The 54691-nt window shown below is 70.8% G+C and carries 54 protein-coding genes and 1 pseudogene (1 of these 55 cut by a window edge); 29 read left to right on the top strand and 26 right to left on the bottom strand.

Annotated features, from left to right (window positions below):
- Positions 1 to 1453, top strand: the 3' portion of a protein-coding gene (locus BMZ47_RS24830; protein ID WP_425285079.1) for a pyrroloquinoline quinone-dependent dehydrogenase. Its footprint begins 296 nt before the window's first position; the window shows 1453 of its 1749 coding nt (coding positions 297-1749); the start codon falls outside the window, past its left edge; it ends in the stop codon at positions 1451 to 1453.
- 59 nt (positions 1454 to 1512) lie between these two features.
- Complete coding sequence (locus BMZ47_RS24825; RefSeq protein WP_007564665.1) at positions 1513 to 1944, top strand: acyl-CoA thioesterase; 432 nt, start codon at positions 1513 to 1515, stop codon at positions 1942 to 1944.
- A 73-nt stretch (positions 1945 to 2017) separates the two neighbouring features.
- On the opposite strand, the pseudogene BMZ47_RS24820 reads toward BMZ47_RS24825, so the two are convergent.
- Positions 2018 to 2359: pseudogene (locus tag BMZ47_RS24820) on the bottom strand (aldo/keto reductase); the annotation flags it as partial.
- Between the two features lie 249 nt (positions 2360 to 2608).
- Between BMZ47_RS24820 and BMZ47_RS24815 the strand changes: the two are divergent.
- Entirely contained in the window at positions 2609 to 3643 is a 1035-nt protein-coding gene (locus tag BMZ47_RS24815) for a hypothetical protein (RefSeq protein WP_244536931.1), read from the top strand.
- 227 nt (positions 3644 to 3870) lie between these two features.
- Here the strand turns inward: BMZ47_RS24815 and BMZ47_RS24810 are convergent, their stop codons facing one another.
- A complete protein-coding gene (locus BMZ47_RS24810) occupies positions 3871 to 5190 on the bottom strand; it encodes an O-antigen ligase family protein (protein WP_091864739.1) in 1320 nt (439 codons plus the stop codon).
- 210 nt (positions 5191 to 5400) lie between these two features.
- Here BMZ47_RS24810 and BMZ47_RS24805 point away from each other — a divergent pair, with 210 nt between their 5' ends.
- From BMZ47_RS24805 to BMZ47_RS24790, 4 genes are all read left to right on the top strand, one after another.
- Positions 5401 to 5643: an AbrB/MazE/SpoVT family DNA-binding domain-containing protein gene (locus BMZ47_RS24805; protein WP_091864736.1), complete on the top strand. Its 243-nt coding sequence runs from the start codon at positions 5401 to 5403 to the stop codon at positions 5641 to 5643.
- Complete coding sequence (locus BMZ47_RS24800) at positions 5640 to 6029, top strand: PIN domain-containing protein (protein WP_091864733.1); 390 nt, start codon at positions 5640 to 5642, stop codon at positions 6027 to 6029. The genes BMZ47_RS24805 and BMZ47_RS24800 overlap by 4 nt, the downstream gene beginning before the upstream one ends.
- 163 nt (positions 6030 to 6192) lie before the next feature.
- Positions 6193 to 7212 (top strand): zinc-dependent alcohol dehydrogenase family protein, encoded by a 1020-nt coding sequence (locus tag BMZ47_RS24795; RefSeq protein ID WP_091864731.1) that lies wholly within the window; start codon positions 6193 to 6195, stop codon positions 7210 to 7212.
- 54 nt (positions 7213 to 7266) lie between these two features.
- The gene (locus BMZ47_RS24790) at positions 7267 to 7887 is read left to right on the top strand and encodes a GNAT family N-acetyltransferase (RefSeq protein ID WP_091864729.1); all 621 of its coding nucleotides are present in this window, start codon (positions 7267 to 7269) and stop codon (positions 7885 to 7887) included.
- Between the two features lie 19 nt (positions 7888 to 7906).
- Here the strand turns inward: BMZ47_RS24790 and BMZ47_RS24785 are convergent, their stop codons facing one another.
- Both BMZ47_RS24785 and BMZ47_RS24780 read right to left on the bottom strand, forming a co-directional pair.
- Complete coding sequence (locus BMZ47_RS24785; protein ID WP_091864726.1) at positions 7907 to 8809, bottom strand: alpha/beta hydrolase; 903 nt, start codon at positions 8807 to 8809, stop codon at positions 7907 to 7909.
- A 134-nt stretch (positions 8810 to 8943) separates the two neighbouring features.
- A complete protein-coding gene (locus tag BMZ47_RS24780; RefSeq protein ID WP_244536930.1) occupies positions 8944 to 9915 on the bottom strand; it encodes a lytic transglycosylase domain-containing protein in 972 nt (323 codons plus the stop codon).
- 435 nt (positions 9916 to 10350) lie between these two features.
- Here BMZ47_RS24780 and BMZ47_RS24770 point away from each other — a divergent pair, with 435 nt between their 5' ends.
- Genes BMZ47_RS24770 through BMZ47_RS24760 form a run of 3 tightly spaced genes read left to right on the top strand, consistent with a single transcriptional unit; the run spans position 10351 to position 12874 of the window.
- Complete coding sequence (locus BMZ47_RS24770; RefSeq protein ID WP_091864780.1) at positions 10351 to 11946, top strand: flavin monoamine oxidase family protein; 1596 nt, start codon at positions 10351 to 10353, stop codon at positions 11944 to 11946.
- Positions 11943 to 12368, top strand: coding sequence for a c-type cytochrome (locus tag BMZ47_RS24765; RefSeq protein WP_007564682.1), 426 nt, complete (start codon positions 11943 to 11945; stop codon positions 12366 to 12368). The genes BMZ47_RS24770 and BMZ47_RS24765 overlap by 4 nt, the downstream gene beginning before the upstream one ends.
- Positions 12365 to 12874 (top strand): RidA family protein, encoded by a 510-nt coding sequence (locus BMZ47_RS24760; RefSeq protein ID WP_091864723.1) that lies wholly within the window; start codon positions 12365 to 12367, stop codon positions 12872 to 12874. Before BMZ47_RS24765 ends, BMZ47_RS24760 begins: the two co-directional genes overlap by 4 nt.
- A 134-nt stretch (positions 12875 to 13008) precedes the next feature.
- On the opposite strand, the gene BMZ47_RS24755 is transcribed toward BMZ47_RS24760, so the two are convergent.
- The 3 genes from BMZ47_RS24755 to BMZ47_RS24745 all read right to left on the bottom strand — a co-directional run bounded on the left by BMZ47_RS24755 (position 13009) and on the right by BMZ47_RS24745 (position 19091).
- Positions 13009 to 14793: a putative bifunctional diguanylate cyclase/phosphodiesterase gene (locus BMZ47_RS24755; protein ID WP_091864721.1), complete on the bottom strand. Its 1785-nt coding sequence runs from the start codon at positions 14791 to 14793 to the stop codon at positions 13009 to 13011.
- Between the two features lie 399 nt (positions 14794 to 15192).
- On the bottom strand, positions 15193 to 17577 hold the full coding sequence (locus BMZ47_RS24750; protein WP_091864719.1) for a hybrid sensor histidine kinase/response regulator: 2385 nt from the start codon (positions 17575 to 17577) through the stop codon (positions 15193 to 15195).
- A gap of 260 nt (positions 17578 to 17837) precedes the next feature.
- Entirely contained in the window at positions 17838 to 19091 is a 1254-nt protein-coding gene (locus BMZ47_RS24745) for a CoA transferase (protein WP_244536929.1), read from the bottom strand.
- A gap of 219 nt (positions 19092 to 19310) precedes the next feature.
- Between BMZ47_RS24745 and BMZ47_RS24740 the strand changes: the two genes are divergently transcribed.
- The 5 genes from BMZ47_RS24740 to BMZ47_RS24720 all read left to right on the top strand — a co-directional run bounded on the left by BMZ47_RS24740 (position 19311) and on the right by BMZ47_RS24720 (position 24609).
- Positions 19311 to 20948, top strand: coding sequence for an ABC transporter ATP-binding protein (locus tag BMZ47_RS24740; protein WP_091864716.1), 1638 nt, complete (start codon positions 19311 to 19313; stop codon positions 20946 to 20948).
- A 1-nt stretch (position 20949) separates the two neighbouring features.
- Positions 20950 to 22170, top strand: a complete 1221-nt coding sequence (locus BMZ47_RS24735) for a phosphopentomutase (RefSeq protein WP_091864713.1) — start codon at positions 20950 to 20952, stop codon at positions 22168 to 22170.
- Between the two features lie 11 nt (positions 22171 to 22181).
- Positions 22182 to 22373, top strand: a complete 192-nt coding sequence (locus BMZ47_RS24730; protein ID WP_007564690.1) for a DUF1192 domain-containing protein — start codon at positions 22182 to 22184, stop codon at positions 22371 to 22373.
- Between the two features lie 56 nt (positions 22374 to 22429).
- Complete coding sequence (locus tag BMZ47_RS24725) at positions 22430 to 23677, top strand: leucine-rich repeat-containing protein kinase family protein (protein ID WP_167369097.1); 1248 nt, start codon at positions 22430 to 22432, stop codon at positions 23675 to 23677.
- 98 nt (positions 23678 to 23775) lie between these two features.
- Positions 23776 to 24609, top strand: coding sequence for a class I SAM-dependent methyltransferase (locus tag BMZ47_RS24720; protein ID WP_091864709.1), 834 nt, complete (start codon positions 23776 to 23778; stop codon positions 24607 to 24609).
- A gap of 116 nt (positions 24610 to 24725) precedes the next feature.
- Here the strand turns inward: BMZ47_RS24720 and BMZ47_RS24715 are convergent, their stop codons facing one another.
- The 5 genes from BMZ47_RS24715 to fliL form a co-directional block, all read right to left on the bottom strand.
- The gene (locus BMZ47_RS24715; protein WP_091864706.1) at positions 24726 to 25556 is read right to left on the bottom strand and encodes an FkbM family methyltransferase; all 831 of its coding nucleotides are present in this window, start codon (positions 25554 to 25556) and stop codon (positions 24726 to 24728) included.
- Between the two features lie 306 nt (positions 25557 to 25862).
- Entirely contained in the window at positions 25863 to 26744 is an 882-nt protein-coding gene (locus BMZ47_RS24710; RefSeq protein ID WP_208601108.1) for a MotE family protein, read from the bottom strand.
- Positions 26741 to 27250, bottom strand: coding sequence for a DUF6468 domain-containing protein (locus tag BMZ47_RS24705; protein WP_091864704.1), 510 nt, complete (start codon positions 27248 to 27250; stop codon positions 26741 to 26743). Before BMZ47_RS24705 ends, BMZ47_RS24710 begins: the two co-directional genes overlap by 4 nt.
- A 19-nt stretch (positions 27251 to 27269) precedes the next feature.
- Positions 27270 to 28484 (bottom strand): flagellar motor switch protein FliM, encoded by a 1215-nt coding sequence (fliM, locus tag BMZ47_RS24700; protein WP_007564697.1) that lies wholly within the window; start codon positions 28482 to 28484, stop codon positions 27270 to 27272.
- Positions 28485 to 28539: 55 nt separating this feature from the next.
- Entirely contained in the window at positions 28540 to 29106 is a 567-nt protein-coding gene (gene fliL, locus BMZ47_RS24695; RefSeq protein WP_007564698.1) for a flagellar basal body-associated protein FliL, read from the bottom strand.
- A 257-nt stretch (positions 29107 to 29363) separates the two neighbouring features.
- On the opposite strand from fliL, the gene flgF reads away from it, so the two are divergent.
- From flgF to flgH, 4 genes are read left to right on the top strand one after another with little or no spacing between them, the layout of a single operon-like run.
- Entirely contained in the window at positions 29364 to 30104 is a 741-nt protein-coding gene (gene flgF / locus BMZ47_RS24690; RefSeq protein WP_007564700.1) for a flagellar basal-body rod protein FlgF, read from the top strand.
- Between the two features lie 13 nt (positions 30105 to 30117).
- The gene (flgG, locus tag BMZ47_RS24685; RefSeq protein ID WP_007564701.1) at positions 30118 to 30909 is read left to right on the top strand and encodes a flagellar basal-body rod protein FlgG; all 792 of its coding nucleotides are present in this window, start codon (positions 30118 to 30120) and stop codon (positions 30907 to 30909) included.
- Between the two features lie 34 nt (positions 30910 to 30943).
- A complete protein-coding gene (gene flgA, locus BMZ47_RS24680) occupies positions 30944 to 32101 on the top strand; it encodes a flagellar basal body P-ring formation chaperone FlgA (RefSeq protein WP_091864701.1) in 1158 nt (385 codons plus the stop codon).
- A 32-nt stretch (positions 32102 to 32133) separates the two neighbouring features.
- Entirely contained in the window at positions 32134 to 32883 is a 750-nt protein-coding gene (gene flgH / locus BMZ47_RS24675) for a flagellar basal body L-ring protein FlgH (protein WP_007564703.1), read from the top strand.
- Positions 32884 to 32889: 6 nt separating this feature from the next.
- On the opposite strand, the gene BMZ47_RS24670 is transcribed toward flgH, so the two are convergent.
- The 5 genes from BMZ47_RS24670 to BMZ47_RS24650 form a co-directional block, all read right to left on the bottom strand.
- Complete coding sequence (locus BMZ47_RS24670; RefSeq protein ID WP_007564704.1) at positions 32890 to 34188, bottom strand: Gfo/Idh/MocA family protein; 1299 nt, start codon at positions 34186 to 34188, stop codon at positions 32890 to 32892.
- Between the two features lie 83 nt (positions 34189 to 34271).
- Positions 34272 to 34640 carry a PilZ domain-containing protein gene (locus BMZ47_RS24665; protein WP_167369096.1) on the bottom strand — a complete coding sequence of 123 codons (369 nt, stop codon included), beginning with the start codon at positions 34638 to 34640 and terminating at the stop codon, positions 34272 to 34274.
- A gap of 99 nt (positions 34641 to 34739) precedes the next feature.
- A complete protein-coding gene (locus BMZ47_RS24660; protein ID WP_091864696.1) occupies positions 34740 to 35498 on the bottom strand; it encodes a phosphatase PAP2 family protein in 759 nt (252 codons plus the stop codon).
- Between the two features lie 31 nt (positions 35499 to 35529).
- Positions 35530 to 36048 carry a 2'-5' RNA ligase family protein gene (locus tag BMZ47_RS24655; RefSeq protein WP_039903188.1) on the bottom strand — a complete coding sequence of 173 codons (519 nt, stop codon included), beginning with the start codon at positions 36046 to 36048 and terminating at the stop codon, positions 35530 to 35532.
- Positions 36049 to 36075: 27 nt separating this feature from the next.
- A complete protein-coding gene (locus tag BMZ47_RS24650; RefSeq protein WP_091864694.1) occupies positions 36076 to 37182 on the bottom strand; it encodes an SPL family radical SAM protein in 1107 nt (368 codons plus the stop codon).
- Positions 37183 to 37373: 191 nt separating this feature from the next.
- On the opposite strand from BMZ47_RS24650, the gene BMZ47_RS24645 reads away from it, so the two are divergent.
- Positions 37374 to 38324, top strand: a complete 951-nt coding sequence (locus BMZ47_RS24645; protein WP_091864692.1) for an alginate O-acetyltransferase AlgX-related protein — start codon at positions 37374 to 37376, stop codon at positions 38322 to 38324.
- Here BMZ47_RS24645 and BMZ47_RS24640 read toward each other — a convergent pair.
- Positions 38318 to 38542 (bottom strand): hypothetical protein, encoded by a 225-nt coding sequence (locus tag BMZ47_RS24640; RefSeq protein WP_091864689.1) that lies wholly within the window; start codon positions 38540 to 38542, stop codon positions 38318 to 38320. The two genes, BMZ47_RS24645 and BMZ47_RS24640, sit on opposite strands and share 7 nt — an antisense overlap.
- A 235-nt stretch (positions 38543 to 38777) precedes the next feature.
- Here BMZ47_RS24640 and BMZ47_RS24635 point away from each other — a divergent pair, with 235 nt between their 5' ends.
- From BMZ47_RS24635 to BMZ47_RS24610, 6 genes are all read left to right on the top strand, one after another.
- The gene (locus tag BMZ47_RS24635; protein ID WP_091864687.1) at positions 38778 to 39752 is read left to right on the top strand and encodes a glutathione S-transferase family protein; all 975 of its coding nucleotides are present in this window, start codon (positions 38778 to 38780) and stop codon (positions 39750 to 39752) included.
- A gap of 93 nt (positions 39753 to 39845) precedes the next feature.
- Positions 39846 to 40313, top strand: a complete 468-nt coding sequence (locus BMZ47_RS24630) for a hypothetical protein (RefSeq protein WP_007564715.1) — start codon at positions 39846 to 39848, stop codon at positions 40311 to 40313.
- Positions 40314 to 40385: 72 nt separating this feature from the next.
- On the top strand, positions 40386 to 41300 hold the full coding sequence (gene trxA / locus BMZ47_RS24625; protein WP_091864685.1) for a thioredoxin: 915 nt from the start codon (positions 40386 to 40388) through the stop codon (positions 41298 to 41300).
- A gap of 61 nt (positions 41301 to 41361) precedes the next feature.
- A complete protein-coding gene (locus tag BMZ47_RS24620) occupies positions 41362 to 42027 on the top strand; it encodes an LON peptidase substrate-binding domain-containing protein (protein ID WP_007564717.1) in 666 nt (221 codons plus the stop codon).
- Positions 42028 to 42040: 13 nt separating this feature from the next.
- Positions 42041 to 42247: a Trm112 family protein gene (locus BMZ47_RS24615; protein ID WP_007564718.1), complete on the top strand. Its 207-nt coding sequence runs from the start codon at positions 42041 to 42043 to the stop codon at positions 42245 to 42247.
- A gap of 434 nt (positions 42248 to 42681) precedes the next feature.
- Positions 42682 to 43071 (top strand): hypothetical protein, encoded by a 390-nt coding sequence (locus BMZ47_RS24610; protein WP_091864682.1) that lies wholly within the window; start codon positions 42682 to 42684, stop codon positions 43069 to 43071.
- Positions 43072 to 43079: 8 nt separating this feature from the next.
- Here BMZ47_RS24610 and BMZ47_RS24605 read toward each other — a convergent pair whose 3' ends face one another.
- From BMZ47_RS24605 to BMZ47_RS24595, 3 genes are all read right to left on the bottom strand, one after another.
- A complete protein-coding gene (locus BMZ47_RS24605; RefSeq protein WP_007564720.1) occupies positions 43080 to 43442 on the bottom strand; it encodes a SpoIIAA family protein in 363 nt (120 codons plus the stop codon).
- A gap of 76 nt (positions 43443 to 43518) precedes the next feature.
- Positions 43519 to 45705 carry a primosomal protein N' gene (locus BMZ47_RS24600; protein WP_091864680.1) on the bottom strand — a complete coding sequence of 729 codons (2187 nt, stop codon included), beginning with the start codon at positions 45703 to 45705 and terminating at the stop codon, positions 43519 to 43521.
- 65 nt (positions 45706 to 45770) lie between these two features.
- Positions 45771 to 46937 (bottom strand): MFS transporter, encoded by a 1167-nt coding sequence (locus BMZ47_RS24595; protein WP_091864677.1) that lies wholly within the window; start codon positions 46935 to 46937, stop codon positions 45771 to 45773.
- Positions 46938 to 47170: 233 nt separating this feature from the next.
- On the opposite strand from BMZ47_RS24595, the gene BMZ47_RS24590 reads away from it, so the two are divergent.
- On the top strand, positions 47171 to 47446 hold the full coding sequence (locus tag BMZ47_RS24590; RefSeq protein ID WP_139221057.1) for a hypothetical protein: 276 nt from the start codon (positions 47171 to 47173) through the stop codon (positions 47444 to 47446).
- A gap of 176 nt (positions 47447 to 47622) precedes the next feature.
- Here BMZ47_RS24590 and BMZ47_RS24585 read toward each other — a convergent pair whose 3' ends face one another.
- From BMZ47_RS24585 to BMZ47_RS24570, 4 genes are all read right to left on the bottom strand, one after another.
- Positions 47623 to 47880, bottom strand: coding sequence for a hypothetical protein (locus BMZ47_RS24585; RefSeq protein WP_091864673.1), 258 nt, complete (start codon positions 47878 to 47880; stop codon positions 47623 to 47625).
- A 151-nt stretch (positions 47881 to 48031) separates the two neighbouring features.
- On the bottom strand, positions 48032 to 49132 hold the full coding sequence (locus BMZ47_RS24580) for an alpha/beta hydrolase (protein ID WP_091864671.1): 1101 nt from the start codon (positions 49130 to 49132) through the stop codon (positions 48032 to 48034).
- Between the two features lie 263 nt (positions 49133 to 49395).
- Positions 49396 to 50685 carry an App1 family protein phosphatidate phosphatase gene (locus tag BMZ47_RS24575; protein WP_091864669.1) on the bottom strand — a complete coding sequence of 430 codons (1290 nt, stop codon included), beginning with the start codon at positions 50683 to 50685 and terminating at the stop codon, positions 49396 to 49398.
- Positions 50686 to 50707: 22 nt separating this feature from the next.
- The gene (locus tag BMZ47_RS24570) at positions 50708 to 51106 is read right to left on the bottom strand and encodes a DUF3775 domain-containing protein (protein ID WP_007564729.1); all 399 of its coding nucleotides are present in this window, start codon (positions 51104 to 51106) and stop codon (positions 50708 to 50710) included.
- A 207-nt stretch (positions 51107 to 51313) separates the two neighbouring features.
- On the opposite strand from BMZ47_RS24570, the gene BMZ47_RS24565 reads away from it, so the two are divergent.
- Entirely contained in the window at positions 51314 to 52876 is a 1563-nt protein-coding gene (locus BMZ47_RS24565; protein WP_091864667.1) for a hypothetical protein, read from the top strand.
- 60 nt (positions 52877 to 52936) lie between these two features.
- Positions 52937 to 54259, top strand: a complete 1323-nt coding sequence (locus BMZ47_RS24560) for an HlyC/CorC family transporter (RefSeq protein WP_007564732.1) — start codon at positions 52937 to 52939, stop codon at positions 54257 to 54259.
- A 122-nt stretch (positions 54260 to 54381) separates the two neighbouring features.
- Here the strand turns inward: BMZ47_RS24560 and BMZ47_RS24555 are convergent.
- On the bottom strand, positions 54382 to 54691 hold a 310-nt coding region (locus BMZ47_RS24555), incomplete at its 5' end, for a transposase (RefSeq protein ID WP_139220945.1).

The raw sequence follows: 54691 nt of genomic DNA, 5'->3' as shown, positions 1-54691 counted from the left end.
CTACACGCACAGGCCGCGCACGGAAAAGATCTTCGGCCCGCCCTCCAACCGTGGGGTCGCGGTGTCGGACGGCCTCGTGTTCGAGGCGACTATGGACGGCCGCCTGATCGCGCTCGACGCCAAGACCGGCCGGGTGGTCTGGGACAAAGAGGCGGTGCGCCCGGAGGAGGGCGAGAGCGAGACCGCCTCGGATCTCGCGGGCAAGCTCGGCGGCAAGGCGGTGCAGGGCTCGAGCCGACTCGGCTTCAAGATGCCGCCGCTGGTGGCCGAGGGGCTGGTGATCGTCGGGGTTACCGGGGCGGGCTACGGCCTGCATGTCGAGGACGAGGCCGGCGGCCTCGATGGCGGCGCCGTGGTCGGGATCGAGGGCGGCTACGGCCGGCGCGGCTGGCTCGCCGCCTACGATGCCAAGACCGGCGCGGAGCGCTGGCGCTGGTACGTCACCCGGTCGGAGGGCTGGGAGGGCGGCTTCGTCGCGCAGACCGTGGACGGCGTGCCGCTCCAGCGGGACATCGCCGCCGAGAAGGCCGCGGCGCCGGCCAACCGCGAGGCCTGGCGGGTCGGCGGCGGATCTCTCTGGATGACCCCGGCCTACGACCCGGATCTCGGCCTGATCTTCCTCGGCACCGGCAACCCGGCGCCGCAGAATTTCGGCCTCTCGCGCCCGGGGGACAACCTCTACACGATGTGCCTCGTGGCCCTCGACGTCCGCACTGGGCAGCTGCGCTGGTATTCCCAGCAGGTGCCGCATGACGAGTGGGGCTACGATGTCGCCGCGCCGCCCTTCCTGCTCGATGGGCCGAACGGCGCCAAGGCCGTGGCCTCGGCCAGCAAGACCGGCTGGATCTACGTCCACGACCGCGCGACCGGGAAGCTGCTCACCCGCTCGGCCCCGCTGATCGAGCAGAAGAACCTGTTCGCGCCGCCGACCCCGCAGGGCACCGTGGTGGCGCCGGGCCCGCTCGGCGCCGTCTCGTGGCCGCCCACCGCCTATGACGGGCGCCTCGCCTACGTGCAGGTCCGCCACGGCGCGACCACCTACACGGTCAAGACCGTGCCGGCAGCCGGGGACCGGCCGGAGATCCGCTACACCGAGACCGGCGAGGCCAAGGGCGAGCCGTCCTTCAGCACCCTGACGGCGGTCGACCTGGCGGATGGCGGCAAGATCGCCTGGACGATGCGCTCGGGCAGCCGGCTCTCCGGCGGCACGCTGGCGACGGCGGGCGGGCTGGTCTTCTCCGGCGAGGAGGACGGGCATCTCGACGCTCACGATTCCCGCGACGGGACGCTGCTGTGGCGCTTCCAATGCGGTGCCGGCATCAGCGGCCCGGCCATGACCTACGCGCTCGACGGCAAGCAGTACCTGGCGGTGGCGGCGGGCGGCGCGTCCTTCACCAAGGCTTCCGGGTTCGGCACCGGCGACGCACTGCTGGTCTTCGCGCTGCCCGATTGACGCCCACCGAGCTTGACTGGAGGAGTTCCAGCCTTTGGCGGCGGGGATTCGTCCGGACGATGACGCACGAGCAGGGCAGGGACGGCGGGATTGCGGATGGCCAGCCGACCCACCGCGGGGCGCCGGTGATCCGGACCATCGCGATGCCGGCCGACACCAACCCGGCGGGCGACATCTTCGGCGGCTGGCTGATGGCCCAGATGGATCTGGCCGCCGGCAACGTCGCGGCGCGGCGCTCGCGCGGGCGCTGCGCCACCATCGCGGTCGACGCGATCACCTTCCACCACCCGGTCTTCGTCGGCGACGAGGTCAGCCTCTACGCCTGGCTGATCAAGGTCGGGCGCTCGTCCCTGCGCATCCAGGTCGAGGTCTGGCGGCGGGAGCGGGCGAGCGAGACCACCATGAAGGTCACCGAGGCGACCTTCACCTTCGTGGCGATCGGCGACGACCGCCGCCCGCGACCGGTGCCGCCGGAGGCGGGCGGGATGTGACGCGCCTGCGCGGCGCGTCAGGGCTTTACGATGCCGGGGACGTGCTGCCGGGGCGGGGCGCCGGCATGACGGTCTACGCTACGAGCGGCGGGTTCAGGCGGGCGAACCCCTCCTGCCGGTAATACGGACAGTGCGGATAGGGCGCGGTGACGGCGCTGGCAGCGTCGAGCGCGGCGCTCTGCTCGGCGGTGAGCGTCCACCCGATTGCGCCGAGATTGTCGCGAAGCTGCGCCTCGTCGCGGGCACCGATGATGACCGAGGACACCGTCGGCCGCTGGATCAGCCAGTTGAGCGCCACCTGCGGCACGGTCCTGCCGGTCTCGGCGGCGACCCGGTCCAGCGCCGCGACCACGCGGTAGAGATGCTCGTCATCGACCGGGGGCCCGAAACGCGCCGTCTCGTGTAGCCGGCTGCCTCTGCGTCTCCGGAACCAGCCTCGGACCGGGACCGCAGAGATATGGCATCGACCTCGACGGTTGACGGCCGAGTCAACTACGTTTGTAGGCCATCCGATAATCCCCTGTCGAGGAGACGCTTGCATATGCCAGCGTGGGCAATACTTCGCACCCGATGGTTGTCTCTTCGGCACGTGATCGTTTTGTTCTCAGCGCTGTCGATGATGACGTCGTCCGCATTGTCTGCGAGTGCGGCGCATACACTCGAGATGGCTCTGCGGAAGGTACCTGAATCCGCGCTCGCGTCATCCGATCCCATCCCGGTGGTCTTCCTGGACGTCCGGGCGGTGTCGAACGTGGAAGGCGGTGCGTCGAGCGACGCGGCCGTGCACCGCATGGTCTTCTCGCAAAGCATCCGCCCGCTCGGGGCCCTCCAGTCCGGCGGTGCACGAACATGGACCGAGAAGGCGGGGATCGCCCTCAAGGACATCGCCTACTTCGCGGCCTTCGGCCAATTGCCGACACGCGTCACGTGCTGGGGCTTTGACGATCCCGCGGCATCGGAAAAACTCCTCGACAAACTGCAGACCCTGACGTTTCGGCAGGTTTCGGCCTCTCCGCGCATCCTCGCGAATGGTGAGCCGCGGGCCATGAACCTGAAGGAACGGCAGCCGGACAATCCCTGGTCCGGCCCCTTGGGCGAGACCAGCGCTGTCATGGCGATGGATGCGGCGATCCTTCAAGCGTCTGCGGCCGAGGGCTTGGAACAGCTTGTCAGCCTGACGCGGAGCGTTGCGGAGAACGCTGCTGTCGCCGTTGCCCTGACAGGTCTGACGACCCTCGATGCAGGCGATCATGGCGGTATCCTCCAGGCGGCGGTCTTCACACCCGTGATCGGAATGCCGCTCCTCGATCCTGCTGCGTTCGTTGCAAGGCCCGATCTGGGATCGGTGACGAAAGCGATCGAGAGCCGCCTCGAGGGAAGCCAGGACGGCATTCCCGCTTATGCGGGCGGCATCCTGGCGGATTATCAGAGCTCCGATGCGCCGGCTCTGGTCGTGTCTCTTGCCTATCCCGATTGCGCGATGGCCGACACGGCAGTCTCTGCTCTCAAGACGCGTTGGCAGGCTGGCATGCCGCCGGTGGCATCCATCGAAGGCCGCTCGGTGACGAGCCCAGGGGGTGGCTGCGCGGCCGTCGTTCGCTTCAACCAATCGACCGGCTCGAAAGCTGCGATCGGACAATTTCTCACAGACTATACGCGGCGCGGCTTCAACCTTCTGCAGATTGGATCCGCCCGCTAACACGACCCCGTCCGGCTGCCGCCAAGGTCCGGCCGACAACCGTCCTGCCCTTATGCCGGTGATCCGTTGAAGACGCCGCGCGAACTCACGAAGCTCGGCTGCGGCGACCACCAGGACAAGCGCCGGTTGGCCGCCCCCGGGGTGTGAAGCCGGCGGTCAGAACCGTCGGCCTCCAACCGCCCGGCCGTTGCGCGACGGCGGTGCGGGATCGATCGAACGGCCCGCCTTCACCCCCGCGCGATCGCGTAGCGCGTCCGCAACCGCAGGCCGAACACCGCCATCATGAACATGCAGCAGGTGGCGTTGTTGCCGTTGTAGAGCACGGTCTCGAACGAGGCCGAGACGAGGCCCAGGAACCACAGGCGCAGGAACAGCAGCGTCTCCGCGTCGAGTTCCCGGCCGCCGCGCTGCAGGTCGCGCACGGGGGCCAGCACGAAGGCCCAGACGGTGAGCACCAGGAACGGGAAGCCGCCGATCAAGGCCGTGTCGAGATAGGCGTTGTGCGAGTGGTTGGCGGTGTTGACCCAGGTCAGTTCCTCGGAGCCGCCATACATGGTCCGCTCGGTCATCCAGAAGGCGCCGATGCCCCAGCCCCGCCAGGGGCGGACCATGATGTTGTCGAGGGCGAATTGCCAGATCTCGCTGCGGCCCGTGAAGGTCGCGTCGGTCAGGAGCGCGCCGATCCCGTCCTGGATCGCCGGAACCAGGATCGAGCCGATCGAGATCAGCGAGAACCCGAGGATCGGCCCGAGCAGCAGCAGGCCGCGCAGGCCGCCGCCGGTGAAGACCCGGCACAGGCCGGTGACCGCCAGGATCACCGGCAGAAGCAGGATCGCGGTCTTGGAGCCGCTCGCCACCAGCAGCCCGATCGCCAGGGCCACGATCGTCCAGCCGAGCACCCGGCTCGCCGCGGAGGCGACGTAGAGCCCGACGATCACCAGGATCACCATGGCGGCCCCGGCCTCGTTCTTCTGCGGGAAGATGCCCCGCCACAGGCCCGGATGGCTCGGATCGGAATTCACGTCGAAGGCCGAGTGGATCGCCAGGTTCGGCACCAGAGCCACCGCCAGATAGGACGAGATCAGGATCACCAGGGCCGCGCCGGCCAGGGTCAGGGCCAGCTGCCGCGGCGACCGGGCGACCAGCAGCACCCCGGCCGACAGCATCGCCGCGATGGCGAACAGCACGAGCCGCCGCAGCGACAGGCTCGGCTCGACCGACAGGAGTGCCGTGACCCCGAGCCAGCCGGCGCAGAGCGTCAACGGCCAGGTCGCCAGCGGGCGCAGGTGGCGGAACCCGATCCGGTGGATCGCCGCCGCCATGCCGAGCCCGGCCGCGACGAACAGGATCTGGGTCAGCAGGCTGCCCGCCTCGGAGGCGGCGAGCGAGGAGCGGTCGGACAGGTCCTCGAACCAGACATGGTTCCACAGCAGGACGAACACCGCCCCGTTCAGGAGCACGCGCAGCACATCCGGCACGTCGCGCGCCGCCGCGCCGGGCCGAACCCTCCCCGCCGGGATCCCGATCGCCGCGTCCGCCGAAGCCATGCCGTTCCACCGCCGGGGCCGCGGGATGCGGCACTCCTCATTGTAGCGGCTGCGGCCGCCGGGGCGATGGGGGGATCTGCGGTTGCGGCGGAGGATCTGGCGATAACCTTAGCGGGCGGCCCCCACGGTGACGGCATAGACTGGTGGATCTGGCAATGGAGACACCTCCTGGCGTATAGATCCGCTTACGGCATATCGAGGAGTAACCCCATGAAGGCCAAGGTGATGCCTGATGGGCGGATGAGCCTGCCCGCCGACCTCCGCAAGAAGCATGGGCTCGGCAATGGCGGCGAGGTCATCGTCGAAGACATCGGGGACGCCATCGTGCTCCGGACGCTGGATCAGGTGGTGGCGCGCGCGCAGGAGATGAGCCGCCGGTTGATCGGCGGCAAAGCCGGCGCCACGGTCGAGGATTTCCTGGCCGACCGCGCCCGCGAGGCTGAGCGCGAATGACACGCTTCGTCCTCGACGCCTCGGCACTCCTTGCGCTCCTGCTCGGAGAGCGGGGGGCCGACACGGTCAAGGCTGGGCTCGACGGCTCCGTCATGACGACCGTCAATCTCGCCGAGGTGGTCAGCTACTATGCGAAGCTTGGCGCTGGACGCCGCGACATCGAGATGCTGCTGCGGCCGCTGCCGATCCGCCTGTTTCCCGTCGATGCGGCATTGTCCTACGACGCCGGCCTCTTACGTTCGATCACGCTCGAAGGCGGCCTATCGCTGGGGGACCGCTATTGCTTGGCTCTGGCGAAGCGAGAAGGCGTACCCGCTCTCACGGCGGAGCGGCGCTGGCCGGACATCGCCGGGGCCGCCGGTGTGACGATCGAGCTGATCCGCTGAGACAGGAATGCGTTGCGGCAGGACTTCTTGCAGGACTTCTTGGATGTGACGTTTCGTCGGTCAGAATGTTTTCGCCGCCGCTCCTGCATCGGTCGTGGCGGTTAGTCCGGTCCGGCCGAGCCTCATCGCAATACTTTCGGCCCGCGCAAGAAACAGGTGCATCATGACCCAATCGGCATCCCGGGCGGTTATCGTCCAGCCCGGCGGCGGCTTCGACAAGGTGGGGTTCGGCGAGCGGCCCGTGCCCGCACCGGGCCCCGGCGAGATCACCGTGCGGCTGCGGGCGAGTTCGCTCAACTATCACGACTATGCCGTGGTCAGCGGCACCTGGGGGCCGAGCGAGCCGCGGGTGCCGATGTCCGACGGGGCGGGCGAGGTCGAGGCGATCGGCCCCGGGGTGGACGGGTTCGCGGTCGGGGACCGGGTGGTCAGCACCTTCTTCCCGACCTGGCTCGACGGCACGCCGCAGGTCGAGGGGTTCGCCACCGTGCCGGGCGACGGAATCGACGGCTATGCCCGCGAGCGGGTCACGGCGACCGAGACCGCCTTCACCCACGCCCCCCGGGGCTGGGACCATGCTGAGGCCGCGACCCTGACCACGGCGGCGCTCACCGCCTGGCGGGCGCTCCACGACGATGCCGGGCTCAAGAGCGGCGACGTGGTGCTGGTGCAGGGCACCGGCGGCGTCTCGCTGTTCGCGCTGCAATTCGCCAAGGCGGCCGGCGCGACCGTGATCGCCACCTCGTCCAGCGACGCCAAGCTCGAGCGCCTGCGCGGCCTCGGGGCCGACCACCTGATCAACTACCGCGCCGATCCGGCCTGGGGCGAGACCGCGAAGCGCCTGACCGACGGGCGCGGCGTCGACCACGTGCTCGATGTCGCCGGGCCGGGGACCCTGGAACAGTCGATGGCGGCGGTGCGGGTCGCCGGCCACATCTCGGTGATCGGGATCCTCACCGGCGTGGCCGGGCCGCTGCCGCTGGTCCCGGCGCTGATCCGCCAGATCCGGCTCCAGGGCGTGCTGGTCGGCAGCCGGAGCCAGCAGATCGCGATGATCCGCGGGATCGAGGCCTGCGGCCTGCGGCCGGTGGTGGACAGCGTCTACCCGCTGGACGAGCTCGTCGCGGCGTTCCGGCACCAGGAGAGCAACCGGCATTTCGGCAAGATCTGCGTCCAGATCTGAGGGGCCGGGATCGGGTAGGATGGCGGCCTCCGCGGTCGCCATCCCTCCGAGCCGATGCCCACAGACCCAACCGCCCCTTTGCTGCCCGTCGGATTCGCGGCGGTGCCGCCGGGCCACATCGCCGCCATCGTCACCAGCCTCGAGATGCTCGGGCCGCCGGTCCCGCGCCCGGCCAAACCCTTGCCGGACGGGATGGCGCTGCACCCGCTCGTCCGACCCGATTGCGAGACCTATCGCGACCTCTATCGGGCGGTCGGCGCCGACTGGCTGTGGTTCTCGCGCCTGACCCTGTCGGACGCGGCGCTGCGGGCGATCCTCGACGACCCGCGGGTGGAGATTCTGGCGCTCCACCGGGACGGGACGGATCTCGGCCTTTTGGAGCTGGATTTCCGCGAGCCGGAGACCTGCGAACTCGCCTTCCTCGGCCTGATCCCGGACGCAGTCGGGCAGGGGCTCGGCCGCACCCTGGTCAATGCGGCGATCGAGAAAGCCTGGTCGCGGCCGATCCGGCGGTTCTGGGTGCATACCTGCACGTTCGACCATCCCGGGGCGCTCGGCCTCTATCGCCGCTCCGGCTTCACGCCCTGCGCGGTCCAAGTCGAGGTGGCCGCCGATCCCCGGCTCACCGGCCTCCTGCCCCGGACAAGCGCCCCGCACGTGCCGCTGCTGGCGTGACCGCCGCGCGTCGAACCCCTTACCGCCGCATCGTGTACTGCGACCGCCCGGCCGCCTGGCGCATCAGGAACGCGGCCATCTCGGCGAGTTCGGGGGCCTTGGAGCGGAAGGTCACCGAGAGGGCGAGCAGCGTGTCCTTGTGGTCGAGCCCGGCATAGACCCGCTCCTGCACGGGCACGTGGGCGGCGCGCAGCTTGGCAGCGAGGCTCACCGTATGGCGGGGCTTCACCACCGTGTCGGCATCGCCGGTGGCCAGGAAGGTCGGGGGCGAGAGCGGGCCCGCGAAGGTCGTCGGCTGGGTCAGCGGCAGGGCCGGGGCCTTGCCGAACACCTTGATCGTGGTGTCCTGATCGAGCGGCAGGAAGTCGTAGGGGCCGGACAAGCCGGCCACCGCCTTGATCGCCTTCGGGTCGACCCCGGCGGCATTGAGGTAGCGCGGGTCGAGCCCGAGCATCACCGCGTTGTAGGCGCCGGCCGAGTGGCCGGCCAGGACGATGCGGCGCGGGTCGCCGCCATAGGCCGCGATGTTGTCGCGCACCCAGGCGAGGGCTGCAGCGCCGTCCTCGAGGAAGCCCGGGAACGCCGTCTCCGGGAACAGGCGGTAATCCGGCAGCACGGTCACGAAGCCCTGCGCGGCCAGCGCGTGGCCGACGAAGGCGTAATCGTCCTTAGAGCCGCTCTGCCAGGAGCCGCCGTAGAAGAACACCAGCACCGGCGCCCGTTCGGCCGCGACCGTGGGGACGTAGACGTCGAGCCGGCGCCGTTGCCCCTCGCCGAAGGCCTGGTCGCGCACCGCCAGGCGGCCGCCGGCATCGCGCGGGCCGATCGCGTCGAACAGGGTCAGCGGCGAGGCGGCGGTGAAGCCGAACGCCGCGAGCCCCAGGCCGAGGAGGCTGGCGAGCGCGATGAGGAGTCGTGTCATATCCCGTCCGGTTGCCCCGATTGGCCCATTCAAGGCGTCGCTCGGGGCGGTTTGATGACGGGAGCGGGGCGACAGGTAAAAAATCAGCGCCGCCGCGCGAACGGTGGAGGCCGGCTTTCGGGCTGGAGGCGGCGCTAGGTTCGCAGCACGATGCAGGCGCCCCCGACCTTGCGGATGCGGCCGCACAGATCGTCGGCGGCCTGCCGGCTCTGGGCCGGGAGGCGGATCCGGTAGAACGCCCGGGTGCCGCGGTTGCGCAGGCGGGTGCCGATGATCATCGGCCGCGCCTCGCCGATCACCCCGGCATAGGCGTTGCGGGCGCGGTTGAAGCTCTGCAGGGCAAGCGCCTTCGAGAAGTTTCCGGCGAGCTGGATGCCCCAGGGCGCCGCCGGGCCCTCGTTCGGCCCGAGCGCGAAGCGGTCGCCGCGGGACGGGATGCGCAGGCTGGCGGTGACCTGCATGCAGGTCACCGGCGCCTCGGGCTTGGTCTCGGCTTTGGCATCCGGCTTGGGCTCGGACTTGACGTCCGACTTGGGCTCGGACTTGACGTCCGGCTTGGCCTTCGCCTCCGGCGCCCCGCTTTCGGGATCGGTGACCGTCGCCGCGGCGCCGCCGCGCCAATCCTCGGCCGGCGCCCCGGTGATGGCGGCGACGTAGGCCCGGGTCTCGGCGGGCAGGCCGCCCTCGCCGGTGAGCCATTTGCTCACGCGGGCGGCACCGCCGTTATAGGCGGCGGCCGCGAGCCCGAGATTGCCGAATTGCCGCTTCAGGTCGGCGAGCAGGTGAGCGGCGTGCGGGATCGCCTGCTCGGGATCGAACGGATCGAGCAACCCGCGCTCCCGCGCCGTGCCGGGCATGAATTGCGCAACGCCCTGCGCGCCGGCCGAGCTCACGACGCCGACGCGAAAGCTGCTCTCGCGCCAGATCAGCCGGGTCAGGAACGGCACCGGCAGCCCGCGCGCCTTGGCGGAAGCGTCGATCAGCCGGCAAAGCGCCTGCTCGACGGTCTCGGTCGCGCCCTCGGACGGGGCCGCGGCGGCCGGTCCGGCCCAGAGGAGCGGGAGGAGGGCGAGGAGCGCGCCGAAGCGCAGGCGGGGGGTGATCACACAACCGCTTGTAGCGAGGCGCACGGGCGGATCAATCCGTACGGTTGGGGGGTGATGACGCGGCGGGCAGAGCCGGCCCGCGCGGTGAGCGCCACGCCTCTCCCCGACGCGTCCCGCATCCTCAGGTGCTGCGCCGCAGCCTCGAACGAGCCCTTCGGGAACCGTGCAGTCGGCTGGAGCCCTTCTGCGCAGTCTCCGCTTTGCTTCGTCATCTCAGGACCACGACAGAAACGGGATAGACCAATCCTGCGCGCCAAACCGCGATGCGAAGCAAATAACCAGATAACGATCTGACTGTATCTGACCCGGCCGCACAGTCTTAGCTTCAAACCGACAGTGCAAGGCCCATTTTTACTCACCGCGCTCCGCCTTGGCCCCCGACTTGCTTAGCCGAAAGCGTCCTTAACGCATCCGGATCGGGGGATGGGGAGCGAGATGGCAGAGGGATCGGGATTCAGTCGACGCAACCTGATTGCCATGGTCGGCGCCGCGGCCGGGAGCGCGGCCGCCTATCAGGTCATGACCAGCCTCGGCTTTGCCGAGGAATCGCCGTATCGCGGGCCGATCCGGCTCGACGGCGACCCCAAGGGCACCTCGGTGCTGATCCTGGGGGCGGGGCTCGCCGGCATGACCGCGGCGCTGGAGCTGCACCGGGCCGGGTACCGGGTGCAGATCCTCGAGTACAACACCCGCGCCGGCGGCCGGAACTGGTCGCTGCGCGGCGGCGACACCTACACGGAGCTGGGCGGCGCCACGCAACGCTGCGCGTTCGATGCCGGCCTCTACCTCAATCCCGGCCCCTGGCGGATTCCCTATCACCACCACGGCGTGCTCGATTACTGCCGCCGGCTGGGCGTGGCCCTGGAGCCGTTCGTCCAGCTCAACCACAACGCCTTCCTGCACAGCGCCGCGGGCTTCAACGGCACGCCGCAGCGGATCCGCACCGTCAAGGCCGATTTCGACGGCGCCACCGCCGAGCTCCTGGCCAAGGCCACCCGCAAGGGCGCCCTCGACGCGCAGGTCTCGAAGGAGGATCAGGAGATCCTGATCGAGGCGCTGCGGTCGCTCGGCGGCCTCGACAAGGATCTCGCCTATCGCGCCGGCCCCGACAGTGCGGAGTTCCGGGGCTATGCCCGGGATCCCGGCGGCGGCCTCTCGGCCCGGCCGGTCGACGGCGAGCCGATGGCGCTGCACGACATCCTGACCGGCAGGCTCTGGCGCGGCCTGCAGAATTTCCTGCTCTACGAGTTCCAGACAACGATGTTCCAGCCGGTCGGCGGCATGGGGCGGATCGGCGAGGCCTTCGCCCGCGCCCTGCCGCCGGACACGATCCGGTACGGCGCCAAGGTCACGGGCCTCGCCCAGGATGCCCACGGCGTCACCGCCACCTACCAGGATCTCGGCCAGGGCGGCGCCATCCGGCAGGCCCAGGCGGATTGGTGCGTCTGCGCCCTGCCGCTGACGGTGCTCAGCCAGATCCCGACCCAGGTCGGCCCGAAGATGAAGGCCGCGATCGACGCGGTGCCCTACGCCTCGTCCGTGAAGGTCGGCCTGCAGTTCAAGCGCCGCTTCTGGGAGGAGGACGAGCACATCTTCGGCGGCATCTCCTACACGGACCTGCCGATCCGCCAGATCTCCTATCCCTCGACCGGCTACAATACCGGCGGCAAGGGCGTTTTGCTCGGCGCCTATACTTGGAACGGGCCGAATTCCTACGAATTCACCGCCATGAGCCCCGCCGAGCGGGTGCGCCGGGCGGTGGCCTACGGCAGCCAGATCCACCCGCAATACCGCACCGAGTTCGAGACCGGGATCGCGGTGGCCTGGCACCGGGTGCCGTTCACCCTGGGCTGCGCCGGCGATTGGACCGACGCGGCCCGGGCCGAGCACTACGACAACCTCTGCGCGATCGACGGGCGGATCATGCTGGCCGGCGAGCACGCCTCGTACATCCCGGCCTGGCAGGAGGGCGCGATCCTCTCGGCGCTCGACGCGGTCACGCGGCTTCACAAGAGGGTCTTGGCAGCATGAGCATGTCTTCGATCGCCCGAACCGCCGCTGTGCTGCTGGCGACCGGCGTCGCCGCCGCCGCGCAGGAACCGGCCACCAGCGCGGCGCTGCCGTCGGCCGGGCCCCCGATGAGCGAGGGCCAAGGCTTCACCGAGAGCGGGGGCGCGGCCCTCTACGCCCAGGTCTGTGCCGCCTGCCATCAGGCGGGCGGGGAGGGCGCGACCGGCGCGGCCGCCTATCCGGCCCTCCTGCACAACGAGAAGCTCGCCAGCGCCGGCTATCCCGTCACGGTGCTGCTGTACGGCCAGCGCGGCATGCCCCCGCTCGGGCGCATGATGAGCGACACGCAGGTCGCGGAGGTGGTGAACTACGTCCGCACCCAATTCGGCAACCGGTACGGCGACGCGGTCGCCCCCGAGGATGTGAAGGCAGCACGGCCATGACCGGACAGAGATTCATCCCGCTCGCCCGCCCGCTCGCCGTGGCGCTCGCCCTGTGGGCCGGGCCGGCGCTGGCCGGGGACATTGCCCGGCACCCGATCCCGGGCTCGGACTTCCCGATCTCGGAGGCGGTCGAGGTCCCGGCCGGGCACGCGACCGTCTATCTCAGCGGCTTCGGGCCTTCGGTGACCAACCCCAACGCCGAGAAGAACTCGGTCGCCGCCTTCGGGGATACCCGCGCCCAGACCGCCTCGACCCTGACCGCCATCGAGGCGGCCCTGAAGCGCCGGAACCTGTCGCTGCGCGACGTGGTGAAGATGACGGTGTTTCTGGTCGGCGACCCGGCCAAGGGCGGGCGGATGGATTTCGCCGGCCTGATGGAGGCCTACCGCGAGCAGTTCGGCACGGCGGCCCAGCCGAACCTGCCGACCCGTTCGGCGGTCCAGGTGGCGGCCTTGGCCAATCCGGGCTGGCTGGTGGAGATCGAGGTCACCGCCGTGCGGCCGTGACCGGGGGCGCCGGCCTCCGATCCCCTGCAACCTCCCATCCCAGGGCCGCCCGGTCAGGCCGCCCCGTCATCGCGCGTGGCGGCCCGATCCTCGCGGAAAGCGGTCTCCCGTTGCCGGGGGTGCCGGACGTCGCCTCACGCCGCGGCCCGGGCGACCCGTTCGTGGTCGACAAGCCAGGCCTGGAAGGGCTCGACCTCCAGCGGGCGCGCGAAGAAGTAGCCCTGCGCCTCGTCGCACTGCATCGCCAGGAGCTGGTCGACCGCCTCGGCGGTCTCGATGCCTTCCGCGACCACGCGGTAGCCGAGATCGTGCGAGAGGCCGATCATCGAGCGGACGAGCGACATCTCCTTCTCGCCCTCGCCGAGCTTCAGCACGAAGCTGCGGTCGATCTTCACGACATGGGCCGGCAGATCCTGGAGATAGGCGAGGCTGCTGTAGCCGGTTCCGAAATCGTCGATGGCGAGGCGGATGCCGGCGGCGGCAAGCTCATCCAGCTGGCGCCGGGCATGGGTGGCATCCTGCATGATCGCGCTCTTGGTGATCTCCAATTCCAGCTGCGTCGGCTCGAGATCGTGGCGCCGCAGCGCGTCCCGGACGGAGGTGCCGAAATCCGTCTCATGCAGGTTGGCCGCCGAGACGTTGACCGAAATCACGATCGCGCAGCCCGCCGCCTGCAAGCGGCGCGCCTGCGCCAGGGCCGTCTCCAGGACGAAGGCCGTCATGGCCTGCGCATGGGGCGAATGCTCGATGACCGGGACGAACTCGCCGGGGGACACGGCCCCCAGATCCGGGTGGTTCCAGCGCAGCAGCGCCTCCGCGCCGATACACCGCCCCGTGGGCAGATCGATCCGCGGCTGGAACACGAGGCGCAGCTGGTCGCCGGCGAGCAGCGCCGGCCCGAAATCCCGCAGCAGGCGGTATCGGCGCCGATAGGCGGCATCGGCCACGGACGAATAGATGCCGACGAGATCGGGCGACGAGCGCGCCTCCTGGACCGCGCCGTAGAGGGCGCGCAGCACGTCCTGCGGTCCCGTCGCGCGGGGCACGAAGGCGGTGACGCCGATGGCGCTGGTCAGGAGCATTCCGGTGATGGAGCGCTGCTGCTCCTGCCGCTGTCCCTCCGTGAGGTAACGGACATACTCGTCCTGCACGACGCCCCGGGGCGCCAGGAAGGCGAATTGCGTGGCCGCGGTGTGGTAGAGCTTGAGCTCCGAGCCGATGGCCCGCTGTATGCCGAGCGCCGCGTCCCGGATCAGATCGTCGATCCGGCCCAGGCCCATGACCCGGGCATAGTCATTGACCTGCTCGGGGCGCGCGAGATCGATCAGCACGGCGAGCCGCGACTCGTCCGGGCGCTCGGCCGCCAGATCGGCGAGGTCATCCAGGAACTGGTTCCGGCTCGGCAGGCCGCTCAGCGGGTCGATCCGCCCGAAGGCGTGCTGCAGCTCGATCTGCGCCATGACCATCGCGGCGAGATCCTTGAGGGCGGCGATCTCGGACTCGACCACGGAGCGCGGCTCGGTTCCCAGGACGCACAGGGCGCCGAGCCCGTACCCGTCGCGGGTCACCAGCGGCGCGCCGGCATAGAAGCGGATGCCGGAGCGGCCGAGCACGCTGTCGGCGTAAGCGGCATCCTGCTGGAAATCGGGGATCACCAGGACATCGGTGGTCTCGGCCACCTGCGCGCAGGGCGCGCCTTCCCGCGGGATCGACCCGTGGTCGACGCCGACGCGCGACTTAAACCATTGCCGGTCGCGGTCCGTCAGCGACACCGCGGAAATCGGCAGATTGAAGATCTGGCTCGCCATCCGCGTGATGCGGTCGAAGCTCTCGCTCGGCGGCGTGTCGAGGAGGTCGAGCTGGAGCAGCGCGCCCAGGCGCGCATCCTCACGACGGGCTCGGTGCAGGGTTTGGGACATCGAACGACGGCGTGCCTCCGTGCGGCGAAGCGACGGGCGGGATTGTCACCGGGTCCCGACCTCGGCTCGCCCAGGTCCATCTGACGGTCTAGACCTTGCCAATTCCTGTTTTCGACACAACAGCCGCCGAAGAGGCTGAAAATTCCGTAACTTGTGGTTGATCTCCCCGGAGCGGATCGCCGGCTCGAGGCAGCATCGCGGGGGAGCTGGGTAACCTGACGTGGTCCGTCGACCCCCCTTCACGCGACCGCGAACACCCGCGCGCCTGCCGGGCGCTCTCCGGCCGGCCGTGCCCTCCCTGGCGGGCTCCTGCGTGGGCACCGCTCGCTTCGCCGCCTTAAGACGAGGGGACGAGTGAGCGAGCCGCGGGATGGATCGCTCGGGCTCCGGCGCGCGCGGTCATGCGGCCGAGCGTTCCGGAAGGGGCCCCGCGCCGAGGCTGCGCTCGATGACGGCGCACAGCCGGGCGCGATCGAACGGCTTTCCAACGTGCCCGTCCGCGCCCGCTGCCAGAAGGTTCTGGACCTGCTCCGGGAGGACGTGCGCGGTCATCGCGATGATCGGCACATGGCGCGCCGTCCCTTCCAGATCACGAATGTGCCGAATGGCAGTCATGCCATCCATCACCGGCATCTCGACATCCATCAAAACCAGATCGTAGGCCTGCTCTCGGACCATGGTCACGGCCTCCTGCCCGTTGCAGGCCGTGGAGATGCGATAGCCCATCGCCTCCAGAACCATCTGGGCGATCTCACGGTTGATGGCCCCGTCCTCGACGAGAAGCAGGTGCGCGCGCCGCGGCGTGCCGCTCGCGCTCGAAACAGGCGGAGCCGTGCCGGTGACGGGATCGAGCGCCTGACTGCCCAGCGGCTCACGCGGAAGCGTGACGCTGAACCAGAACGTTGAGCCCTCGCCGTCCCGGCTCTCCAGGCCGATCGTGCCGCCCATCGCCTCGATCAGGCCCTTGGCAATGGCCAAGCCCAACCCCGTTCCGCCGAAGCGCCGGGTCGTGCTGCTGTCGGCCTGTACGAAGCGCGTGAAGAGCCGCGCCTGCGCCTCGACCGGGATGCCGATGCCGGTGTCGCGAACAGCGACGCGCAGATCGATCCCCGCCGCGGTCGCGGTCCGTGTCAGAACGACGGTCACGGAGCCATGTTGCGTGAACTTGACCGCGTTGTTGACGAGGTTGAGGAGCACCTGCCTCAGCCGCGTCTTGTCCCCCATGACGCGCGGCTCGTCGCTCGCGTCGCCCTCGCATCGCAGGTCGAGCCCTTTGCGCTCGGCGGTGCCGGCGACGAGCGCGACGGTTTCCTCCACGAGGGCGCGCGGCGAGAACGGCTCGGCCTCAAGCACGACGCCATCTGCTTCGATGCGGGCGTAGTCGAGGATGTCGTTGACGACACTCGTCAGGACCTCGCAACCGACCCGCATCTGATCGATGCAGCGTTTCTGGTGCGGGGTAAGGCTGGACTCGTCGCGCAGCAGGTCACCGAACCCGACGATGGCATTCAGCGGCGTGCGCACCTCATGGCTCATCGTCGCCAGGAAATCGCTCTTGGCGCGTTCCCCGGCTTCTGCGCGCGCCTGTGCCGCTTCGGCCCGGTCCCGTGCCTGGGCCAATTCCGCGGTCCGTTCGGACACCCGCCGCTCGAGATCGCAATTGGCTTGCGCGAGCGCGCGATCGCGTTCGCCCAGGCGCGCCAGCAATCCGGTCAGGGCGCCCGTCAGCTCGGAGATCTCCAGATACCCGCGCGGCTTCGGCAGACGAGCCTCGGCGGTGTCGTGGCCGATCGTGCTGGCAGCGCCCGCGAGGGCGCGGAGCGGTCCGGCCAGGTACTCGGCCGCCCACCAACCGAGCAACGCGAAGAGCAGCGTGAAGGCCGCGCCGCCGAGCATCAGCCGATTGACGATCGGACTGGAGATCGCCTTGGCGACCTCGACGGGCTGACGGACCAGGACGGTCCAGGGCAATGTCGGTTGATCGACGGACGGTCGCGCGCGGCTCGCACCGATGAAGTAATCGCCCCCTTCGGGCCATGTGCCGCGGGTGCTCGTGAGTTCGGCGCCGGCGGTCAAGGCCGGGAGCGTCGGCAGTTCGGCCTCGATCCTCCGGCCGGCCTGGTCGCCGGGGCCGAGGATGACGGTCCCGTCGCCCGCGAGGATGAGCACCTCGACGCTCGGCTCGCGCTTCAGGGCCGTCGCGATGGCCGCCCGGCTCATCTCGCGCATCCACGTCACGCTGAGATGCCCGCCGACAACGCCGACATGGGCACCGGTCGAATCGCGCAGCGGCACCGCTACGTCGACGAAGCGTCGGGGCTCACCGTAGAGCAGCGCCGGCAACCGCGTCGCGAGAAGTTTGGCCTCATGGATGTCGATGACGGTCGGCGCCCGGATGCCTTGCTGGAACCACGGGCGCGCCGCGACGCTCTCGCCTTCCAGCATGCCGCCGGTGCTGGCCACGACCGTGCCGGCCTGGTCTGCGAAACCGATCCAGGCATAGGCCGGGTAGCTTTGGCGCAGGGCATCCACCCAGGCGCGCCGTGTCTCTGGCGTCGTGGCGTTCGTCCGCGCGACCGAGGACAGCACAGCCATGTCGCCGAGCCGCTCGGTCATGTTCGCGTCGATGATCTGGCGCAGGTGCTCGGCGAGCTCGGCCGCGTGAGCCTCGGCGCGGATCTGAACGCGTGCGGAGACGAATTGCGAGACCACGGTCGTGGCGGCAGCGGTGAGCAACAAGGCTCCGACTGCGAAGATGAGGGCAAGGAGCGTGCGCAGCCGCATGACGATAACAGACCTGAGACGCGCGGTGATGGCACGAGGCGGTTAATTCGAAACTCTCTTCGCCCCGAAAATCTTGCGAATAGGCCTATTCCCAGCGCCGTCCGGTCCGCCTCGGGTCTCTCCGGGGGAGCCGGGAAGCGAAGGCTGGCTTCCGAAAACGGGATCTGAGGACGGCGCGCCACGGGCCGGAACCGGGCGGGGCCGGGCAGCAGGCCGGCCCGCGCCACCGGCCCGATCCCGATCCATCGCGAACCCGCTGTCTACCGGACGCGGCTCCCCGGCTCCGACGCCCAGGCCGGCGCGTCGTCCCCGAGGTTGCGGGCGGCCCGGTCCCAGCGCAGCGCGGCGCCGGCCACCGTCAGCGGCGGGCGCAGGCGACGGGCCGGGCCCCAGGAGGTCGGCTCGACCTCCGGGGCGCGATCCTCCGGCGTCTCGGGGGCGAGCGCCGGCTCCGGTTCGGCCGGGCCGGCCGCGATCAGGAACGCCGCCGTCCGGGCGAGCGACAGGCGGGCTTGGCCGCCGGTCCCGTCCGAGAGGCGCCGGGCCAGCAGGCGGAGCACGGAAGCCGCCATGAGGTAGCCGGTGGCGTGGTCGAGCGCCTGGACCGGGAGCGGCACCGGCCCCTCGGCCGGCCGCCAGGCCTGGCCGGCCTGGGCGAGGCCGCAGCTCATCTGGACCAGGCTGTCGAAGCCGCGCCGTCCGGCCCAGGGGCCGGTCCAGCCATAGGCGTCCAGCGACACGTCGATCAGGCCGGGGGCGAGCGCCCGCCGCGCCGGTGCGTCGTAGCCGAGGCCGTCCAGGGCGCCGGGACGGTAGCCGTGGACCAGCACGTCCGCCCCCGCCAGCAGCGCCTCGAAGGTCGCCCGGTCGGCGGCCCGGCGCAGGTCGAGACGGGAACAGGTCTTGCCCAGCGTCATCTCGGGCACCAGGGCCGGCTCGTCCCAGTCGGGCGAATCGATCCGCAGCACGTCGGCGCCGAACCCGGCCAGGAACCGGGTCGCCACCGGCCCGGCGAGCACCCGGGTCAGGTCGAGCACCCGCAACCCCGCCAGCGGACGCTCCGTCCGGGGGCGCCAGCGCGACGCGCTCCGGTCGGATCCCGGCGCGAACGCCACCAGGGGCTCGGCCGAAACCGCCCGGCCCTGAGGATGGGAGGCCCATTCTTCCAGCCCGCGCATCTCGGCCGCGCAGCCGCCCTCCGCCAGGATCGCCGCCTCCAGCTCCGCCTTGGCCCAGCCGGCCACGGCCCGCGCCATGCCGGCCCGGTCGGCCTGGGCGCCGAGCACCCGCTCGGCCGCCGCCCGGTGATGCGGGGCGTTGGTGTGGAGCCGGATCCAGCCATCCCGGGTCCGGTAGTCGCCGGCCACCGGATCCCAGGGCGCCGGCACAAGCCAGCCGTCCGGCCGCAGGGAGGTCGCGAACCAGGCGGAGGCGAGCCGGCGGTCCACCGCGACCTCTCCGTCGAGGCCCGCAACTTCCGCGAGCGCCACGCCGGCGGTTGCGATCGAGGCCACGGCGAGATCGGTGACCCGGAACGCGGAAGGGAGGGCGCCGGTCCCGGTAATGCGCGGGGTGGGCGAACGCTGCGCAGAACCTGCGCCGGGAAGGCGGGTCTGCGCGGCCAATGCGTCGACGAGATCCGGCATGGCGAGTCCCCGGGGCTGCTGGCGATGCGCATGATCGCGCATCCGCGGCCGGGTAGGCTAGGGTGCCGGCCGCGCTATAAGGGTGCCATGTCCGAGGCCGAAACCCCGCCGCTCCTGTCCGTCGAGGGCCTGTCCGTCGCCTTCCGCTCCCGCGAAGGCGAGACGGCGGCGGTCGATTCGATCGGCTTCACCATCCGCCGGGGCGAGACCGTCGCGCTGGTCGGCGAATCGGGCTCCGGCAAGTCGGTGACCGCCCTGGCAATTCTGCGGCTGCTCGACAGCGCGGCGCGCCAGAGCGGAAAAATCCTGTTCAAGGGCCGGGACTTGTCCAGCCTGCCGGAGCGCCAGATGCGCGACGTGCGCGGCGCCGACATCACCATGGTGTTCCAGGAGCCGATGACCTCGCTCAACCCGCTCCACACGATCGAGCGGCAGATCGGCGAGGTGCTGGGGCTCCATCGCGGCCTTACCGGCAAGGCCGCGCGGGCGCGGATTCTCGAACTTCTGGAACTGGTTGGCCTGCGCGACGCCGAGCGCCGCATGGGCGCCTACCCGCACGAGCTCTCCGGCGGCCAGCGCCAGCGGGTGATGATCGCCATGGCGCTCGCCTGCGAGCCGGACCTGCTGGTGGCCGACGAGCCGACCACCGCCCTCGACGTGACGGTGCAGGCGCAGATCCTGGCGCTGCTCGCCGACCTGCAGAAGCGCCTCGGCATGGCGCTGCTGTTCATCACCCACGATCTCGGCATCGTCGAGCGCATCGCCGACCGGGTCTGCGTGATGCTCAAGGGCAAGATCGTCGAGGCCGGCGAGACCAAGGCGGTCTTCGCCAACCCGCAGCACGACTACACCCGCCGGCTCATCGCCTCGGAGCCGAAGGGCCGGGCCAACCCGGTCCCGGCCGACGCGCCGCCCCTGGTCGAGGCCGGGCCGCTCAAGGTCTGGTTCCCGCTGAAATCGGGGGCGTTCCGGCGCGTCACCGGCCACGTCAAGGCGGTGGACGGGGTGTCGCTCACGGTCCGGGCCGGCGAAACCGTCGGCGTCGTCGGCGAATCCGGCTCGGGCAAGACCACGCTCGGCCTCGCCCTGCTGCGGCTCACCGGCTCGGAGGGACCGATCGTGTTCCTCGGCCAAGCCATCGACGGCTTCACCGTCAGGCAGATGCGCCCCCTGCGCCGGGACATGCAGGTGGTCTTCCAGGACCCCTACGGCTCGCTCTCGCCGCGCATGTCGGTGGCCGACATCGTCGCCGAGGGCCTGATCGTGCAGGGCGCGGCGCGCTCCCGGGCCGAGCGCCGGGCGGTGGTCGCCAAGGCGCTCACCGATGTCGGGCTCGACCCGGCCGCCATGGACCGCTACCCGCACGAATTCTCCGGCGGCCAGCGCCAGCGCATCGCCATCGCCCGGGCCATGGTGCTCAATCCCCGCTTCGTCGTGCTGGACGAGCCGACCTCCGCGCTGGACCGCTCGGTCCAGGCGCAGATCGTGACGCTGCTGCGCGACCTGCAGCGCGAGCGCGGCCTGGCCTACCTGTTCATCAGCCACGACCTGAAGGTGGTCCGGGCGCTCGCGAACTACGTGGTGGTGATGCAGAACGGTCAGGTGGTCGAGGAAGGCCCCGCCGAGACGATCTTCGCCGATCCGCAGACGCCGTATACGCGGGCGCTGTTCAAGGCGGCCTTCGCCCTCGACAGCGATGTCGCCACCGAGCTGGAGCCCGCCTGACGTGGCCCGCGCCCTCCTCATCGTCCTCGATTCCGTCGGCATCGGCGGCGCTCCGGATGCCGACGCCTACGGCGATGCCGGCTCCGATACGCTCGGGCACATCGCCGAGGCCTGCGCGGCCGGACGCGGCGACCGGGCGGGCCTGCGCGCCGGCCCGCTGCGCCTGCCTTATCTCGCCGAACTCGGCCTCGGCCTCGCCGCCGCCGGAGCCTCCGGCCGCATCCCGCCGAACCTCGCGCCCGAGGGGGAGCCGCGCGGCGCCTACGGCCATGCCGTCGAGACGGCCGCCGGCAAGGATACGCCCTCCGGCCATTGGGAGATCACCGGCCTGCCGCTGCCCGAGCCCTGGGGCCACTTCCCGGATACGCGGCCGGCCTTCCCGCCCGCGCTGGTCGAGGCGCTGATCGCCGAGGGCGGCCTGCCCGGCATCCTGGGGGACCGGCACGCGCCGGGCGTCGCCATCATCGACGCGCTCGGGGCCGAGCACGTCCGGACCGGCAAACCGATCTGCTACACCTCGGCCGACAGCGTCTTCCAGATCGCCGCCCACGAGGAGGCGTTCGGGCTGGAGCGGCTCTACGCGCTGTGCCGCGTCGCGCGCCGCCTGTGCGATCCTTACCGGGTCTGCCGGGTCATCGCCCGCCCGTTCGTGGGCTCGGCGGAGACGGGCTTCCGCCGCACCGGCAACCGCAAGGACTTTGCCGTTGAGCCGCCCGGCCTCACGCTCCTCGACCGGGCCGAGGCCGAGGGCCGGGCCGTGGTCAGCGTCGGCAAGATCGGCGACATCTTCGCCCACCGCGCCACCGGCCGCGAGATCAAGCCCGGCGCCAACGCGGCCTGCCTGCAGGCCGGGCTCGACGCCCTGGCCGACCTGCCCGAGGGCGGCCTGATCTTCGTCAACCTCGTGGATTTCGACACGGAGCACGGCCATCGCCGGGATGTGCCCGGCTACGCCGCCGAGCTTGAGGCGTTCGACGCCCGCGTGCCCGAGATCCTGGCGGCGCTTCAGCCCGGCGACCTCGCGGTGATCACCGCCGATCACGGCAACGATCCGACCTGGACGGGGACCGACCACACCCGCGAGCAGGTGCCGGTCCTGGCCTTCGGCCCCGGCATCGCCCCCCGTTCGATCGGCCGGCGCGACACGTTCGCCGATATCGGCGCCACCCTGGCGGCCCGTCTCGGGCTTTCCTGGGACGGCGCCGGCCGCGTCTTCCTGTAGGGATCTGCACCATGCGCGACGACGACGACAGGCCCCGCAAGGCCGTGGCCCACGAGATCGGTCAGCCGCTCGATACGCTCTCGCTCGCCGACCTCGACGCGCGCATCGCGCTGCTGCAGGCGGAGATCGCCCGGATCGAGGCGGCGCGGGCGGCCAAGCACGCGGCCCAAGGCGCGGCCGACGCCTTCTTCAAGCGGGGCTGACGCTTTTGGACCGCACCGAAACCCTCGCGGCCCTCCGGCGCGGCGACCTGGCGGGAATGCGAGAGCTGCGGCTGCCCGACGGGCTCTCGGAATTTCCCCGCGAGATTTTCGGCCTCGCCGACACCCTGGAGGTGCTGGATCTCGGCCGGGGCAGTCTGACCGACCTGCCGGACGATCTCGGGCGGCTGAGCCGCCTGCGCGTGCTGTTCTGTTCCGGCAACCCATTCGAGCGCCTGCCGCCGGTGCTGGGCGCGTGCCCGACGCTGAGCCAGCTCGGCTTCCGGGGTTGCGGCATCCGGGAGGTTCCGGCGGACGCCCTGCCGCGCGATCTGCGCTGGCTGACCCTCACCGACAACCGGATCGAGACCCTGCCCGATGCCCTCGGCGCGCGCCCGCGTCTGCAAAAGCTGATGCTGTCGGGCAACCGGATCTCGCACCTGCCCGAGGGCCTCGCGGGTGCGGACAACCTCGAACTGATCCGCCTGTCCTGCAACCGGCTCGACGCCCTCCCGCCCTGGCTGGCGCGCCTGCCGCGCCTGGCCTGGATCTCCTACGCGGGCAATCCCGCCGAGCCGGCGACGGAGCCCAGCGTCTCGACATCCGTGCCGTGGTCGGCGCTGGAGGTCGGCGACCTGCTCGGGGAGGGGGCCTCGGGCCGGGTCCACCGGGCGGTCTGGCACGCACCTTCGGGCATGCAGGCGGTGGCGCTCAAGCTGTTCAAGGGGGCGATGACCAGCGACGGTCTGCCGGAGCGCGAGATGGAGGCCTGCCTCGCCGCCGGAACCCATCCGGCCCTCACCGGCGCCCTCGGCCGGCTCGCCGACCATCCCGACGGCGCCCAGGGGCTGCTGCTGCGACTGCTCCCGGCGCAGTGGCGCGTGCTGGCCGGCCCGCCGAGCCTGGCGAGCTGCAGCCGCGACGTCTACGATCCGGCCCTGCGGCTCAGCCTGGACAAGGCCCTGCGGATCGCTCGCGCCGTCGCCGAAGCCCTGGCCCATCTGCACGGGCGCGGCCTGATCCACGGCGACGTCTACGCCCACAACACCTTGTGGGATGCCGAGACCGGTGCGGCCGTGCTCAGCGATTTCGGCGCCGCCTCGGCACTGCCCAGGGGTGCGGTCGGCGCGGCGCTGGCGCGGGTCGAGGTGCGGGCGGTTGGCATCCTGCTGGGCGAGGTGCTGGATTGCTGCGACGCGGCGCCCGATGCGTTGCGGGCTCTGGCAACGGCTTGCCTGCAGCCTGATCCGGCGCAACGACCCGGCATCGGGGACGTGATCGCCGAAATCGGACGGGCGGCAGAGTAAAGTTTCGTAAAAGTTCTCGCCGCCAGTGATCTTCCATTGCAAGCAGCGCCGCAGAGGGGCGATCTTGATCGTCCTCTCAGGTGACGACGGCGCGTGTCATGGACGATCTCAGCATCAAGTCTTTAGGAACCATTCCAGAAACACTGCTGATCCCGCTCGCGGCCCGGATGATCGCGCCCGATCGTCACCCGGATCTTCAGTTCCGGGACGCCGAGGCGATGCGGATCGGGACGGCGCTCGGCTTCGATCCCGCGCGTTTCGCCCGGGATACCGGAAGCATGCGCGGGTCGGTGCTCCGGGCCCAATGGTTCGACCGGGTCACTGAAACCTTCATCGCGTCCCACCCGGCCGGCCTGTGCGTCAGCATCGGCTCCGGGCTGGACGACCGCCCGTCGCGGATCCGCTTGCCTGCCACCGTGGACTGGGTCGACGCGGATTTCGCCGACGTCATCCGTCTGCGCGAAGCCTTGGTCGCCCGGCGCGCCAATGTCCGGACCATCAAGGTCACGGAAACGGAACCGCTTGCCTGGATGGACGAGCTCGGCTGGACGCCCGGGCGGCCGACCCTGGTTCTGGCGGAAGGCGTCTCGATGTATCTATCGCCGTCCGTGGGCGAAGATCTGCTGCGCGGGCTCGTCGACCGTGCAGCGCGCAACGGCATTTTGCTCGAACTGGCTGCCGACTTCGCATCCCCGATGTTGGTGCGGCAGTCGCGGCGAAACCCAAGTCTCGCCAAGACCCGGGCGTCGTTTCGCTGGGCGGTGCCAAGCCCCGAAACCGTCGGCGACATCGCCCCCGGCCTCGCTGTGATCGAGGCGGTCGATATCACCCGGCGCTGCGGCGCGCTGGCTCGGACCATGGCGAGCCTGCACCGGCTTCTGACCGGCCGCCCCGTCTATTTCTGCGGCCACTACCGCTTCCGACCCCGTTGAACACGCTTGGCGGGTCCGCCGACCCACCGGGCGGCAATCATGCCGGTTGAACCCGAAGACACCGCCGGAAGCTGCCCGTCCCGATCTGCCGAGCCGATCGCAAGCACAGACGACGCTCACGCATCGGGCGCCGCGACGATCACCGGCGTCTCCTGCCTCAGCTCCTTGGAGACATACCAACTGTCCCACTGAGAGAAGTGCCGATAAACCCTGACATAGCCGTTCGACGCGAGAAGCGCGTCGATTGCGGCCTCGTTCCTGGGATTGTTCTCGACCGATATGACGTTGAATCTGCGGCTGAAACTGTAGGCCGACAGGATGTCGAGCTCGCTGCCCTCCGTGTCGATCGACAGATAATCGATGCGTTGCGGAGCCCCGTGCTCCTCGAGCAGATCGTCCAGGGATATGGTCTCGATCTCGATCCGTTGGCCGCGGCTGCGCGTGTCAGCGAAATGATCGGCATCGGCATAGCGGGCGATACCGCTCAATTCGGGATCGCTGTCGTTGGTCGCGAGGAAGGTCACGGTCTCGTGCGATTTCGAGGAGACGCAACGGTGTTCGATCGCCGCGTCCCGTTCGGCCGCCAATGCGGAATGCCAGATCGGATTCGGCTCCGCGAGAATGCCGGTCCATCCGAGCGTCTTCTCGAGCAGCCACGTGTTGCTGTTCTTGATGCCGTTCGTCGCACCGAATTCTACGAAATAACCGCCCGTCTTCTCACCCAGCTCGAAACAGACCCAGAGATCCTGCAGGATCTGCGATTTCGAACGGGTCCTGCGCGCCAGACAATACCCGAGGAACTCAGCATCACGACTCAGTATGAGGCGCCGAACCTCTTTTCTATTGAGGCGAAGAGCGTTGAATAAAAGCCTTTGGACGGAGACATTGTCGAACAGCTTGTTGCCAAGACCTGCAACGCCAGACAGGATCAATTCCTTTGGAGCCATCACTATCCGGCCTAGATACATGAGTATACACGGCGAGATAATGGCTCTTACTGTAATGTCAAGGACACGACCCTACCACGCCCGGAAAAAGCTCAGCCGGCTCGAGCCTGTCCTGGACCGATGGTTCAAGTGGCCGCCCTGAAACGTTTGTGATCTTCAGGTGCTCGGTCCCGGGGCGCCTCGACCAGCGCCCGCTTCGCGCGGATCCGGATGCCGGGCGATCGGGCGTCGTCACCGCCGGACCGGACAGAGGGCCAGGCTCCGCGGCGGCCCGGCACCGTTCCGAAGACCCTGCAGTCGCCCCGCCTATCGAGCCGGCGGCGGCCCCGGATCGATCGCCGGCAATTCGTTCGCCGGCAGGCCCGTTCCGGCCTGGACCTGGGCGCCGCCGACGCCGCGGGCGCGGTTGGCCAGGGTCACGGTCAGGCGCTCGGCCGCTTCCGGCTGCATCGCCGAGAGCACTTCGGACATCTTGCGCGGGTTCATGGCCAGGACGATCGGCACCAGGACGTCGTGCCCGAGGCGGTCGAACACCCGGGCGGCATCCTTGGGCTTCATCGTCTCGTACATCGTGACGATGTTCTTGAGCCCCTGCTTCTCGGCCTCCTCCCGGGCCTTGGCGGCCGCGTCGACCTTCTCCTCGGCCTGCTTCAGGTCGCCGAGCCCGGTCTCGAGCTTGCGCTCGGCCTCGTTGAGCATCTTCTCGCGCAACTCCAGCTCGTCGTTCCTCTGGCGCAGCGCGTCGCGACGGGCGCCGAGCTTCTCCAGCAGCGCGCGCTCGGTCGGGGAGCCCGATCCCGCCTTCGCCGGCTCGGGGGCGGGCGGCTCCGGGGTCTTCTCGGCCGGTGCCGCGGGCGACTCGTCCTTGGCCCCGACCGAGCCGGTGGTCAGAGGATCGATCGGCTCGTAGCCGGTGCGGGCGCGGGCCACCGCCCGGCTGTACTCGGGCAGGGTGCCGGCCCCCGGCAGGCCGACCTGCACCAGGGTGAGCAGCTTGAGCACCAGCAGGCCCCCGGCCGCGATCGCCACGGCATCGATCAGGCGCAGCCGCATCGTCCGCGTCGGCTTCAGGCGCGGGCGGCGCAGGGCCGTGGCCGGCCGCTGCGCCGCCGTCGACGTGGGCTTGGGCTTGGGCGCCGGCGGGATCTTCGGGGCCGGCGGAATCTTCGGGGCCGGTACGCCGGTCATGCGGCGCGCGCCCGAACACGGGCGAGGGCGCGCTCGCTCATCGCGAGGGCGGCCGCGGCGGCGGCGCCGAGACGCTCGCCGTTCGGGCTCGCGGGTTCCGGCCGTTGCGCCGCGGGCGCCACAGGCGCCTCGGGGGCCGGCCGCGGGGCGGGCGGCGGCTCGGCGCGGACCGGCACCGCGCGCATCTGCGCCACGATCGCGCCGATGCGCATCACCACGGTCTCCCCGGCCTCGACCTGGGCAGCCAGCTCGGCCGCGCGGGCGGTGGCGGCGTCGATGCGCGTGGTGAGCGTGCGGTCGCCCTCGTCGATCGCCGAGCGCAGGCCCGCGATGGCGCGCTCGGCCGTGCCGGTGGCCACCATCAGGTCGCCGATGGTCTGGCGCAGCGCCGCCTCGTCGCCCTTGAGCTGGCTGATCCGGCGGGACAGACGCAGGCAGGTGACGATCGTGGCCGCCAGGAGGACGGCGACCAGGATGTCGGCGGCGAGCGTGACGAAGAGACTCATGATCCGGACCTATCGCACGCTAAACGTCAGTGTGGCTGTTCATCGAGGCCTCGTAGGCCTGGATGGTCGTGCGCGAGCGGCGCAGGGGCCGGGTGACCTGGACGGCGATGTTGCCGTCGACCTGGCCGATCCGCCCCTGGGTCAGGGCCCAGTCGCCGCAGCGCACGGCGATCAGGTCTGAGGGTTTGGCGTCGAACATCAGGGTATCGCCGACCTTGAGGCGCATCACCTGCTTGAGCGGCAGCATCATCTCGTGGAGCACCGCCTCCATGGTGACGTCGGCCTGCCAGATCTCGGTGGCGAGGTGCCCCTCCCAGACATGGTCGCGGCCGAGCTTCTCGCCCATGAAGCTCTGGGTCAGCAGCTCCCGGATCGGCTCGATGGTCGCGTAGGGAAACAGGATCTGCAGCATGCCGCCGCGCCCGTCGACGTCGAGGCGCAGGCTGATCAGGATCGCGGCGTTGCCGGGTCGGGTGATGGTGGCGAAGCGCGGGTTGGTCTCGATCCGGTCGATGCCGAAGGTGACGGGCGAGAGCGGCTGGAACGACTGCTCCAGGTCGCCCAGGATGATCTCCACGAGCCGGCGCACCAGCGTCATCTCGATGGACGTGAACGGCCGCCCGTCGAGGCGGCTCGACGAGCCGCCGCGCTTGCCCCCGAGCAGGAGGTCGAAGGTCGCGTAGGCGAGGTTCGAATCGACCGTGACGAGGCCGGAATTCTCCCATTGCTCGGCGCGGAACACGCCCAGCAGGGTCGGCAGCGGGATCGCGTTGAGATAGTCGCCGAAGCGCACCGAGGTGATGTTGTCGAGCGTCACCTCGACGTTGTCCTGGAACAGGTTGCGCAGGGAGGTCGACAGCAACCGGATCATCCGGTCGAAGACGATCTCCAGCATCGGCAGGCGTTCGTACTGGACGACGCCCGAATCGACGATGGCCTGAACGCCCCCGGCCCCTGAGGCCGAGAGCTCGCGCATGGAGAAGCCGAGGACGCCGTCGATCTCGTCCTGGTTGAGCACCCGGTCGTTGCCGGCGAGCTCGGGAAGGTTGTCGCTCTCCCCGTCCTCGATCATCGTCGCCCATTCGGCGGCGACGTCTCCGGCGTTGCGCGTGGTGCCCTGCTCGGCGAGGGCCGCGCCCCATTCCTCGGCGAGCGACGTGTCGCCGCCTTCGGCGCCCTGCTCCAGAAGGGCGGCCGACCAATCGTCTTCGGGAAGTTCGTCCTCGGGTTCCATCAGGCGCGTCCGCTCAAGGCCTGGCTCTCGGTGACCGTGGGGGTCATCGGGTCGATCACTGGACGATCACGTCCTTGAACAGCACCGCCTCGACCTTGGCGGGATAGACGGCGACGTTGACGCGCCGCAGCAGCTCCTCGCGCAGCCGGTAGAGACCGGCTGAGCCGGTCAGGTCGCTCACGCGCAGCTCGCGCATGTAGACCTGGAGGGTATCCTCGATGCGCGGCATCAGGGGCTTCACCTCGTCCTCCACCCCGGCATCCTTCAGCTCCAGGGCGAGACGCAGCTTGGCGTATTTGGCCTTCTCCTGCGGCATGTCGGGGCTGAGGTTCAGCAGCATCTCGCGCATCTCGACGAACACGATCGGCTTCTTGCCGTCGGGACCGGCGCCCTTGGCAGCCGGACCGTGACCGCCACCATGGCCCCCGCCATGGCCACCACCCCCGGCGGCCTCCTGGCCCTCGGCGCTTCCGCCCCGGCCCATCATCAGGAAGGCGCCGCCGCCGGCGCCGACCGCCAGGACCGCGGCAGCCACGATGATCATGAGCTTCTTCTTGCCCTTGGGGGCGGCGTCGGCGCCGGCCTCGCCGTCTTCGGCGGCCTTCTTGGGCTTCTTGGCCATGGGAAATAATGCTCTTTCGCGGATATCCGCGCGCCGGGTACGCTCGGATATCGAAGCATTACGGTTAACGTGTCGTTAAGCGGGCAAATCCTGCCGGGCCAGGATTGCCGCCGCGCAGCTCCCGCCTGTCGGCAGCGTTACCGGCCCGTCGCCTAACACCTTACTTTTGAAAGAAAATTCGACGCCCGACGCGTTGGCACAGCGGATGCTGAATGGATCGTTGCCGCCACCGCGGCACGCGAGTGTCAGAGTCCACGATGCAGAATGCCCTCTTCGTCGGCGTGTCGAGCCAGATGGCGCTCCAGCGCGAGCTGGACGTGATCTCCAACAACATGGCGAACGTGTCGACCACCGGCTTCAAGGGCCGGAGCACGCGCTTCCAGGAATACCTGATGCCGGTGGCGAGCGCGGATTCCTTCGCGCGGCCCGATCGGCGGCTCTCCTACGTCATCGACCAGGGCACCACCATCGATCTGGGCCAGGGCCCGATCGAGCAGACCGGCAACCCGCTCAACGTCGCCGTCAAGGGCGCGGCGTTCATCGCGGTCCAGTCGCCCCAGGGCGAGCGCTACACCCGCAACGGCGCCTTCGAGATCGACCCGACGGGCGCGCTCGTCACCAGTGACGGCTACAAGGTCGCCGGCGATGGCGGGCCGATCACCATCAACCCGCAGGAGACCGGTCTCACGATCGGCCTCGACGGCACCGTGTCGACCAATCTCGGCATCCGCGGCAAGATCAAGCTTGTCACCTTCGCCAACCCGCAGCGGCTGACCAACGAGGGCGGCAACCTGTACGCCTCGCCGGAGCCCGCGCGCCCGGCCGGGATCGAGGGGCGCCTGGAATCTGGCGCCCTCGAGCGCTCGAACGTCCGCCCGGTCATCGAGATGACCCGGCTGATGGACGTCAACCGCTCCTACGCGATGGTCTCGAGCATGATCACCCGCCTCGACGACCTGCGGGGCACGGCGATCCGCCGCCTCGCCGACGTCGCCTAAGGGGGCCTGAAAGATGCGCGCCCTCTACTCAGCCGCCACCGGCATGGCGGCCCAGGAACTCAACGTCCAGGTCATCTCCAACAACATCGCGAACCTGCGCACCACCGGCTACAAGCGCCAGCAGGTCCATTTCCAGGATCTGCTCTACCAGAACCTGCGCCGGGCCGGCTCCTCGACCTCGGAGCAGAACACCCAGCTCCCCGCCGGCCTCGCCCTCGGCTCGGGCGTGAAGACCACCTCGACCGCCCGCGTCATGTCGCAGGGCACGCTGAGCTCGACCGAAAAGGATTACGACGTCGCGGTCCGGGGCGAGGGCTTCTTCCGGGTGACGCTGCCGGACGGCCGCACCGCCTATTCCCGGGACGGCTCCTTCGACCTGTCGGCCACGGGCCAGCTCGTGACCCGCGACGGCTACCTGCTCGATCCGGCGATCACCGTCCCGCAGACGGCGACCGCCGTGACGATCAGCGCCACCGGCGCCGTCCAGGCGACGCTGCCCGGGCAGACCGCGCCGCAGGCGCTCGGCCAGTTCCAGCTCTCACGCTTCGTCAACAAGGTCGGCCTCGAATCGATCGGCGACAACCTGTTCATCGAGACGGCGGCCTCGGGGCCGGCGATCAGCGGCCTGCCGGGGGCGGAAGGGTTCGGTAACCTTCAGCAGAGCTACCTGGAAGAGGCGAACGTGAACGCGGTCACCGAGATCTCGTCGCTGATCGCCGCGCAGCGCGCCTACGAGATGAACTCGAAGGTCGTGACCGCCGCCGACCAGATGCTCTCCACCACCTCGCAGATGTTCCGCAGCTGACCGCGCGTCCTGCCATCACTCCAGGTCTCCGCTCATGTATGCCGGTTTCCAGACCCACGGCGCCCGTGCCGACCTGCCCCTCGTCAGCACGGCTGCGGACGAAAGCGACCTCAGCCCGCTCGTCCGCCGGGGCCGCCCGCGGGTGGCGCCGCCCGGCGCCGCGGTGCTCTTGCGCGCGGCGCTGGCCTTCATGACCTTCGCGGCCATCGGCGCCCTGGCGATCCCCGCCATGGCCGAGCCCGGCCTGCAGCAGGGCGAGACTCAGAAGTCGCAGCCCCGGCTGCGCGGCGACGTGACGGCGCGGGGCGACATCCTGGTCCTGGCCGACCTCGTCGAGGGCGCGCCGGACAGGCTCGCCGCGCGCCCGCTGTTCCGCGCGCCCGCTTTGGGCGCCACCGGGACGATCCAGACCCGGCGCATCGTCGAGGCCGCGGCCGCGCTCGGCATCGCCGGCCTGGAGACCGGGGGGCGGATGCAGATCGCCGTGCAGCGCGCGGCGCGGCGCCTGGGGCCGCCGGAGCTCGAGGCGGCGCTCAAGCGCGGCCTCGAATCGGGCTACGGCCTCGATCCGCGCAGCGTCGCGGTGCGCTTCGACGGCGACGGCCCGACCTTGCTGGCGCCGGTGGACCTCGCCGGCCAGGCTGCGGCCCTCGACCTGACCTACGATCCGCGCTCGCGCCGGGTCTCGGGCCTCGTCAGCCTCGGTGAGCGCCAGGCCTCGCTGCGGGTCTCGGGCGTCGTGATCGAGCTGCGCGAGGTGGCGGTGCTGACCCGTGCGCTCAACCGGGGCGATCCGGTGCGGGAGGGCGACCTCGTCGTGGAGCGCCGTCCCCGCGAGGCCGTCGCCAGCGACGCGCAGGCCGGGGCCGCCACGGTCCTGGGCGAAGTCGCCCAGCACGCGCTGCCGGCCGGAACGGTGCTGCGGGTCTCGGACACCGCCCTGCCCGAACTGGTGGCCCGGGGCGAGAGCGTGACCATCGTGTACGAGACCGCCAGCGTCAGCCTGTCGATGCGCGGCCTCGCCAACGAGGCCGGCCGGATGGGCGCCGTCGTCAACGTCGTGAACGTCGCCTCGAAGAAGGTGCTCCAGGCCACCGTGATCGGCCCCGGCCGCGTCTCGGTCGGCCCCGGCCCGGTCGCCCAGCAGGCCGCCGCGGCCCCGCAAGTCCAGGCGACGGCGTCCCTGCGCTGATCGCCCATCCGATGCGTGAACGAGTTTCCCCGATGGCCAGCCGCCTTGTCCTGAACCCGCTCGCCGCCGCGTTGATCGCGGGTGCGCTCGGCGCCTGCAACACCGCCGACCGGCTGTCCCAGGTCGGCGCCACCCCGGCGCTGTCGGCGATCGAGGATCCCACCACCCAGCCCGGCTACAAGCCGGTGCGGATGCCGATGCCCGACGTGCAGCCGGTCTCCTACGCGCCGAACTCGCTCTGGCGCACCGGCTCGCGGGCGTTCTTCAAGGACCAGCGCGCCGCGCGCCTGGGCGACCTGCTGACCGTGAAGGTCAACGTCACCGACCAGGCCAACATCAGCAACGAGACCAAGCGGTCCCGGGCCAACACCGAGAGCTTCGGCCTGCCGAACGCCCTCGGGCTGGAGAACAACGCCCTCGGCAAGTCCTTCGGCGTCGGCAGCACCGCGCTCCTGTCGGCCACCTCGGCCACCGCCAACGATGGCGCCGGCTCGGTCCAGCGCGCCGAGACCGTGACCACCAACGTCGCCGCGGTGGTCACCCAGGTCCTGCCCAACGGCAACCTCGTGGTCGAGGGCAAGCAGGAGATCCGGGTGAACTTCGAGGTCCGCGAGATGGTGGTGGCCGGCGTGGTCCGGCCGGAGGACATCGAATCCGACAACACCATCGACTCGACCAAGATCGCCCAGGCCCGCATCGCCTATGGCGGCCGCGGCCAGATCACCGACGTTCAGCAGCCGCGCTACGGCCAGCAGATCGTCGATATCCTGCTGCCGTTCTGACGCGGCTCAGCTCGGCTCCTCCGGCTCCGGTCCGCGGGTCACGTCGAGGCCGGATCCGGCCCCGGCCGGTGGGCCGACCTTGACCGGGGCGCCGGTGCGGGCGGATTCGTAGATCGCCTCCATCAGGACCTGATCCTGCAGCCCCTCCTCGCCGGGGGTGCGGGGGCGCAGGTTCTCCTGGATGCACCGGGAGAAGTGGTCGATCTCCAGGGCGAACTGGTTCTTCGGGCTCAGCACCTTCTCGTCGCGGGCGCCGGACTTGCCGTCGCGATGGGACACGAACAGGCGCTGCCCCTCGTACGCGAAGGCGTTCTGCAGATCGATCGCGGCGTTGCCGGTGTGCAGGGTCAGGCTGCGGGCCTCGTAGACGCCGTAGCTCGACGTGCATTGCGCGATCACGCCGGACGGGAAGCGCATGGTGAAGCTCACCGTCTCCTCGACCTCGCGGAACTTCGGATCGTCGGGCGGCGAGTAGATCTGAGCCTGGATCAGCTCCGGCTCCTCACCGAGCACCGCCCGGGTGGTGTTGAGGCAGTAGAGCCCGATATCCGGCAGCGATCCGCCGCCCGCCAGCGCCTTCTTGAGGCGCCACTGTTCCGGCAGCCCGGTGGTCTGGCCGTTGAACGCCTGGATCATCCGCGGGCGCCCGAACTCGCCCGAGCGGGCGAACTTGATCACCGCCCGGTTATGCGGCTCGTACTGGCAGCGATAGGCGATCATCAGCTTGACGTTGGCCTGGTTGCAGGCCGCGATCATGTCGCGGCATTCCTGCGACGCCACCGCCATCGGCTTCTCGCACAGCACCTGCTTGCCGGCCCCCGCCGCCGCCAGGACGTTGTCCCGGTGCACGCTGTTGGGCGTGACGATGTAGACCGCCTGGATCGCGGGATTGGCCTTGAGCCGATCCCACTCGTCGTAGCCGTAGACCGCGTCCTCGGGCAGGCCGTATTGCCGGGCCACGAGCTTGGCCTTGTCGGGGCTGCCCGACATCACCGCGGCCAGCCGCGAGCGCTTGGTCGCCCCGAAGGCCGGGAGGATCTCGTCGAGGCTCAGCCGGCCGAGGCCGACCACGCAATAGCCGATGCGCTGGCCCGGGGGCTGGGGCGCCGGGCTCGGCGCCGGCGGCCGGTCGGCCTGACCGCGCCAGTTCGGGAACATCACGCGCCCGCCTTGGACCGCGCCGGTATCGGCCGGGATCGCCGGGCCAGGCTGGGCCGCCTGGGCGGCACCGCCGAGGCTCGCGCCGGCCAGCGCGCCCCCCGCGGCCAGGAGATTGCGTCGTGAGAGCCGGATGTCGTCCGCCATGAGCCTCGCCGTGTCCCTGAATCCAGGCCGCGGCACCGAATCGCCGCGACGTGGGGCGAGCGTCCGCTATCGGCGCTGTCCCGTCAGTGAACGCAAGCCGGCGCCGGGTCGTTTCCGCCGAGCAGCGCGGCGCGCAGACGCGCGACCTCGGCCTCGCTGTCGGCGAGGCGGCGGGCGAGGGCGTCCGGCCCGGACGCCGCCTGGGTCTGCCCGAAGCCGAGGCCGATCGTTGCGCCCGCGCGCCAGGCGACGAAGGCCCGCCGGGTCTCGTTCCGGCAGGGGATGAACAGGTCGAAACAATCCGGCAGCATGGCGGTGGGCGGGACGCCGATCCGGGCGCCGCCGAGCGAGACATCCCGCACCACGCAGGCGATCTCCGGCAGGAAGGCTGCGACCCGGACGCGTCCGCCGAGGCAGACGCGGCGGCGGGCGGTTTGGCGACGCTCGATCACGATCGTGGTCCTCGGCTCCCGGTCGCTCCGACAACCGCGATCGCGCCCGGATCGTACCCGGAGGTCCATCTTAACCTCCGGTTTACCTTAATTGCCCCGTCAGGCCGGGGGCGGCGGGTCCGGCGCCTCGACCTCGCCCCGCCGCTGGAGCTGGAGGGCGATGAACCAGCACAGCGACGCCCAGGCCGCGCCGATGCACCAGCCGGCCAGCACGTCGCTCGGCCAGTGGACGCCGAGATAGATCCGGCTGAGACCGACCAGGAGCGTCAGGCCGACCCCGAGCCCCAGGGCCAGGGCCTTCGCGCCCCGATTGCGATCGACCCGGGCGACCAGGGTCGCGAGGGTCAGGTAGGCGATGGCCGACATGGTGGCATGGCCGCTCGGGAAGCTCGCGGTGAACACCTCCATGCCATGGGGCACGAGATCCGGCCGCGGCCGCTGGTAGAACAGCTTCAGCACCGTCGAGACCAGCTCGCCGCTGCCGACCGCGACGAGCATGAACAGCCCGATCCGCCGTCGCCCCGAGACCGCCAGATAGGCCGCCGCCGCGCAGGTCAGGAACAGCACCGTGAAGACGCTGCCGAGCCCCGTGATGTCGCGCATCGTCTCCTCGAGCCAGGGCGGCCCGATCGGGTCGGAGAGGTCGGCGGGATTGCGCAGGGCAAGCAGGATCTTGCGGTCCAGCGCCGCGGTCGAGCCCTCGCCGACCTCGTGGGCGAGGTAGAAGAAGCCGTAGCCGAGGATGCTGACACCCAGCAGGGCGACCAGAGGGCCGACCTCGTTCAGCCGCAGGCGCAGCCAGACGGCCATCGCGCGCCCGGTGATGGGGTTGTGCTGGAGTCGAACCGGCGCCCTCATGGCGCTCCCTCCCCGGTCAGCGTGACACCCATCAGGCATTCTCCCCGAAAGCCAGCGTGGCGACGGCCTCCCAGGGGCCGCCGAGATAGCGCCACAGCCGCGTCGCGGGGGCGGTGAAGTGGAACGGCGCGAAACCGGCCGCCAGGTCGGCGTGGAGGGCGCGCGCCTTGTCCGGTGTGACCTTGTTCTGCACCGTGACGTGCGGGCGCCAGCCCTGGCGATCCTGCGCGGTGAGGTAAGGCTCGAACGTGCTGGCGAGCCGGGCCCGGAAGTTCGCCAGCGATGGGGATTCGAGGATGTAGGCGACGCCGCGGCCGGTGAAGCGCAGGCCCGTGACGGCGACGCCGGGAGCCGGCACCGTGCGCGCCAGGCTCGTCACCGCCTCGATCACGCCGCGCTCCCGGTCCCCCGGCAGGTGGTGGAACAGCGTCGCGTGGGCCGGGATGAAGTTCAGGGCTTCGGGGAAGTTGCGTCGGCGCTCGCCGTCGAAGCGCGCGAAGGTCGGCTCGTCGAAGGCGAGCGTCAGGATCAGGGGGGCCGCGTCATGCATGCGAGGCGACATGGCGCCCGAACCCGCTCAGGTCCAGTACAGCACCCGCGCTGCCGGCAGATCGCGGGCCAGGCGATCGGTGAGATGCGCCCGCATCGCCTGCATCAGCGGCTTCGGGAAGACGTGCTTGACCGTGCCGAACTTGGTGCGCTTCTCGACCCGGTCGGCCTCTTCGAGCGGAAGGTCCGAGCCCGGATACCAGCCGCGCAGGACCGTCTTCGAGATGGGCGTGAACCGGTGGGTGATGAGTTCCACGGTCAGGTCCAGATCGGGGATCCCGGCGAGCGCGTCGGCGGCGTCGCGGATCAGGCCGGCATAGGCCGCTTCCCAACCCGCCACCGGGATGATCGGCGCGATGGTCAGGCCTACCGGATAACCGGCCCGCGCCATGGCGCCCATCGCGGCGAGCCGCGCGTCGAGGGGGTCGGTGCCGCCCTCGTAGCGCGAAGCGGGACGGGCATTGACCGAGAAGCGGATGCGCGTGCGCCGGTTGTGCGGCAGGTCGAGGAGCGGCGCGACGGCGGCGAATTTCGTCGTGAAGCGCAGCTGCACCGGCGCGTCCCAGGCGCCGAAATGCCGGATCGCCGCCGAGAGCGAGCCGGTGAGGTGCTCGATGCCCAGCGGATCCGTGTAGCAGGATGCCTCGAAAGTCGTGCCCTCCTGCGCGCGCTCGGCCGAGACCGAGGTGACGGCGCCCTGGCCGGCATAGGCGGCGAGATTATCGAGGATCGCGTCGAGATTGGCGTAGGCGCGGGTCACCGGCGACCCCTGCAGCGAGCCGGCGAGGTAGCAATACTGGCAATGGGCCGGGCAGCCTTCCGCGAGGTCGAAACGCCAATCGGCCGAGGGCGGGATCGGCTGGAGCCTCAGCTTGGTCGGCGGCGCCACCGTGATGGCGAGCGTCGCCTTGGCCGCGATGTAGGCTTGGCGCGGATCGGCGTCGCGCAGGCCGGTGAGGCGGTTGGCCGAGAGCCGTTCCACCAGCAACCCCATCGCCTCGGCCCGGGCCACCATGGCCCGGCCATGGGCGAAATCCAGCGCCGCCGGGGTCACCAGCACCCGGCGCGGGCGCCAGAGCCGGGCCGGACGGGGGCGGTGGTCCGGATCGGGCCGTTCGGCCGGCGGGGCGGGCATCAGGGCTGAGGACGACGACATGCTTGTCGAACGCGTGCCCTCCGCGCCGGGTCCGGCCCAGGCGCCCCGGCCCGGTGCGGCGGAAGCGCTCGCCGCCGTGGCGGAGGCAGGCGCGGTGGGGCTCAAGCGCACGCGAGGCGCGGAGCCGTTCCCGATTGCAAGCCGGTCCGGAACGGCTCTAAAGCACGGCCATGGCTGCAGGCAGGGAGAGCGTACATGTCGGCCGCGACGGATGGCTGTTCCTCACCGGCGGCAGCAACCGGGTCATGGATCGCTACCGGGGCGGCCTGCGGCACTGGCTGCTGCTGCGCGGCTGGACGCGGCTGATCGCGGCCCGGGCCCGGCGGGCCGAAAGCCTCGGGATCCGCTGCCTGCACGTGATCGTGCCGGAAAAGCTCTCGGTCTACGACGACAAGGTCGAAGGGCTGCGCTACGACCCGGCCAAGGCCTCGACCCGGCGCCTGGCCCGGCGCCTCGCGCGGCACCCCGCCTATCTCGACCTGCTGGCCCCGCTCCGGGCGGGGCGCGACGGCCCGGTGCCGCTCTACCTGCGCACCGACACCCATTGGACTATCCAGGGCTGCCTGCTGGCCTATCGCGAGATCATGCGCGCCCTCGGGGCCATCCCGCCGGCCGATATCGGGGCGCGGCCGCAGGTCGTCTCGGAGGAGGTCATGGATCTCGGCGAGAAGCTTCGCGAGAAGCCCCGGGAACGGCTGGACCGCTTCATGCTGCAGCGCGACGCGAAGCGCGTCGAGGTCGGTCCGATGCTCGCCGCCTACGAGGCGCAGGGGCGGGACCGGGAGGCCCATGTCGGCGCCCATGTCGTCTACCGGAACGAGGCGGACGGCGCCGATCCGCGCCGGCTCGTCCTGTTCGGCGATTCCTGCGCGCATTTCGACCCGTTCCTGCTGACCGGGCTCCTCGCCGAAAGCTTCCGCGAGGTGCACTTCGTCTGGTCGGCGAACCTGGACTGGGCCTATATCGAGCGCGTGCGCCCGGACATCCTGCTGTTCGAGCTGGCCGAGCGCTTCCTGGCCCGGCTGCCGAAGGACGATTTCGACGTCGCGGTGGCGGGCCAGCGCGGGACCGGCGGGCGCCTCGCGCAGGTCAACGGCGAGACGGTCGCCCCGGCTCAGTAGATCGCCGGATCCAGCCGTGCGAAATCCGTGACGCTCGCCGCCTGATATTTGGCGAACGTCTCCGGCGCGCAGGCGATGCCGATCATCAGCAGGAGCAGGGTCGCGAGGCAGGCCAGCGTCGCCGTGACCAGGTCCGCGTGCCGCCGAAGGGTGTGGATGATCAGGCACCCCAGGGTGAACAGGGCCGCCTCGGCGACGGGCACCAGCACGAACGACATCTCTCAGCTCCATCCAGTCTCCCGCCGGGCCGGGGTCGCTGCGGACGCGCAGCGGCGGGCGGGTGACCGGAAGATGGTCGATTATGTTGCACTGCAACAGAAGCGCGGGCGCAAGCCTGCATTGCGCACAACTCGTAAGCGGGCCGGAACCGAGCCCAAGGACGGGGCGCACCCCTTCCCGCGCGCGGCCGGGCTCCCATCTCGCCACGATCCTCTCCTGGAACGGAACATCACCATGGGCCTCCTCGTCGACGGCGTCTGGCGCGACCAATGGTACGACACCGCCTCGACCGGCGGGCGATTCGAGCGCAAGGCCTCGTCCTTTCGCAATTGGGTGACCGCGGACGGCGCGCCGGGCCCGTCGGGGGAGGGCGGCTTCAAGGCGGAGCCGGGGCGCTACCACCTCTACGTCTCGTTGGCCTGCCCCTGGGCCCACCGGACCCTGATCGGGCGCGCCCTGAAGGGATTGGCGGAGGCGATCACCGTCTCGGTGGTCGATCCGCATATGGGCTCCGAGGGCTGGGTGTTCGGGGACACGCCCGGGGCGACGCCGGACCCGATCCACCACGCCAGCCGTCTCTACGAAGTCTACCGGGCAGCTGACCCGTCCTATACCGGCCGGGTCACCGTGCCGGTGCTGTGGGACCGGGAGCGCGCCACCATCGTATCGAACGAATCCGCCGAGATCCTGCGGATGCTGAACGGCGCCTTCGGGGGCACCGGCCCGGACCTGTACCCCGAGGACCTGCGCGCCGAGATCGATGCGATCAACGAGCGCGTCTACGACCGGGTCAACAACGGCGTCTACAAGGCCGGCTTCGCCACCGCGCAGGATGCCTACGCCGCCGCCTTCGAGGCGCTGTTCGCCGAACTCGATGCGCTCGAGGAACGCCTCGACCGCGGCCGCTATCTCTGCGGCGACAGGCTGACCGAGGCCGATATCCGGCTGTTCACCACGCTGGTGCGGTTCGATGCGGTCTATGTCGGGCACTTCAAGTGCAACCGCCGCCGGATCGCCGATTATCCGAACCTGTCGAACTACCTGCGCGACCTCTACGCGCTGCCCGGCGTGGCCCCGACCGTGAACCTCACGCACATCAAGCGTCACTATTACGAGAGCCACCCGACCATCAATCCGACCCGGATCGTGCCGCTGGGGCCGGATCTCGACTTTTCCGCGCCCAACGACCGCGCCCTGCGGTTCGGCTAGGGTGCCGTCCGCTCCGGACCGATCGGCGCGCCTCCCTCGACAGTCCGCCCCAGACGCCTAGTTCGACGGAAAACGAAGGAGACCCGGCCCGCCATGACCATACGCCTGCGCCTCGCGCTGCTCTGCGCCCTGTTCACCGTGCCGAGCGCGGCGCATGCCCAGGCGGCGCTCCGGCTGGAGGGGACCTGCGAGAAGCTGGTCGTCGACGGGCGCGATCTCACCGCCACCTGCAGCACCGTGCTGGTCAACGCGGTCAGCCGCAACCGGACGAGCTTCGACTTCAGCGCCGCGGACGGCCAGACGCTGAGCTTCAGCGGCAACGGCGCCCAGCAGGAGGCCACCGAGGAGACCGACCCGCTGCAGCCGATCAACCTCGTGATGGTCGGCAAGGACGGCGCCCCGACCCTGGCGATCGGCGCCTGCCGGTTCTCCACGCCGGAGCCCGGCCGCACCGCGATCACCTGCGAGGCCAGCACCGCGGATGGCCATGCCTATGCGGGGACCTTCGTGACCGCCGCCAAACCTGCGGAGAAGGCGGCCCCGGGGGCACCGGCACGGTGAGTTTGGGCTGGTCAGACACGGTCCGAAGCCCCATCTAAGGCGCTCCACGTAAAAAGTTCCGAAGCCAGGCCAATGCTGAATGACACCCTCGCCGGCGGCGCCGCCCCGGGCGGCGACGCCGATGCCCTGATCAAGGACACGACCACCGCGGGCTTCCGTCAGGATGTCATCGCCGAGTCGATGCACCGGCCGGTCCTGGTCGATTTCTGGGCGCCGTGGTGCGGCCCCTGCAAGCAGCTCACCCCTGTCCTGGAGAAGGTGGTCAAGGCGGCCAAGGGCGCGGTCGCCCTGGTCAAGATGAACATCGACGACCATCCCTCGATCGCCGGCCAGCTCGGCATCCAGTCGATCCCCGCCGTGATCGTCTTCCAGAAGGGCCAGCCGGTCGACGGCTTCATGGGCGCGGTGCCCGAGAGCCAGATCAAGGAGCTGATCGATCGCGTCGCCGGCCCGGCCCAGGATCCGGTCGAGGCGGCGCTCGCCGATGCCGCCGCCCTGATCGAGGAGGGCGACCTCGCGGGCGCCTCCGAGATCTACGCGGCCGTGCTCGAGCAGCAGCCCGACAACGTGACGGCGCTCGCCGGACTGGCGAAGATGCAGCTCGATGCCGGCGAGATCGAGAACGCCAAGCGCGTGCTGGCCATGGTGCCGGAGGCCAAAGCCGCCGACCCGGCGCTCGCAGGCATCCGCGCCGCCCTCGAGCTCGCCGAGCAGGCGGCCTCCCTCGGCGACCTGTCGGGCCTGCAGCGGGAGGTCGAGGCCAACCCGAACGCGCATCAGGCGCGGTTCGACCTCGCCCTGGGCCTCGCGGCCGCCGGCGAACGCAGTCAAGCGGTCGATCACCTGATCGAGCTGCGTAAGCGCGACAAGGATTGGAACGACGACGCGGCGCGCAAGCAGCTGCTGCAGTTCTTCGAGGCGTGGGGCGTGATGGATCCCGACACGATCCGGGGACGGCGCAAGCTCTCGGCGCTCCTGTTCTCGTGATGCGTCAGCTCGCCCTGGGGCGGAGCTTCCGGCCCAGCTTTAGGCCCATCCGGGAGGCGCCATGAGCACCCATGCGAGCTACAAGGGCCCGGCGGATTGCCCCGCCGTCATCCCGGTCTTTCCGCTGCCCGGCGCCTTGCTGCTGCCGCGCGGCCAGATGCCCCTCAACATCTTCGAGCCGCGCTACCTGTCGATGATCGACGACGCGATGCGCACGGACCGGATCATCGGGATGATCCAGCCCGATCCGGAAGGGTCGGGCGCGGCGAACCCGAAGCTCTACCGGGTCGGCTGCGCCGGACGGATCACGCAATATGCCGAGACCGGCGACGGCCGGTATCTGGTCTCCCTGACCGGGGTCAGCCGCTTCCGGGTCGAAAGCGAGCTCGCCTCGACCAGCGCCTACCGCCGCTGCCACGTCTCCTACGACGCGTTCGCGGTGGACTTCGAGCCCCGGGCGGGCGAGGAACAGGTGGACCGCGACGGCGTGCTCAAGGCGCTGCGCGACTTCGTGGAATCGAACGATCTGAAGGTGGATTGGGCCGGGATCGACGAGGCGCCCGACGAGGCGCTGGTCAACGCCCTCTGCATGATGAGCCCGTTCGGCGTCCGCGAGAAGCAGGCGATGCTGGAGGCGCCCGACCTCAAGACGAGGGCGGAGATCCTGATCGCGGTCACGCAGATGGAACTGGTTCGCGGCTCCGGGCCCGAGCCGACGATGCAATAGGTTCGCACGACCGATGACCAACGACCTGACACAGACCGTCGAGGCGACGCGCGTGGATCCCAAGCTCCTGGAAATCCTGGTCTGCCCGCTGACCAAGGGCACCCTGGAATACGATTCCGCCCGGCAGGAGCTGATCAGCCGCTCCGCCAAGCTCGCCTACCCGATCCGCGACGGCATCCCGATCATGCTGCCGGAAGAGGCGCGCCCGCTGACGGATTGAGAGGCCGAGGGGGTCGCGCGAGGTCGAAAGGCGGCCTTCAAACGCTTGCGGTAGGGGCACCCGGCTTCGCACGACAGTTTTCGCATCGCCCCTAGAGCGCCGACACAAAGCCCGCTCCAACGTTGGCGCGCGTGTCCTTCCCCCGCAAAGGGGGAGGGCGCGGCGCATGGGCCCGGCGGCCATGCTCATCCAGCGACGATCCGAATACGATCTTCGAGCGAACGCCCGCCCGATCCGCCAACACCGCCAAGCAATCGCAAAACGCAGCGTGGCTATTCCCGTCTCAGTCGCGCGCGGATCCTGATCTCATCGCGAAAAGTGCGCGGCCATACTCTTGCCGCTTCCTGCGTTCAGCATGGAGTCATCCTCCATCGACGAGTGTGACCCGGCGCGCCATCACGGGCGGCGCGCGCTTTGCTGAAAGAGATTCCCGCATGATCAAGCTGGTCGCCGCCGCGGCGCTCGCCGCCGGCCTGTCCTCCGCCATGTCGCTGTCGGCGCATGCCGAGCCGGGCGCCAATAACGGGACGTGGTCGGTGGAGCTCGTGACGGAGAGCGGCCTGTGCAGCGCCCGCTACTCCTACGCGCTGGCGATCCGCCAGGGTCAGGTCCAGCTGGTCTCGGGCGAGGCGGGCGCCCGGGTGAGCGGCCATGTTGGTGCCGACGGCAGCGTCGGGCTCGCCGTCAGCAACGGAACGGCGAGCGGGACCGGGACCGGGCGGCTCCAGGCCGGCACCGGCTCGGGCACCTGGAAGGTCGCCTCCCTGTGCTCCGGCCGCTGGACGGCGCGGCGCAGGAACGACCGCACCGCGCAGGCCGATTGAGCGGCGCCTCAGGCGGCGCCGGCGAGCCAGGTCCGCGCCTCGGCGAGGCGGGCGCGCTCGAACACCTTGATCTGGGTCGGCGAGACGAAGTTGAAGGTCTCGGCCAGCGCCTTCAGCCAGGGCGCGTCGGTCACCAGGGCGACGTGGCTGACGCTCTTCATCATCGAGATGCCGAAGCGGGGATCCTTGAAGAAGGCCGCCGGCTCCATGCCCTCGAAGGCGCGGATATCCTCGAGCAGCTTGAGCTTGCCGCCCTTGTCGAGGTCCGCCTTCATGGCGGTCATGGCGGCGTTCATCTCCTCGTCGGAGATCTTGCCGTCGACCACGATCTCGGCGACGTTCGAATCCGGCGTCTTGGTATAGGTCAGCACTGATCGCTCCTCCGGGAACCGCACGCGTCCCGCCGCCGGTCTCCGGCCGCGGGTCCGCCGCCCGTGCCCCAGTGTCTTACAAAAAGCTCTGCGGGTCGACATCGATCGCGACCTTGACGTTGCCGCGCACCTTCGGGCCGCGGGCGATCCAGGCGCGCAGATAGGCCTGCATGTCGACGTTGCGCTCGGTCTTCACCAGCAGCCGGAACCGGTAGCGGCCCCGGACCAGGGCCAGGGGCGCCTCGGCGGGCCCCAGCACCATCACGCCCTCCGGCGGGTCGGCGGCCCGGGCGAGCGCCTGGCCGTGGGCCTCCGCGACCTCGCGCTCGGCGGCCGAGACGATCAGCGCGGCGAGCCGCCCGAACGGCGGCAGCCCGGCCGCCTCGCGGGCCTGGATCTCCTCCTGGTAGAAGCGCTCGGCATCCCCGGACAGCAGCGAGGCGATCACCGGATGCTCGGGCTGGTAGGTCTGGACCAGCGCCCGCCCGGGCTTGTCGCCCCGCCCGGCCCGGCCGGTGACCTGCTGGAGCAGCTGAAAGGTGCGCTCCGCCGCCCGGGGGTCGCCCGAGGTCAGGCCGATATCGGCATCCAGCACCCCGACCAGGGTCAGGCCCGGGAAGTTGTGGCCCTTGGCCACCAGCTGCGTGCCGATCACGAGATCGCATTCCCCGGCTGCCACCGCCTCCAGCTCCTGGCGCAGCCGGTCGGCGCCGCCGGGAAAGTCGCTCGACAGGACCACGATGCGGCGGTCGGGAAACAGCCCCGCGGCCTCCTCGGCGATCCGCTCGACACCGGGGCCGCAGGCCGTGAGGTTGTCGAAGGTGCCGCACTCGGTGCAGGCGTCGGGCCGCCGCTCGGTATAGCCGCATTGGTGGCAGACGAGCGCCCGCCGGAACCGGTGCTCCACGAGCCAGGTCGAGCAGTTCTTGCACTGATAGCGGTGGCCGCAGGCCCGGCACAGGGTGAGCGGCGCGTAGCCCCGCCGGTTGAGGAACAGCAGGGCCTGCTCGCCGCGCTCCAGGGTGTGCTTCACGGCGTTGACCAGCGGCGGGCTCAAGAAGCGCCCCCGCTCGGGCTGGTCCTTGCGCATGTCGATGGCGGCGATGTCGGGCAGGCGCCGGCCGCCGAAGCGCTCCGGCAGCAGGACGTGGCGGTAGCGGCCCCGCGCGGCGTTCACCCGCGTCTCGATCGAGGGCGTCGCCGAGGCCAGGACCGCCGGGCAGCCCTCCAGGCGCCCGCGCACCACCGCCATGTCGCGGGCGTGGTAGTGGACGCCGTCCTCCTGCTTGTAGGCGGCCTCGTGCTCCTCATCGACCACGATCAGGCCGAGGCGGGCAAAGGGCAGGAACAGGGCCGAGCGGGCGCCGACCACCACCAGCGCCTCGCCGGCCGCCACGGCCGCCCGCAGGCGCTCCCGCCGCTTGCCGCCGACGCCGGAATGCCAGGCCGCCGGGCGGACTCCGAAGCGCTGGGCGAAGCGGTCGAGGAACTGCGCCGTCAGGGCGATCTCGGGCATCAGGATCAGCGCCTGCCGCCCGGTGCGGATGCAGGCCGCCACCGCCTCGAAATAGACCTCGGTCTTGCCCGATCCGGTGACGCCCTCGAGCAGGATCGGCCGGTTGTCGGCGGCCTCGGCCTCGGGATGCAGCCAGGGGAACGGCTCGACCAGTTCGGTCACCGCCTCGGCCTGGGCCGGCGAGAGCGGTGTCCGCGGGAAATCGGGGTCGGGCGGCGGGGCGACCGGCTCGGGCTCGACCGCGACGGCCTCCAGGACGCCGTCGTCGATCAGGCCGTCCACCACCGAGAGCGAGACCCCGGCCTCCTTGGCGAGCGCGCTCTTGCCGCGCAACGCGCGGTCGGCCGCCGCGGCCAGGACCTTGGCCCGCGCCGCCGTCGGCCGGGTCGGCTGCTTGTCGGTGAGGCGTACCGCCACCCGGGCGGTCTCGGCGGCGGCGGCCTCGTCGGGCAGGCGCAGGACCATGGCGAGCGCCGAGCCCTTCGGGGCCAGGGTGTAGCGGGCGATCCAGTCGACCAGGCTGCGCAGGGGCTCGGAGAGCGGCGCGTAGGGCAGGCGGCCGGTGACCGGGCGGAGGTTCGAGCCGCCGGCGGTCTCGGCCAGGCCCCAGACCACGCCGACGATCTCGCGGGGGCCGAGCGGGACCTGCACCACGTCGCCGACCGAAAGGTCGAGGGTGCCGGGCACGACGTAGCTGTAGGGCGCATCGAGCGCCAGCGGGATTAGGATCTCGGCGACAAAGGGCATGCGGGGCGTATCGGGCGGGTCCGTTCCGGGTCCGTACCACAGGGCCGGGAAAAGAACCCGCGGCTTCAGCGGTCGCGCAGGCCCGGCACCAGGGGCAGGGCGGCGAGGCTGAGCGCCGCCATCACCCAGAAGGCCGAAGCGCCGAACGACCCGTAAAGCGCGCCGGAGGCCAGGGTGGCGAGCACGCCGGACAGGCCGAGCGCCACGGTGCCGTAGAGTGCCAGGGCGGTGGCCCGGAGCTCCGGGAGCGCGGTCGCCTCGATCAGGCCGAGGCAGGCGAGGTGCAGCAGCGCGAAGCTCAACCCGTGCAGGGCCTCCGCAGCGGCCAGAAGCGGGATCGCGGTCGTGGAGGCGAGCACCGTCCAGCGCAGGGCGCCGGCGCAGGCCGCGACCGCGATCCCGGCGGGCAGGCCGATCCGGGCCAGGAGCGGGGGACCGGCCAGCAGAAAGACCAGCACCTCGGCGGCCACCGATCCCGACCACAGCAATCCGGCGGTCCCGGCTCCGATCCCCGCGTCGCGCCACAGGATCATCGCGAAGGCATCGTGCAGCGCATGGGCGCCGATCACCAGCGACGCCGCGACGAGGATGCGACGAAAGCGCGCCGGCCGCAGCAACGCGGCGAAGTTTTCGCCGAGCCGCGGGCCGGTCTTCGCCGGACCGCCCCGGACCGGCAGGGCCAGGGCCGCCCCGGACGCCGCGATGAAGAGGAGGCCGCTCGCCACCAGGGCGGCGGCCAGGCCGTACGCGCCGATCAGCCAGCCGGCGGCGGCGGTGGCGGCTATGAAGGCGGCCGAGCCGGCGGCCCGGACCCAGCCGTACTGGAACACCGCGCCACCCCGGGCGGCGGCGAGCGCCAGCGCGTCGGCGAGCGGCGGCGGGGCGGCGGTCCCGGCGGCGTACAGGAGAGCCGGCCCGAGGAGCTGCCAGAAGCCCGCGCCGGGCAGGTGCGCCAAGACCGCGAGACCGGCCAGCGCGACGCTCGCGGCAAGGACGGGCCGGGCGGCCCGGCGCCGATCGGCGAAGGCCCCGGCCAGGGGGCCGACTCCGAGCCGCAGGGCACCGGCGGCGGCGAGGAGGGTGCCGATCTGGCCGGGGCTCAGGCCCCGCGCCGCCAGGAAGCCGGGCAGGATCGGCGACAGGAGGCCGTAGGCGCCGTAGAGGGCGGCGTACAGGACCAGGAAGCGGGTGAGACCGCCCCGCCACCCTTCGCTGCGCGCGCCCGGATCCATCGCGGCGCCGGATCAGGAGGCCGGCGGAGGGCAGGGGGGCATCGGGATCCGATCGGTCGGGCGGCGAAAGCTCAGACAAGCGTATTCGGATTGACGAATCAAATCACAAGGTCGGATGCATAACAGATCCGGCCGTCGCAGCCGCCAAGACGGGGGTCAGGCGCATGTATGCACCGAAGGTCATCCGGTCGCGGACCATCCGCCGGCATGACCTCAGCCCCGACCATGTCGGGGTGCTGATGACCGATATCCACGCCGAAGGCTCGATCCGATACACGTATCTGCTCGCGATCCTGCGGCGGGGTATCGACGCGCCGATCGCCTATGTCAGCTCGGAACCGAAACCGCGCCGACGCTATGTCCCGCCTGGATTCGAGGACAATACCGGCAGCCATTTCCTGTGCAGCTTCACGCCGTCCGGGCACATGAACTACGGCGCAAGCGACGGCTGGGGCGACGAGGCCACGTTCGAGGCGCGGGCGCTGGAGATGGCGAAAATTCTGATCTGACGCGGCGGCTTGCCCACACACCGCTCATCCCACAGCGCCCTGTCGTAAGGTGCCGCCGTGGCCTTGGGGGCGGGTTCCAGATGTCCCGGTGATCTCCGGAGGCCTCCGTTGCACTCCGCCGCCTCAGGATGAGGACGTATCTCGGAGGGAGCGTCGGATTGCGAGCCGCGTCCCCCTCACGAATGCCGGCGCACCGCGTAGCGGTAGCGGCGGCCTTCCGCGTCCAAAAGCTCGCTGTCCGAGCCCTCCTGCCAGACGACCTCGTCCTCCGGGCCCTTGGCGTTGGTGAGCGTCGCGCCGCGGACGATGTCGAGGCTCAAGCCGAAGCCGTAATTGGTCGCGGTGGCGTCCGTGATCGCGGCCGAGATGTCGGCGTCGTCGGGCAGGCAGGCGAACAGGACGCCGTCGGCGATGGCCAGGGTGTAGGTTTGCACGGATGGGCTCCGGAGATCGAGGCGAGTGGGGGCCGGCACGCGAGCGACCCAAGCTAGGAGGCCCATTCGGGAAGTGAAGCGCGTTCTCCGAAATGCTGCATTGCAACATGGGGAGAACGCGCTCCATCACAAGGTGTCGAGCCCCGGCCTCTCAGCGGGCCAGATGCGCGTCCAGGAACCGGGCCATCTCGCCGAAGACCTCCTTGGTCTCCGGCGCGTTCGGCGCGCCGAGATACTGGGCGTGCGACATCGCCTCGAACACCTGGAGATCCGCCTCGATCCCGGCCGCGCGCAACTTCCGGTGGGTGCGCACCGTGTTCGACAGGAACAGGTCGCGCGTCCCGCTGATCAGGATCGCGGGCGGCAGGCCGGCGAAGTCGCCGTTGATCGGCGAGAGCTGCGGATCCTTCAGGTCGCGCCCGGCCGCGTAGAGCTTGGCGGCGGGGGTCAGGTAGCCGGAATAGCTCACCAGCACGTTGTCGAGCCACTCGTTGGTCCGGTAGGTGTCGCCGGTCTCGGTCATGTCCGACCAGGGCGTGCCGAGGCCGATCGCGGCCGGCAGGGCCAGGCCCTCCTGCTTGGCGCGCAGCATCAGCGCCAGCGCCATGCCGCCGCCCGTCGAGGTGCCGAACACGCCCATGGTCTGGGGCTTCTGCAGGGCCAGCATCGCCTTCCAGACCGCGGTCGCGTCATCCATGGCGGCCGGGTAGGGGGCATCGGGCGGCATGCGGTAATCGACCGAGATCACCTTGTAGCCGCCGATCCCGGCCATCAGGATCGCCTCCAGGGTGCCGGCCTCGCCCGGATTGTAGACGTAGCCGCCGCCGTGGATGTGCAGCAGCAGCCGGTTGCGGTTGGCCTCCGGGATCGTCTTCGGCTGGACCACGAACACCTTCACGCCGCCGATCACCGTAGCCTCGCTGGTGACGCCGAGCTTGTCGCGGAGCGCCGGCAGGGTCGCGGCGCCGGCCGCCGCCAGCCGGTCGATCAGGGCCTTCCAACCGGCCGCATCCGGCGGGTTGGCGTTCCAGGCCGGCACCCGATAGGGCGCCGCGACGGCGTTGCGGAGCTCGGGGCTGATCGTCTCGGGCACGGGGATCACCCGGCCCGGCACCGTGCGGGGACCGGGCGCAGCATTGGCCGCCCCCATCTCGGCTTCCAGGCCCTTGAAATCGGCCCCAGGGGCCGCTTGCCCGAAGGCGGCGTGCGTGCCGAGTGCGATCATCAGCAGGGCGGAAAGGCTCAAGCGCATCGGGTTTCCTCCACCGAACAGCCCTTCGCGACGGCCCGTCATTGCGGGCGGGGGCGTTCGGCCGCCAGGGATACAGGGGTGCGGCCGGGATGGGACCTGTTTTTCGTCCCCCGTGTCGGGCGTCTCACGAACCCATTGCCGTCATTGCGAGCGCAGCGAAGCAACCCAGTGATGCGCAACGTTCTGAGATCGCGCGTTGCCCTGGGCTGCTGCGCTGCGCTCGCAATGACGGTGTGGGGGACAGCTCGCTCCCCCAAAAAGAATCACCCCGCCACCCGGGGCAGGGCGGCCGGGTGTTCCGGCTCGACCACCACGGTGGCGGGCACGGTTCCATCGCTGACCAGTGCGTCCGCGACGGCGTCGGGGGAGATCGTGGCCTCGGTGGCGGCCTCGCCCGGAGCTTTGGGCTCGGCGGTGATGCGGGCGGTCTCGCGGCGGGGGGCGGCTTCGGCGCCGGCATGCTCGTCGGCGACGCGGGCCACCGCCTCCGGGGTGATCAGCCCGATCCCGGCGGCGTGCTCGGCCATGGCGACGCTGTCGGCGGCCAGCACCAGGCTGGAACCGGACCGGGCGACCGCTCCGGCGAGCCGGACGATCTCCTCGACCCGGGCGGAATCGTTGGAGACGTTGCGGATATAGACCGCGAGCACCCGCCCGGGATGCTCCTCGACGATCTGGGCGTAGACCTCCGGGTCGTGCTGGCCGCTGTCGCCGATCAGCACGAAGGGCAGGTCGCGGTAGAGGGCCAGCATGTTGCGGATCAGCGCCTGCTTGTGGTCGGTGGCCCGGCGCGGCAGCGGGTGCGTCCAGGACAGGCCCCATTCCCGCAGGAACAGCACCGGCCCGACCGGGATGCCGTGCCGCTGGAAGAACTCGGACAGCATCTCGTAGAGGCCCCAGGGGGCCCGGGAGACGTAGAGCATCGGGTTGCCCTCGGCCCCGCCGGCGCCGTCGTGCAGGGCGCGGTACAGGGCGGCGACGCCCGGGAAGGCGACGCGGCTGTCGGCATCCTCCACGAACAGCCGCCAGAGCATCTTCAGCTTGTTGGCGACGCCGGTATGCATCACCGTGTCGTCGATATCGCTGATGACCACGCAGCGGCAGCCCTCGGGCGGGATGAACACCGCACCCTCGGCGGAGATCGGCGGCTCGTCCTCCAGGACCAGCTCCACCGTCTGCCAGGCCCCGGGGCGTCCGGGCAGGTCCCGCGGCTGCAGGCGGAGGCGGAAATAGCCGTCGCGGTCGGTCTCGGTCCGGGCCGCGTCCCCGCCGAACCGGGCCGTGATCGCGGCGCCCGCCACCGTGCGCCGGGCGATGCGGCGGCGCAGGTCCCGCCACTGCGCCCGCAGGGAATCCGGATCCTCCCCGGGAATGCCGGGGGATTGCCGGAACACGCGGCCGATCAGGAAGATCTCGTCGCGCGAGCCGTAGCCGCGATAGGGCTCGACCACGAGCCCGCCCGGGCCCGTGCCACCATGCCCCTGAGCCCGGCGGACCGGGCGGGTGAGGACCCGCACCGCCTTGTTGACGGCTCGGCGAACCCGGGAAGCCATGCCGCCGGTCTCCGGTTCGGGGTCAGGCCTGCGGCAATTCGGGGCTGAGCCCCATCGCGTCGAGGCCCTCCTCCAGCAGGTCGCCGGCATCCGGCGCGCTCAGCAGCTCCTTCACGGCGCCCTCGCCGACGGATTCGCGCTCCCGGGCGAAGCGCACCGCCTCGCCCCACTCCTCCGGCTCCATGTCGCCGCGGCCGATATAGAACAGCGCCAGGAGCTCGGCCCGGGCGTCGTCGTCCAGCCCGGCGATGGCGCCGCGCACCTCGGATTCCGTGGCGTCGTCGGTGCCCGAGATAAGGACGTCGGTGGAGCCGTCGTCGATCGGGTTCGAGCCGGAATCCGGATCGGTGTTGCCTTCCTTCACCTCGATGGCGCGCAGCCGCAGAACGATGTCGGTGACGGTCTCGACGGCGATATCCATGCGTTGGTCTCCGGACGCTGACTGGGTCGGGCGTTTCGCCCCCTCAAGCCGCGACAACGGGCGAGCGGGCGCCGGGTTCGCCTCGCCGAACGCGGCGGTGGCGCGGGCGCGCCGAACATGCGTGGTCCGCGCCACTTCCCGGTGGCTGGACCATCGGCTAGAGGCTGCCGAACATTCCGAACAACCGGATCGACAGCGGCGATAGACGTGACATCTTTGAACGCCGCCGTGACGATATCTGCCGATAGCGTCGAACTGCAGTCTAACAGAACCGACACGCCCCGGCGCCCTGCGGCCCGGGCCGCGGCCGTGCTGGCGGCCTCCGCCCTCGCGCTCGGCCTAGCCGGGGCTCCGGTCGAGGCCCGGCCCGCCGGCGCCGAGACCAGCGCGCCGAGCTGCTACGTCACCGGCGGGGGCGGCCTGGAGATCTGCCGCGACGGCGCCGAGGCCGAGGGCGTGCTGATCGCGCCGGCGCCCTGCGCGTTCGTGCGCGGCGTCCAGATCCTGCGGCTGCCGCGGGCGGAAGCGCCGGGACCGCTGCAGATGATCTTCCAGGGCCAGAGCCCGCTGCCGTCGCGCCGACGGGACGAGCCCTGCCCGGAGCGGCGCGCCACCGACAGCCGCGACGGCGGCTCGCTGCGCACCGGCCGCAGCCCGGAGGCGCTGGCCACGACGCTGCCGCCCTCGGCCGACCGGTTCTGGGTCGATCTCCCGGAGGAGCGTGCGGCCAGGCGCGGCTCGTCCGAGCCGGCCCCCGCCCTCGAGGGTATCGGCCCCCGCGACCCGATCGCGGTCTCAGGCCGCGACTGGGCCGGGGAAGCCTACAGCTACGTCTTCCTGCTCGGCCAGGAGCGCGTCGGCGGCAATACCGATCAGGACGAGGAGCCCGCCGGGCGGCGGCGCGGCCGCCGGGCCGAGCGGGACGAGCCGGCGGCGCAGCCGGCCGACATCCGGCGCCGGGTGCAGATCGCAGCCCGGACCCTCGACTTCCAGACCTTCGAGATCCGCACCCGCACCCCGGACGGCTACGGGCTCGCCTGGACGCCGTTCGTGCCCGGCGGCCGGGGCACGCCGCCGACCCCGGCCCCGGTGGCCGACGAGGCCGGCAAGCCGATCGCCTCCGCCTGCCCGGCCCCGGCCTTCGAGACCCACGGGCTGTCCGGCTCGATCAGCATCGTCGACCGCACGTATCACTACGTCTACACCGACGTCCTGCCCGAGGATTGCGGCCTCGCCCCCGAGAAGCGGCGCACCGCGCTCTACCTGCGCACCGCGAAGGACCTCTCGGCCGCGAAGGTCTGGTCCGCGGCGAGGAAACTCGCCGGGCCGCTGCCGCCGGGGAGCGTCGTCCGGGTGGCGCGGGCCAAGGGCATGCAGCGCTGGGCGGTGTCCTATACCTGCCAGCGCCCGGCCAACGCCCCGGGCGGCCCGGTGGCCGATATCTGCCTGCAATACACGCCGGACCTCAACCTCGACGGGATCGGGGCGCTCACCCTCTACGCCGACCCGGTGGAGGCCGGCCGCTCGCCGTCCTATCTCGGGCTGCGCTCGGGGGGCGACGGCAGCGGCCGCTTCGACCGGAGCGCGCATTTCTGGATGACCGACGCGCAGGGCAACCTCGACACTCCGGCGGTCTATCCGGGCAAGGCCGGGTTCCTGACCTGGCTCGACCGGCTCGCCCCCTCGGCGGCCGGGCGGGACGCCTCGACCCTCTACGGAAGGCCGGTCTACTGGGCGACGTGGACGGTGCGTCGGATCGGCGCGCAATAACCGGCGCGAGGCGCTATATGGGCGGCCTCCCCGCCGCACGAGTCGTGCCTCTTGGAAACGATGGACACCCATATCGACCTGTGGTTCGCCGCGAGCATCGTGGTGATCTCACTGCTGCTCTCGGCCTTCTTCGCGGGCGCCGAGACCGCCTTCACCGCCGCCTCCCGGGCGCGGATGCACGCCCTCGAACAGGCGGGCGACCCGCGCGCGGCGATCGTCAACCGGATCCTGGCGATCCGCGAGCGCTTCATCGGCGCGATGCTGATCGGCTACAACATCGTGGCGATCGGCGCCTCGGCATTCACCACCAGCGTGCTCACCGCCCTGTTCGGCAAGAACGGCGTGATCTACGCGACCGTCGGCATGTCGGTGCTGGTCATCGTCTTCGCCGAGGTGCTGCCGAAGACGCTCGCCATCTCCAAGCCCGACAAGGCGGCTCTGCTGATGGCCCGGCCGGTGGCCTTCGCGGTCGCCATCATGGGCCCGGCGGCGATCTCCATCGAGCATCTCGTGCGGCTGATGCTGAAGCCGTTCGGCATCACCATCGGCGAGCACCAGTCGATCCTCACCGCCTCCGAGGAGCTGCGCGGGCAGGTGGCGCTGATGCACCGGGAGGGCGGCGTCGCCAAGGCCGAGCGCGACATGCTCGGCGGCCTGCTCGACCTGTCGAACCTGTCGGTCTCGGACGTGATGGTCCACCGCACCAAGATGCGGGCGATCGACGCCGACCAGCCGTCCGAGGACATCGTCCGGGCGGTGCTGGCCTCGCCCTATACCCGCATGCCCCTGTGGCGCGGGACCCCTGAGAACATCGTCGGCGTGCTCCACGCCAAGGACCTGCTGCGGGCGCTCGACGCCGCCGGCGGGGACGCCTCGGGGCTGAAGGTCGAGGCCCTGGCGCTGGAGACCTGGTTCGTGCCGGGCACGACCTCGCTGCGCGCCCAGCTCAAGGCGTTCCTCACCAAGAAGACCCATTTCGCCCTGGTGGTCGACGAGTACGGCGAGGTGATGGGCCTCGTGACCCTGGAGGACATCCTCGAGGAGATCGTCGGCGAGATCGCGGACGAGCACGACGTCACCGTCTCGGGCGTGCGCCCGCAGGGCGACGGCTCGGTCAATGTCGACGGCGGCGTGCCGATCCGCGACCTCAACCGTGCCATGGACTGGAACCTGCCCGACGACGAGGCCACCACCATCGCGGGCCTCGTCATCCACGAGGCCCGGACCATCCCCGACCAGGGCACGGCCTTCAACTTCCACGGCTTCCGCTTCCAGGTGATCCGCAAGGCCAAGAACCGGATCACCACCCTGCGGATCACGCCGCTGACCGCGACGGGCATCCAGACCACCGCGCAGGTGGAGGCGCAGCGCGACCCGGTGTGAGGTGGCGACGGTCGAAACCGGTTTCGATCGTGGTCTTTCCCAGGCCAACACGCGCTTTCCCTCCCCCCTCTGCGGGGGAGGGTGGCCCCCGAAGGGGGTCGGGAGAGCGACTGTCTGTCGGGTCAAGGGGCGATTGCGAGGTCGCGTCGGATATCGCGGGCCTTTGCGTTGAGGCGCACGAGCAGCTTGCGGGCGAGCGCGACGCGGATGAGCTTTTTGGGCTTTCCGGCCTGGCTCAACCGATGGTGGAGGTCGGCGAAGTCAGGCTCGTACCGGCGCACGATCTCGGCGACGACGAACAGGACGCCGCGCACGCCCGCGCGGCCGCCGCGCACCGGGCGCTTGCCGGCGCGCCGGCCGCTGTCGTTGGCGATGGGCGCCAGCCCGGCGAGCTTGGCCACGGCCTTGTTGGACAGGGTGCCGATCTCGGGC

It is taken from the genome of Methylobacterium brachiatum, from assembly GCF_900113845.1.
Classification (GTDB): domain Bacteria; phylum Pseudomonadota; class Alphaproteobacteria; order Rhizobiales; family Beijerinckiaceae; genus Methylobacterium; species Methylobacterium brachiatum.
The sequence above is the reverse complement of the archived record's forward strand: the minus strand, read 5'-3'. Positions and strand labels throughout refer to the sequence as shown.

Excerpts from the sequence above, each read along its gene's own strand:
- BMZ47_RS24825 (WP_007564665.1), top strand. The coding sequence starts at position 1,513 with ATGACGCACGAGCAGGGCAGGGACGGCGGGATTGCGGATGGCCAGCCG.
- BMZ47_RS24815 (WP_244536931.1), top strand. The coding sequence starts at position 2,609 with ATGGCTCTGCGGAAGGTACCTGAATCCGCGCTCGCGTCATCCGATCCC.
- BMZ47_RS24810 (WP_091864739.1), bottom strand. The coding sequence starts at position 5,190 with ATGGCTTCGGCGGACGCGGCGATCGGGATCCCGGCGGGGAGGGTTCGG.
- BMZ47_RS24805 (WP_091864736.1), top strand. The coding sequence starts at position 5,401 with ATGAAGGCCAAGGTGATGCCTGATGGGCGGATGAGCCTGCCCGCCGAC.
- BMZ47_RS24800 (WP_091864733.1), top strand. The coding sequence starts at position 5,640 with ATGACACGCTTCGTCCTCGACGCCTCGGCACTCCTTGCGCTCCTGCTC.
- BMZ47_RS24795 (WP_091864731.1), top strand. The coding sequence starts at position 6,193 with ATGACCCAATCGGCATCCCGGGCGGTTATCGTCCAGCCCGGCGGCGGC.
- BMZ47_RS24790 (WP_091864729.1), top strand. The coding sequence starts at position 7,267 with ATGCCCACAGACCCAACCGCCCCTTTGCTGCCCGTCGGATTCGCGGCG.
- BMZ47_RS24785 (WP_091864726.1), bottom strand. The coding sequence starts at position 8,809 with ATGACACGACTCCTCATCGCGCTCGCCAGCCTCCTCGGCCTGGGGCTC.
- BMZ47_RS24770 (WP_091864780.1), top strand. The coding sequence starts at position 10,351 with ATGGCAGAGGGATCGGGATTCAGTCGACGCAACCTGATTGCCATGGTC.
- BMZ47_RS24765 (WP_007564682.1), top strand. The coding sequence starts at position 11,943 with ATGAGCATGTCTTCGATCGCCCGAACCGCCGCTGTGCTGCTGGCGACC.
- BMZ47_RS24760 (WP_091864723.1), top strand. The coding sequence starts at position 12,365 with ATGACCGGACAGAGATTCATCCCGCTCGCCCGCCCGCTCGCCGTGGCG.
- BMZ47_RS24755 (WP_091864721.1), bottom strand. The coding sequence starts at position 14,793 with ATGTCCCAAACCCTGCACCGAGCCCGTCGTGAGGATGCGCGCCTGGGC.
- BMZ47_RS24750 (WP_091864719.1), bottom strand. The coding sequence starts at position 17,577 with ATGCGGCTGCGCACGCTCCTTGCCCTCATCTTCGCAGTCGGAGCCTTG.
- BMZ47_RS24740 (WP_091864716.1), top strand. The coding sequence starts at position 19,311 with ATGTCCGAGGCCGAAACCCCGCCGCTCCTGTCCGTCGAGGGCCTGTCC.
- BMZ47_RS24730 (WP_007564690.1), top strand. The coding sequence starts at position 22,182 with ATGCGCGACGACGACGACAGGCCCCGCAAGGCCGTGGCCCACGAGATC.
- BMZ47_RS24725 (WP_167369097.1), top strand. The coding sequence starts at position 22,430 with ATGCGAGAGCTGCGGCTGCCCGACGGGCTCTCGGAATTTCCCCGCGAG.
- BMZ47_RS24720 (WP_091864709.1), top strand. The coding sequence starts at position 23,776 with ATGGACGATCTCAGCATCAAGTCTTTAGGAACCATTCCAGAAACACTG.
- BMZ47_RS24715 (WP_091864706.1), bottom strand. The coding sequence starts at position 25,556 with ATGGCTCCAAAGGAATTGATCCTGTCTGGCGTTGCAGGTCTTGGCAAC.
- BMZ47_RS24710 (WP_208601108.1), bottom strand. The coding sequence starts at position 26,744 with ATGACCGGCGTACCGGCCCCGAAGATTCCGCCGGCCCCGAAGATCCCG.
- BMZ47_RS24705 (WP_091864704.1), bottom strand. The coding sequence starts at position 27,250 with ATGAGTCTCTTCGTCACGCTCGCCGCCGACATCCTGGTCGCCGTCCTC.
- fliM (WP_007564697.1), bottom strand. The coding sequence starts at position 28,484 with ATGGAACCCGAGGACGAACTTCCCGAAGACGATTGGTCGGCCGCCCTT.
- fliL (WP_007564698.1), bottom strand. The coding sequence starts at position 29,106 with ATGGCCAAGAAGCCCAAGAAGGCCGCCGAAGACGGCGAGGCCGGCGCC.
- flgF (WP_007564700.1), top strand. The coding sequence starts at position 29,364 with ATGCAGAATGCCCTCTTCGTCGGCGTGTCGAGCCAGATGGCGCTCCAG.
- flgG (WP_007564701.1), top strand. The coding sequence starts at position 30,118 with ATGCGCGCCCTCTACTCAGCCGCCACCGGCATGGCGGCCCAGGAACTC.
- flgA (WP_091864701.1), top strand. The coding sequence starts at position 30,944 with ATGTATGCCGGTTTCCAGACCCACGGCGCCCGTGCCGACCTGCCCCTC.
- flgH (WP_007564703.1), top strand. The coding sequence starts at position 32,134 with ATGGCCAGCCGCCTTGTCCTGAACCCGCTCGCCGCCGCGTTGATCGCG.
- BMZ47_RS24670 (WP_007564704.1), bottom strand. The coding sequence starts at position 34,188 with ATGGCGGACGACATCCGGCTCTCACGACGCAATCTCCTGGCCGCGGGG.
- BMZ47_RS24660 (WP_091864696.1), bottom strand. The coding sequence starts at position 35,498 with ATGAGGGCGCCGGTTCGACTCCAGCACAACCCCATCACCGGGCGCGCG.
- BMZ47_RS24655 (WP_039903188.1), bottom strand. The coding sequence starts at position 36,048 with ATGCATGACGCGGCCCCCCTGATCCTGACGCTCGCCTTCGACGAGCCG.
- BMZ47_RS24650 (WP_091864694.1), bottom strand. The coding sequence starts at position 37,182 with ATGCCCGCCCCGCCGGCCGAACGGCCCGATCCGGACCACCGCCCCCGT.
- BMZ47_RS24645 (WP_091864692.1), top strand. The coding sequence starts at position 37,374 with ATGGCTGCAGGCAGGGAGAGCGTACATGTCGGCCGCGACGGATGGCTG.
- BMZ47_RS24640 (WP_091864689.1), bottom strand. The coding sequence starts at position 38,542 with ATGTCGTTCGTGCTGGTGCCCGTCGCCGAGGCGGCCCTGTTCACCCTG.
- BMZ47_RS24635 (WP_091864687.1), top strand. The coding sequence starts at position 38,778 with ATGGGCCTCCTCGTCGACGGCGTCTGGCGCGACCAATGGTACGACACC.
- BMZ47_RS24630 (WP_007564715.1), top strand. The coding sequence starts at position 39,846 with ATGACCATACGCCTGCGCCTCGCGCTGCTCTGCGCCCTGTTCACCGTG.
- trxA (WP_091864685.1), top strand. The coding sequence starts at position 40,386 with ATGCTGAATGACACCCTCGCCGGCGGCGCCGCCCCGGGCGGCGACGCC.
- BMZ47_RS24620 (WP_007564717.1), top strand. The coding sequence starts at position 41,362 with ATGAGCACCCATGCGAGCTACAAGGGCCCGGCGGATTGCCCCGCCGTC.
- BMZ47_RS24615 (WP_007564718.1), top strand. The coding sequence starts at position 42,041 with ATGACCAACGACCTGACACAGACCGTCGAGGCGACGCGCGTGGATCCC.
- BMZ47_RS24610 (WP_091864682.1), top strand. The coding sequence starts at position 42,682 with ATGATCAAGCTGGTCGCCGCCGCGGCGCTCGCCGCCGGCCTGTCCTCC.
- BMZ47_RS24600 (WP_091864680.1), bottom strand. The coding sequence starts at position 45,705 with ATGCCCTTTGTCGCCGAGATCCTAATCCCGCTGGCGCTCGATGCGCCC.
- BMZ47_RS24595 (WP_091864677.1), bottom strand. The coding sequence starts at position 46,937 with ATGGATCCGGGCGCGCGCAGCGAAGGGTGGCGGGGCGGTCTCACCCGC.
- BMZ47_RS24580 (WP_091864671.1), bottom strand. The coding sequence starts at position 49,132 with ATGCGCTTGAGCCTTTCCGCCCTGCTGATGATCGCACTCGGCACGCAC.
- BMZ47_RS24575 (WP_091864669.1), bottom strand. The coding sequence starts at position 50,685 with ATGGCTTCCCGGGTTCGCCGAGCCGTCAACAAGGCGGTGCGGGTCCTC.
- BMZ47_RS24570 (WP_007564729.1), bottom strand. The coding sequence starts at position 51,106 with ATGGATATCGCCGTCGAGACCGTCACCGACATCGTTCTGCGGCTGCGC.
- BMZ47_RS24560 (WP_007564732.1), top strand. The coding sequence starts at position 52,937 with ATGGACACCCATATCGACCTGTGGTTCGCCGCGAGCATCGTGGTGATC.